We start from the raw sequence: 43,906 nt of genomic DNA on the forward strand, positions 1-43,906 counted from the left end.
CACCCTTCTCAATAAGCTTTTTATGAACAGGCTTTTCGGCCTGTTCCACAAGAAAATTCACTCTTTGTGGAACAGGCATCTTGCCTGTTCTTGAGAAGGGTGCAACCGGTAAATCTGAGATGTTGCACCCTTCTCAATAAGCTTTTTATGAACAGGCTTTTCGGCCTGTTCCACAAGAAAATTCACTCTTTGTGGAACAGGCCGGAAAGCCTGTTCTTGAGAAGGGTGCAAGATGTGAGGTAAATGGGAATTGAACCCAATAAACTTTAATTGCAACTCGTACAAAAACCCGGTTTATTGAAGAAACCGGGTTTTTTAAGACAATTACCTAACTTTTACCATTACCGTTTCCATTGCCACCAGTTGTTAGCAAAACCCGCTTAGCTAACGGTTCCGGCACTTCTTGCAATCGATCGAACTCCCAATTAAAAAATCCGACTCCCATTGTCTGCGATCGCAATTCTACGATCAAATTCTGCATTTCTGCGATCGGCAAATAAGCAGAAACTGCATCCCATCCCTTCCAGTCTTTTTTACCTTCGTAGCCGAGAATTTGGCCGCGGTGTCCGCTGACCAACTGCAACACCTTTGATGTACACTCGTTCGGAGCGCAAATTTCAACTTTGGCGATCGGCTCCAGCAATGCCGGTTCGCACTTCGCCATTCCCTCCTGCATCGCCAAACGCGCCGCTTGCTTGAAAGCTTGTTCGGAACTGTCAACGGTATGATAGGAACCGTTCGTCAGCGTCACCGCTACGTCTACCACCGGGAAACCCAGCGGGCCGCGATCCAAATACTCGCGCACTCCCACTTCCACGCCGGGAATGTACTGTTTTGGGACGACGCCGCCGACTATTTTGTCGGTAAAGGTGAAACCTTCTCCGCGAGGCTGCGGTGTAATATCCAGGTACACGTCGCCGAATTGTCCGTGCCCGCCGCTTTGGTGTTTGTAGCGCCCGTGGATGGAAGATGCAGGTTTGCGGATGGTTTCTTTGTACGGCACTTGCGGTAAGTGAGTCGCCATCGGCAAATTATACTTGCGGCGCAACCTGTCTAGGGCTACTTTCAGGTGGATTTCGCCTTGACCCCAAAGTATAATTTCGTGAGTGTCGCCGTGCTGTTCCCAGACTAAAGATGGGTCTTCTTCTAGCAATTTAGCTAAAGCGGAGCTCAGCTTAACTTCATCGTTGCGCTTTTCTGGGACGATCGCCCGTGCGTAGACAGGGGAGATAATTTCTGCTTTTGGCAATAATTCCTCCGAACCCAGCGTATCGCCTGTTTTCACGCCTTCTAGCCTTCCCACAGCCACTATTTCCCCGGCGCTGACAGACTGCAAACTTTGCGTTTGCTGGCCGGTCAAGCGGTACAAACCGTTAACTCGAACGCCGTTCAAAATTGCTCCGTCTGCCAGCGTCCCCCGCCACATTCTCACTAACGATAGTTTGCCTCCCTGGGGCGTGTAATAGGTTTTGAGGATTTGAGCTAGAACTTTGTTTTCACTTTGTATAATGCCACGGCGATCGGCTGTAGTTTCGGGTGTCGGCGCTTCCCTCAGCAAAGCTTCCAGCAGAGGCCGCACGCCGAAATCTTGTTCGGCGATGCCGATGAATACTGGCACAATTAAATCTGCGCCTAATTCCATCTTTAAATCGCGGGTAATTTCTTCGGCGTCGGGATTGATTTCTTCGAGCAATTCTTCGAGTAAATGATCGTCAAAATTCGCCAATTCTTCGAGCATTTGCTGCCGCGCTGCGCTTTCTTGTGCTTTGAGGTGTTCTGGAAGCGGGACGGGATCTGCGGCGGCGCCCGGATGGTAGTGGTAAGCTTGTTCGGTTACTAAGTCGATAAAACCGATGATTTGTTCGTTTTTGCCGATCGGATATTGGTGAGGTACGATCGGTCTACTGGAAACTGATTTGAGCGCGTCAATCACGTCGGTGAAGTTGGTGCCACAAGTAGTTTCGTCTGTGTAAGCTCGATCGATCTTGTTGATGAAAACTAGGTGGGGAATTTCCCAATCGTCGAGGAATTTAAACAGGGGTGCGAGGGTTAAAGTGCGATCGGCAACGGGTTCGCAAACAATTATCGCTGCATCCACACCAATTAGCGCATTGTAAGTTTCTTGGGCAAATTCTACCGAGCCCGGACAGTCGAGAAATGTGAAGCGGACGCCTTGATATTCAGCGGTGGCGGCGTTTACTTCTACGCTCATTTGGCGATCGCGCGCTTCCGGCGAACTATCACCTATTGTGTTGCCATCTTTGACATTTCCTTTGCGGGTAATTGTCCCTGTCACCGATAGCAAACTTTCCAGCAGTGCGGTTTTACCGCTTAAATAAGGGCCAACAATTGCAACGTTCCGCGTGGCCCCAAGGACTTTGTGGTTCATAATAGCCTCCAACAGAAAACTTGTTTTCTATTGCTCTTGGTGCAATCAGTTCTGTACCATTTTCTAGACTTTTTCTAGGTTAATTTTTATTGCAGTTTCGAGCAACTTTAGATTTTGGTATGATTCTATACTTTTGACGGTAGCGTGTTTTGAGTGACAAAACACAGATTGTATTTTTTCTTAATATTTAGAAGTTTTAACCGCAGATGAACGCAGATCGGATTCTCGTTCCCAGGCAAAGCCCATTGGTGACAGCTTAAGACTGAAACTCATAATAAATGTCGCTTGTAGTTGAGTCTCGATCCCCCTAAATCCCCCTTAAGAAGGGGGACTTTGAGAAGAATCTTGTCCCCCCCTTGTTAAGGGGGGTTAGGGGGGATCTAGGCTTCGATACAAACAAGAGAGACGGTTAGTTTAACGTTAAATTGTCACCAATGGGCCAAGCCGGGAAACTAATTTCGCTCTTGCTCTGCGTCGTCGATTTTAGCGGTTTTTCGTGTCTAATTTCTCAGCAGTCTCAAACCGCTTAATGTGACTATTACTGTAGAGCCTTCGTGACCGATGACGCCCAAAGGCATGGTGATATTTCCTAAAAAATTGGCAGCCAGTAACAGTATAATGCAACTGAGTGCAAAAACAATGTTTTGTTTGACGACATTTTGAGCGCGGCGGCCTAAACTAATGGCTTTAGCTAGTTGCTCTAATTTATCTGCCATTAATACGATATCAGCAGTTTCTAAAGCAACGTCGCTGCCGGAAATCCCCATCGCAATGCCCACGGAAGCTTGAGCGAGGGCGGGGGCGTCGTTGATGCCGTCTCCTACCATTGCTACAGTTTGATACTTGGTTTGCAGTTGTTTAATTGCCTGCACTTTGTCTTCTGGCAAAAGTTCGGCGTACACTTCTTTGATGCCTAATTGGCGGGCGATGTGTTGAGCTGTTTTCTCGTTGTCGCCGCTTAGCATAATTATATGTTCTACGCCTAATTTTTGCAAGTGTTTTACCGTTGCTGCTGCTTCGGGACGGATGGTATCTGCTACTGCAATGATTCCCAAAAGCTCATCGCCTTTGGCTACCCAAACAACTGTTTTACCTTCTGCTTGCAACTGCTGGCTGATTTGAGTTAATTCGGAGGTTGCTTCGACAAATTCGGCTTTACCAATGGCTATGATTTGATTGTTGACTTTGCCGATAATTCCTTGACCGATTTTTGCTTGTACGTCGGTAGCGGTTGACAATTGTAACTGTTGCTGCTGGGCGGCGCTGACAATTGCGTGGGCGATCGCGTGTTCGGAATGAGCTTCTAGGGCTGCAGCTAATTGCAGAACTTCTGTTTCAGTATATCCGGCTGCTGGTACAATTTGGATAACTTCGGGTTTTCCCGTGGTGAGAGTTCCGGTTTTGTCAAAGGCGATCGCCCTGACTTTACCAATCATCTCTAATTGCGCGCCACTTTTAAACAAAATCCCCTGTCTCGCCCCATTAGCAATTCCCGAAAGCAGCGCTGGCATAATCGAAGCCATCAGCGCGCAGGGGGATGCGACTACTAGGAAAATCAGCGCCCGATAGATTGTCTGTTCCCAATTCCAGCCCAAAACAAAGGGCGGCAAAGTTGCCAGCAGCAAGCCTAAACCGACAATTAATTTGGCATAACCGCGCTCGAATTTTTCCACAAACATTTGAGAAGGCGGCGCTGCTGTTTGCGCTTCTTGAACTAGCCGAATCACTCGCTGAATCAAGCTGCTTTCTGGAGTTTTATGCACTTCGAGTTTCAGCGCGCCGACACCGTTGATTGTACCTGCATAGACTTCATCGCCGCTGGTTTTTTCCACGGGCATCGATTCGCCGGTAATCGAGGCTTGATCGATCGCGCTGTAGCCTTCAATAATTATGGCATCTGTGGGGATGATTTCTCCGGGCTTGACTAAAATGTAATCGCCAATTTCCAATTTGTCGATCGCAACTTCCCGTTCCCCGCCGTACATTACCACCCTAGCAGTATCCGCAGTCAAACTCATCAAACTGCGGATGCTGCGTTCAGTCCGCTGCATAGCATAACCTTCAAGGGCGCCGCTAATTGCAAAGATTAAAATCAACACCGCACCGTCAACAATTAAATGATATTCTTGCCGCCACAGCCCCAAACCGGCCGCGCCCAAAGCAGCGACAATCATTAACAAATCTACATCTAATTCGTGTTCTTGAAAAAGCGTAGTTAAGCCTTCGCGGGTACTGGAATAGCCGCCGATAACATAAGCCGCGGGTAAGATTAACAGGGCTACACCCAGCCAGCCGAATTGCAGGGCTAGCGAACCCAAGATTACTAGAATTCCGCACAGGGCGGCAGTCACAGCATCTGGATGTTCTTGGGCGAGGCGCCAGAGGCGAGAAATGGGGAGGGAATTGGGAGTCATTGGGGAAATTGATGGGGTAGATGACTCCTTTACCCTAAACCTTGACATTAGTGTCAATGTCAAGCTTTTGGCCCGGACTTTTTTCGGGTAGGAAAACGGCAGTGCCGTTTCCTGTATTTCCTAGAATTGAAAACCCCTATTAACTGTCGGTAAAGTCGATCGCACTCAAAACAAGCTCTACCCTGGTATCTGTCCCAATCGAGCCCTCAATTCATCAGCCGATAACTGAGGCAATTGTTCTAACAACAATGTCAATTCTTCGACAGGTAAAGCCAGTAAATTAGTAACGAGTGCAGGCAAACTCTCGCCCGATTCATTTAACCGCACTGCCAAGACATTTTCGGCTAATAATCTCACCGCTTCTTGCCTTCCTGCTGCATCCACTGTGAGCATAGATATTCCCAGTAAAATCACCGTAAACTCCGCAGCAGGTATCGTCGAGACTGGAGAGAGAAACGCTATCATCAGCGAGTCTAATTCTCCAAATCTCACTCGCAGAAAATTCTCTAAGATTAAGCGCTGTTGTTCTTCTTTACCTTGTTGCTGTGCCGCTTGTAACTGTTCTTGAAAAAGAGGTGCGATAGTCATAATTAACTCCCGGTCTTCTGTTTCTATTTCCTGTTCTAAATCTGCTACTAAGTTTGATTGCAGTCTGTACAGCAATTCTAACGCATTAATTCGCAGGGGATTATCTGTACTCAAAGCGCTCAACTGGGTAACTGCTCTTTGCTGCACTTTTCCTTTACCCAAAATCCTTAGCCACAAGGTTTCGGGAATTTCTGGCAACTGATGGATGACCACAATTGCCGATCGCAAATATTCCCCCAAAAAATAGATTCCCGGCATCCAATTGGGTTCGTCTGGTTGTGCGCGAAACCCGTTCACCAGCGATTCTGAGGCTGTCGGAGTCAATCGATTTTAGATTTTAGATTTTAGATTTTAGATTGAAGCATTGACCCCACGGATAAATTCGGGGGGCAAGTTTCTCGGATACAGGTTTTTTATTTCTGGACGGATGAATCCGGGGGCTTGTATCCTGGATGCTTTCGGTCAGAATCCACAATTTAGGCAATTCACTTTCGTTAAATGCAGTATTTTCTCTTCGGGATTGTCGCTCTAGTTTACCGTGAACGTCCCACAATTTGCTGAGGCAACTGATAACTTCGCTGACACTTACCGGGTTGCGGAACGCTTCAAAGATTGCCGCCGAATTTGCCAGTCTTCCCAACAATCCCAAGCTTTCGATGTATTCTGGGACTGAGGCGTTCGGAGTAAAGTAAACATCGATTTCGCGCACTTCGGAAGTGACATCGCGACCGATATCAACTATCCCTGCTGGAGAGAGCAGTTCTTCTAGGTATTCTTTGGCAAAGCGATCGTGAATGAATCGCGTCATTCGATTTTAAAGGGTAGATTTTAGAGGGATTTCCTCAAATAAATATTATCACACGTTAAAGATTTATGGCTGTTTTCAATTATATGAAATACCGTAGGGACACGGCATTGCCGTGTCCGGGCGGCAATAGGTCAAATAAAAACCGTTAGCTTGAAAATTTAGGCAAATTAAAAAAATGCTACCATCATAAGTATTTTAATAATTATTAAAAATCGCCGATTCCCGCGCGGGACAGGACAAGGTCGTTTCCCTACATATCGCGTACAATCTATATTTATCTCTACTGTTTATAATTGGTATTATGCAACAAGAATACCTGACAATCAAACAACTTACAGAAGCGGTAAAAGGCACAATTACCCCTCGGATGGTGCGACATTATCACGCTTTGGGGCTGCTATCTCCGGCGGTACGATCGACTTCTAACTACAGATTGTATACCCGCAGCGATGTGCAAAGACTGCAAAGAATAGTGGCACTCAAGCAGCAAGGCTTTCAACTGTCTCACATCCGCAAACTTTTAGAAACTGACGCGGATGCTTCTCCTGACGCGCTGATGGCGACTCTGCAACGGCAATATCTGTCGGTAATTCAGCAAATTGTTCGCCTCAGAGAAACGGCTTCGGCGCTGGAAGGATTGCTGGGACGGGATATTTCCTGTAAAGCGGTGCAAGCGGACGCATTGGCGCAATTAAGGCTGTTGCAGGCGGAAACTGAGGGGGGGTTGGATGAGTTGGAACAACTTTGGGAGGGTTGGGATGCGGGGGCGCACACTCACCCGGAGGTTTTTGGGGAGTCGTTGCAGCTTTTGTTGCCGGATTTGCCCGATCGCTCGGAAATTGAGGTAGACTTGCTTTCTAAACTGGTGTTAGCCTGCGGAGATTGTTCGCTGCTGCCGTTTGTGAAGTTGAGCGAAACGGCGATTCAATCGGCGCGGGAAGCTTTGAAAAATCAGTGTCAAATTGTGGCTGATGTGCCGCCTGTTTTTGCTGCTTTGGATCGGACAAGATTGGCGCATTTGGGAACAAGTATTGCAACTTTAATTGATGATCCGCACATCAATGCTGCGGCGGAAGCGGAACAGGAATTCTGGCAGCAGCGTGAGTGGTTTGATAAGTTGTTGAAACTGGAAAAAGGATGTATATTGGTGATAGGATATGCGCCGTCTGTGCTGATGGCGGTTTGCGAGGCGATCGAGAGTGGGCAATTGCAACCGGCTTTGGTAATTGGAATGCCGATCGGTTTTAGTCATTCTCCGGTGGCGAAACGGCGGTTAGTGCGATCGGGCGTTGCTTATATTACGACTGTGGGAACTTTTGGCGGCGGATTGTTGGCGGCGGTTGCTTTGAATGCTTTGGTTGAGTCTTTGATTGAAAAGCCGAATTGTCACTGTCATTTGAAGTAAAGATGGGATTTAGGTTGGTTGTGACTTAATTTGTATTTTGCTCTTTCAGAGGTTTCAATCCCTGATAGGGAGTTTGGTTAATTGCGGCTTATGGGTGCTGATGGGACACTATTTTTAGTCAGTGGCGACGTTTCAATCCCTGATAGGGAGTTTGGTTAATTGCGGCTTTAACTAGCTTGCTATTGTTGGGGCTTAAAATGTTTCAATCCCTGATAGGGAGTTTGGTTAATTGCGGCCATCCCCGCGCTCTTCCATCACCCGCAGTGCCTCAACCCGCCCGTTCCCTGCGTTTCAATCCCTGATAGGGAGTTTGGTTAATTGCGGCCCGGCATAATCAATAAGCTTGCCGTACCTGAGTTTTTGTAGTTTCAATCCCTGATAGGGAGTTTGGTTAATTGCGGCGCTCACTAACAATCCACGGCTCAGACGGTAGCCTGTTTCAATCCCTGATAGGGAGTTTGGTTAATTGCGGCCTTTAACAGATGTTACTCTAGCGTCTGTTGTTAAGTTTCAATCCCTGATAGGGAGTTTGGTTAATTGCGGCCTAAGCCTACGATCGCCATTTGTGATTGAATAAGCCGTTTCAATCCCTGATAGGGAGTTTGGTTAATTGCGGCCTGACGGACGCTGGTGGGCTTGGTTAGACAGTGGTATTACTGGTTTCAATCCCTGATAGGGAGTTTGGTTAATTGCGGCCCGGTGCGTTCATGTATAAACACCAAGTATCAGTTTCAATCCCTGATAGGGAGTTTGGTTAATTGCGGCTGGTTTTGACCTATCGGCGCAAGGCACAGAAGATATGTTTCAATCCCTGATAGGGAGTTTGGTTAATTGCGGCATATGTTGTTTGTCGCATCTTTTATTTTAAAAAAAGTTTCAATCCCTGATAGGGAGTTTGGTTAATTGCGGCTACCTAGGCAGTGAGTTAGTGGCAGTGCTGGAAGCCGAAAAGTTTCAATCCCTGATAGGGAGTTTGGTTAATTGCGGCGTGTAGAGCCAGTTGGCCTTTTTACTGCTCGAAGTTTCAATCCCTGATAGGGAGTTTGGTTAATTGCGGCTAAAAGCAAGTATTTTGTCCCATTCTGCGACCGTGTTTCAATCCCTGATAGGGAGTTTGGTTAATTGCGGCTGCTGACAGCTTCGACAACAATTAGTTCTGCTATCGTTTCAATCCCTGATAGGGAGTTTGGTTAATTGCGGCCGGCTTGAGCGAGTCGATCGCGAGGAAGTTGAGATTGGTTTCAATCCCTGATAGGGAGTTTGGTTAATTGCGGCAGATTGAGGCTCAAAGTTTGCAGCGTGCATCATTTGTTTCAATCCCTGATAGGGAGTTTGGTTAATTGCGGCTAGAGTCAGTCGCTAACCCTGCCCCTGAATTTGGTTTCAATCCCTGATAGGGAGTTTGGTTAATTGCGGCGTAAATTCTCTCAACTTACTCCCACAGGTAAAAATGTTTCAATCCCTGATAGGGAGTTTGGTTAATTGCGGCTAGAAGCTTTCAGGAAAGCGCTGTCGGCTGCTACGGATTTTAAGTTTCAATCCCTGATAGGGAGTTTGGTTAATTGCGGCAGTCCTGCCATGTTTTATGGACTTGGCGCTAAGCGTTTCAATCCCTGATAGGGAGTTTGGTTAATTGCGGCAAATTCAAGGTCAGTTAGTCGATCTGATGACGATGTTTCAATCCCTGATAGGGAGTTTGGTTAATTGCGGCTCGGCAAAAAACCCTAGAGTTAGATCCGACAAAGGTTTCAATCCCTGATAGGGAGTTTGGTTAATTGCGGCGGAGTCGATCGACAAGTAGCTTATTTCCTGCGTGTTTCAATCCCTGATAGGGAGTTTGGTTAATTGCGGCTGAAGTTAGGTTGCAGCAACTGCTGGAACTTGCTACTAGTTTCAATCCCTGATAGGGAGTTTGGTTAATTGCGGCCTGCTTTTAAAGCTTCCTTCTGTGCCAGAGAGTTTAGGTTTCAATCCCTGATAGGGAGTTTGGTTAATTGCGGCACGATCGCCTTTCGAGGTCGATCGCAACTCTTAAGTTTCAATCCCTGATAGGGAGTTTGGTTAATTGCGGCTGAAGTAGACAGACGATACGAATTAGACAGGTGCCGAGTTTCAATCCCTGATAGGGAGTTTGGTTAATTGCGGCAATATTGAGAGAATTACAGGTCCCACAAGCGGTCGGTTTCAATCCCTGATAGGGAGTTTGGTTAATTGCGGCTATCGATCTAGCTTCGGGAAAAATCACTATCGCCGGTTTCAATCCCTGATAGGGAGTTTGGTTAATTGCGGCTTTAATAATATTTTCTAATATTTTTTAATACCCAGTTTCAATCCCTGATAGGGAGTTTGGTTAATTGCGGCAGATTTTTTCCGTACCATTACCGGAGAGCTTCCGTTTCAATCCCTGATAGGGAGTTTGGTTAATTGCGGCAATGATAATTCTTTCAGGATGACGGACGCGACGCGTTTCAATCCCTGATAGGGAGTTTGGTTAATTGCGGCACAAGAGATACATCGGTAAAATCTTGGAAATAGTTTCAATCCCTGATAGGGAGTTTGGTTAATTGCGGCTCATCCAGCTAAGAGCAGTTCGGGCAGCCCAGGGAGCCAGTTTCAATCCCTGATAGGGAGTTTGGTTAATTGCGGCCAGCAGTAGAAGCTACACCCAAACCAAAGAAGTTTCAATCCCTGATAGGGAGTTTGGTTAATTGCGGCGGGGGCGATCGAAAAAAGCTTGCCCGAATGGATCGCGGGTTTCAATCCCTGATAGGGAGTTTGGTTAATTGCGGCCGTGTTTTTCAGTCACCAACACCAACCAAGGAAGTTTCAATCCCTGATAGGGAGTTTGGTTAATTGCGGCACGATTTGGAAATTGTGCAGCGCGGCTTAGCCGGTTTCAATCCCTGATAGGGAGTTTGGTTAATTGCGGCGTGCTATCGCGGTACTGAAGCGCGTGGGAGTAACTGGTGAGTTTCAATCCCTGATAGGGAGTTTGGTTAATTGCGGCCTGTTTGCGATCGAAAAACTAGAGCGCACCATTGGTTTCAATCCCTGATAGGGAGTTTGGTTAATTGCGGCTTCAGAGGATTGTTCGAGCTTCACAATATCAATGTCTGTTTCAATCCCTGATAGGGAGTTTGGTTAATTGCGGCGTTAGAGTCAATTGTTATATATAAATTTCTTATAGGATGTTTCAATCCCTGATAGGGAGTTTGGTTAATTGCGGCTCAATCATTGCCTTGTCTCCTTTTGTTGTGTAAATGTTTCAATCCCTGATAGGGAGTTTGGTTAATTGCGGCTGAAGTAGTGCAGCCTTAGTTACCACCAAATCATGTTTCAATCCCTGATAGGGAGTTTGGTTAATTGCGGCTTTGTCCAGTGGTTTGTCCAGCGGGTTGTACAGGTTTCAATCCCTGATAGGGAGTTTGGTTAATTGCGGCAAGCTGCCAACAACAGGAAAGCTCTAAAAGCGATGTTTCAATCCCTGATAGGGAGTTTGGTTAATTGCGGCCCAGATTGCGATCGGGTCGAATTCAAGGAAGCCCATACGTTTCAATCCCTGATAGGGAGTTTGGTTAATTGCGGCCCAACAAAAAAAGTTTCGATCAAGTGCGATCAAGTTTCAATCCCTGATAGGGAGTTTGGTTAATTGCGGCAGGATGAAATCAGCACCAGCGTCTATGTTGCCCGTTTCAATCCCTGATAGGGAGTTTGGTTAATTGCGGCTCGATGGTTTTGACGAGAAGTACAAAGAGCTAGTTTCAATCCCTGATAGGGAGTTTGGTTAATTGCGGCCTATGTTATCTTGGTATTGTACTTAATCAGGCAAGTGTTTCAATCCCTGATAGGGAGTTTGGTTAATTGCGGCTCGAGGTCGTCGTACTCTGGATCGGGTTCAAAAAGCCGGTTTCAATCCCTGATAGGGAGTTTGGTTAATTGCGGCTCGATCGGCTGTTCTCATATTATATGCCTACCCATTGTTTCAATCCCTGATAGGGAGTTTGGTTAATTGCGGCAATCGGCTGTATATGGCATTATTATTAGGCTCCAGTTTCAATCCCTGATAGGGAGTTTGGTTAATTGCGGCTTTAGAGGATTGTCGCATGACCGGTGATCGGCCAGAAGTTTCAATCCCTGATAGGGAGTTTGGTTAATTGCGGCGCAAGATTGAAAGCGCCGATGCCACAGTTCATAAGGAAGTTTCAATCCCTGATAGGGAGTTTGGTTAATTGCGGCTAGACTGACTCCAGCGCCGAAACCTGCTGAGCGGGTTTCAATCCCTGATAGGGAGTTTGGTTAATTGCGGCCTGATATCTATTTCCTTGGGCTGTTTTTTATCAAGTTTCAATCCCTGATAGGGAGTTTGGTTAATTGCGGCTCAACTGCGCCTTAAATTCATCTCCAACGATGTCGTTGTTTCAATCCCTGATAGGGAGTTTGGTTAATTGCGGCCCAACAACGCAATCACTACATCAAGCGATTCTCGTTTCAATCCCTGATAGGGAGTTTGGTTAATTGCGGCGCTTGAAGTATAATAGATGTAAAAATATTGTTATATGCGTTTCAATCCCTGATAGGGAGTTTGGTTAATTGCGGCTTCCCGACTGGCCCCATATTTAGCGTCATGGGATAGTTTCAATCCCTGATAGGGAGTTTGGTTAATTGCGGCTTTAAGCTGGGATACAGCCAAGCAAACTTATTACGTTTCAATCCCTGATAGGGAGTTTGGTTAATTGCGGCGCAAAAGTATTGAAACCGATTCCGTCTCCGCCGTCAATAAGTTTCAATCCCTGATAGGGAGTTTGGTTAATTGCGGCGCAGGCGATCGGCACAATTAAATCGCTGCGGGCGGGTTTCAATCCCTGATAGGGAGTTTGGTTAATTGCGGCAGTTCCTTTTACCCAAAAAATCCAAAATGCAAGTTTCAATCCCTGATAGGGAGTTTGGTTAATTGCGGCTTGGGAATTGTGGGGTAGTACATTTAATCCTCTAGTTTCAATCCCTGATAGGGAGTTTGGTTAATTGCGGCTGAGTGGAAGTCAGGGAGTCCGGCCCCCTGGCAAGTTTCAATCCCTGATAGGGAGTTTGGTTAATTGCGGCAGATTTCGACTACTTGTGTGGCTGGCACTCGCAGTTTCAATCCCTGATAGGGAGTTTGGTTAATTGCGGCCGACCGTACTTTAGCAGTACCTTCAGAGGCTAAACTGGTTTCAATCCCTGATAGGGAGTTTGGTTAATTGCGGCGTTTGCAGGCTGACGTTCGACACTATCAACAACAATATCAAGTTTCAATCCCTGATAGGGAGTTTGGTTAATTGCGGCAATTAAAGGAGTTCATCAAGAAAAAAACTTTGAGTTTCAATCCCTGATAGGGAGTTTGGTTAATTGCGGCTCGGCGGCTACAGCCCCAACAGCCTCCCCAACTTCGATGTTTCAATCCCTGATAGGGAGTTTGGTTAATTGCGGCTTGTTGAACTGCGGAAAACCTAGCTCCCACATGGCAATGTTTCAATCCCTGATAGGGAGTTTGGTTAATTGCGGCCATTCACAGAACTCTCCCCCAATTATAGACCAGGTTTCAATCCCTGATAGGGAGTTTGGTTAATTGCGGCGGCATTGTTGGTGATGGTTTGTGGGCTAGGACTACAAGTTTCAATCCCTGATAGGGAGTTTGGTTAATTGCGGCTTGACTCTCCTTTGATTGAGTTAGTAGCTGCACCCGTCTGAATTAGTTTCAATCCCTGATAGGGAGTTTGGTTAATTGCGGCAAAAGCCGCCGTCAGCGATAATCGTAATTGTGTAGTTTCAATCCCTGATAGGGAGTTTGGTTAATTGCGGCAGATATGCTGTGCTTGCCCCTAGCGCGGTTGTGACGGTTTCAATCCCTGATAGGGAGTTTGGTTAATTGCGGCTTTCGGCGTGTACGTGAATTAACTCCAATAGATGTTTCAATCCCTGATAGGGAGTTTGGTTAATTGCGGCTTGGTCTTCTCGAACTATTTCCCCTGGGCTTTTACTAAGTTTCAATCCCTGATAGGGAGTTTGGTTAATTGCGGCAATTTCAGGGCGAGAAAAAGAATTAATTACAATTCGTTTGTTTCAATCCCTGATAGGGAGTTTGGTTAATTGCGGCTTTCAGGGCGAGAAAAAGAATTAATTACAATTCGTTTGTTTCAATCCCTGATAGGGAGTTTGGTTAATTGCGGCCTGTAAAGGGTTAGTTGATTCACTAGGTTTTTGTTTCAATCCCTGATAGGGAGTTTGGTTAATTGCGGCCTTGTAATGATGTTAGAGCCGTCTGGTATACTGGGAAGTTTCAATCCCTGATAGGGAGTTTGGTTAATTGCGGCTGGTTTTGTCTCCCGGCCGTCGTTCCATCTGCCTAGTGTTTCAATCCCTGATAGGGAGTTTGGTTAATTGCGGCTTTTCGGCTGATGGCCAGGCGGATAGTCGATAAATAGAGCCATCTGTTTCAATCCCTGATAGGGAGTTTGGTTAATTGCGGCTAGAGGAACTAACTACCCCATAATCCGAAGAAGGGTTTCAATCCCTGATAGGGAGTTTGGTTAATTGCGGCAGAAAAAGGCTTCGAGAAGATTCATTTTAATTTGTTTCAATCCCTGATAGGGAGTTTGGTTAATTGCGGCTCATGAATCACTCCATTGCGGATTAATACAGATTTTATATCACGGTTTCAATCCCTGATAGGGAGTTTGGTTAATTGCGGCTGCTTATTCGGTGTGTTTTCCATCGCTATTTCACCTTAGTTTCAATCCCTGATAGGGAGTTTGGTTAATTGCGGCAAGTATTAGGGGTAATAAATACCCCTAATAAGTGTTTCAATCCCTGATAGGGAGTTTGGTTAATTGCGGCTTTCAGAAAAAACTCGCAATTTCAAATCACAAGGTTTCAATCCCTGATAGGGAGTTTGGTTAATTGCGGCACGGCGATGCCTCTTTTTCTACATTGATTAAATCTAGGTTTCAATCCCTGATAGGGAGTTTGGTTAATTGCGGCTGCATAAAAGGTATATCGGAAAGATTCTAGAAGTAGTTTCAATCCCTGATAGGGAGTTTGGTTAATTGCGGCTTCTAATTTCAATCTCAGAATTGTCAGTCATGTTTCAATCCCTGATAGGGAGTTTGGTTAATTGCGGCTTGGATGATAGGCAACAAAACTGTAGACACCTGTAGTTTCAATCCCTGATAGGGAGTTTGGTTAATTGCGGCCGCCCGTTCCAGAAGCCTTGCTGTATTTGGTTTTCAACGTTCATTTGCGTCTGCATAAAACAAAAGTACCATTTCAGCCTTCGACTTGTCAATACCCAACTTTTCAGACAGCCCTCAAACCCTTGTCCCGCATAGATTTCAGCGATTGCGTCTACCATTTTATTGCTTGAAGGGCCTCTAAACCTTACAGCATCTACATTATAGCCCCCCAATTTAACACCTCGATTTTTACACCTAGGCATAGACGCATTTTCCACCCAAAAACAGACACCAACCGATCACCACTTGCCCAAAGCCCCCCAAACAGTACCCGAAACCACCCCCCAAATCGCCCCCAAACCAGCCCCCACGATCGCCCCCGCCACAGGCCCCAACTCCACCGGCACCCCAGCACTAACAGCCGGAAACATCGCAGACACCCCCGCACCCAACACAGCACCCGCAAAAGTCCCCAAAAAACTGCCCCAAATCGCCCCCAAACTCCCACCACTTACACCCGAAGGCTGAAACGAAATCGGCAACTTCGGCGCAAACCCGCAAAAACCCAACAAACCCCCAGAAACCACACCTCCAACAGAACCGACACCAGCCGCCACGATCGCCACACCCAGCAACAAACCCGCAAACTCATTCACCGGCCGCATCTGGACACCGTACTGCTGCCAAACCACCAGCCCAGCCCCCAAAAAAACACCAGCCAGAGTCCCCACAAACGAGCCCCAGACGGCCCCCAAATACCCTCCCCGTCGGCCCCACACCCTCCCCATCGGCAGCGCCAGAGGAGGTCGAAAAGTTGCCCAAACACAGCCCCAGACAGCACCAACCCCCGCCCCAGCCAAAATCCTCTCCCCGATTCCCGGAGTGCTATTAATCGCGCCAAACACCGCACCCCCGATCGCCGCCAACAAAAAAGCCCCCCAAGACGCCCCCACCAAAACACCGCCCCACTTCCGCCAAATCTGATTCGGCGGCAAAGTAAAAACGCCCCACATCACCCCAAAAAAACAGCCCCAAATCGAACCAACAAAAATCGCCCCCAAAATAGCACTGCCCCCCTCAGCGATTGCCGAATAAATCCCCCCGATCGCCGCCAAACACAAACTACCCCAAACACCTCCCCAAGCAGCATCCTGAAAAATGCGCTCAAACTTGCCCACGGGAAGCTGAGGCGCAGGAGTCCGACTCCGAGAAGACATCGGCATCGGTAGCAACGGCACTGCGTACTGGCCCATGGGGCGTGGCAGCCCCGTGGAAGGCTGTTGCCTGCGAACTGCTGGCTGGGGTACGACAGGCGGGGGTTGGGGCTTTTTACGCTTGATTTTCGCGGGCTGCAAGTGCAATCCGTGGCTGACTGCTTGGCGCGAAGGAAACGGATCGCGCCCTTTGAGGAGTTTTGCCCGATCGCACCAAGGGCACCGACTGAGATGATTTCCGTATTTATGCTGACTGTTTTTGCTGCAAGTTACCAAAGCATCTTCCGCTTCCCGAATTGCATTCACCCAAGTTTTCGCATCCGGGCGCGCCGCCGGATTGCCGTGCCCTTCCTCAAAACAGCGGATAAACAGTTGCCGCAGCCGGGGATGCAGCATCTCAAAAGGAGGCGCAGCGGGCATCGGGCGGTAGGGAATCCGCTTCGTACCTGTGGGGAAATGGCCCGATCGAATTCTCGCTTCCAAAGGCGGCGGTTCGTCGCTACCGAGATAAACTCCCGAAAACGGATGCGTACCTTCCATCAGCAATTGAAAAATTAATACCGCTAAACCGAACAAATCGTGCTCTGGAGATCGATCGATATCGCGGAAAGTCTGCCCCTGCAACTCCGGCGGCGTAAACTCTGGTTTCCCCACGGGACACCGATAAACGTAACCTGTATAAGGATCGCGGACTTGAAACGAATCCGTGTCCACCAGCGTTACCAACGCCGTATCCGTCACGAGAATGTTCGACTCGTTTACGTCGCCGATGACGTAACCCCTGACGTGGAGGGCGTTTACAGCCGAGGCGAGATTTCTGGCGGTACGGTGGAGGTAAAGATAGCTAAATAGCGGTTTTTGTTCGCGCCTGGTTTTGGGAGTGTAGAAAGTGTGTACCGGCATCACTTTGTTGACGCGCGGCATCACAAAACCGACGATTTTTTCTCGCCCGCCCACAGTATGCAGCAAATCGATCGGCCAAGCAATAGAAGCGTGCCCGGGTTCCGCGATCGGCGCATCCGGCGGCATACTGAACATGACTGTGAGTTTGTCGCCGTCTTCGTCTGTCGGTTTGTGGTAGATTTTTGCTACAAGGGACGAGTCTTGGGCGATCGGGTAGATGCGACCTTCACCCCCACTGGCGATCGCGTTTTTGGTGTCGATCGCAATCAGTTGTCCGCTAAATTGGCGCTGCAACTGCATAGAATTCGCTTAGGGTATGGGGGCATCAATCGATTTTAGATTTGAGATTTTGGATTTTAGATTAAAGAAAGCTACCCCACTGATAAATCCGTAATTCTATTTTATTGTGGGGAGTAGGGGTTGGGCAGGAGAGCCCGCCCTGGAAAATTCAGCAACAGGCTACGAGGGACTGTTCCACGATAATTCTATTTTATTGTGGGTTGGGCAGGAGAGCCCGCCCTGGAAAATTCAGCAACAGGCTAGGAGGGCCTGTTCCACAATAGTTCAATTTTATTGTGGGGAGTAGGGATTGGGCAGGAGAGCCCGCCCTGGAAAATTCAGCAACAGGCTAGGAGGGCCTGTTCCACAATAGTTCAATTTTGCAGTTGTGCTTACAATTGATTGGGATCGATGCCCATTTCTCGGAGTCTTGCTTCCAAAGCTTGCGATCGCGATCGTTCTTGTTCCAGCAGCATTTCTGCCTGTTCGGCCCGCGCCTCGGCTTGCTGGATCTGTCGATCGAGTTCCACAAAACTCCTAAACGGTTCTCCAGAGGGCCCGAACATTTCGAGTCCTGTTTCTGATAATTGAAACCGCACTCCCAGTCTCGGACTTACCCAACCATCAATTTGTTCGATCGGTTCTAATTTTCCCTCAGCCCGCAACCATCCTATCAGTTCCAATTTTTCTGGATCGTACAAATAGTATTCTTCCACACCATAGCGTTCGTAAAATTGAAATTTTTGCATCATCGGAGTCAGACGATTTCCCCGCGACCAAATTTCAAATGCGACTTGTGGCGCAATATCATTTTCATACCACTGTTGATAGGAACCTCGATATCCTTTGGGGATGCCAAAAACTGCCATTACATCTGGTGCTTGAGACAGTTTGTTATTGCCTTCTACCGGATACCAAAGCAAGTCACCTGCTACAAAAACATTTGGATCATCGGCAAACAGCAATTCTAAGTTTTCTTTAATCCAAACAATTAATCGAAACTGATCCGTATTGTTTGACATCGGTTCGCCGTTATCGTCGGGGTAGATGATATTTGATTTTTCGGGAGATTGCAGTTGTGTAACCATTGCTGTTTCCCCAATTTTTTTGACAAGTTGATTTTATTTTAGTCGATCGCCTGTTTCCTCTTCCAGTTCGTCAACTGCGGTTTGGATAAAGTTATCCACCAACCAGTCGCGGGTACGCGAGAAATTGCTTCTCAACTCCAGGTACTGACTGCCTAGTTTTGCCTTAAAGTCTTTGGGGAAAATCTCTTTAGCCACTAACATATTTTTCCAGCGAGTTAGCTGGCTGGCGTTGCGTTCGGGAAAGCGGTTGTACAAATAGTCGATCGCGATCGCATCTAGAATATCCGCCCCCAGGATTTCCCGGCGTTTCACCTCGTTTTCGGGCCCTATTTGTCGCCGCCCAGTCAGATGCCCATGCTGGCAAACATTTGGTTCAATCAAGTGCTGAATCAGCCAGTTTTCTGCACGAAAAAAATCGCGATCGAATTCTAAGTAAATCGCGCCAAACAAAGCTTCACAAGTCTCAGAAAAAACTCTATTGCGATCGCTTTCTTCTGTTTCTCTCCCATTCCATACGCGCCAACTGAGTTCGTTGAATTTCAGATTTTGTGCAAAATCCGCAAGTTTTTTGGGTTCTGCTAAACGAGCTTTTAAGGTTGAGATAGCATCGGGATCTAGTTCTGGATATTCGCGGTAGAGGTAATCGGTAACAATAGCACCGAAAATCGCTCCCCCTAGGAGTGACAGGCGTTGGTACTTAACCTCTTGCCAAGCGGGAGACTCCTCCGGGCGATCGGAGTAATAGCTGGTAGAGGAACGGCAATTTAAGGCAATTTCCAGCAGTTTTGTCTGCTGAAAGCTGGAAAGGTCGATCGCTGCTTTGACTGCTTCAATATCTACCTTTTTATTTTTTATTAGCTCTAATTCTTCTTCACATTTTCCCCACTTTTCCAACCAATCACCGCCCGCGTCTTCCACATACAAATCCACAAAATCTACCCCGTAATTCATCCATTCATCCTGCATTTTTCTGGCTGCTTCCAGTTCTTCCCAGACTTTTTGCAAGTTATTTTCAACGGTATGTGTACCTTGTACTGTCATAGTATTTGATTTTGATGTAATTAGATTTTATTTCCAACAATTTCACCGCAATTAAATCAAATCTCAATTCAATTTAGGCAGACTTGCTAGTTATTTCACCCGATTGATTGCTGCGGTAAATGTTCCCATTGCTTAGCCTTCGTATCAAGCACCTCTTGCCAGTGTCTGGCAAACCCCTCCCGGAGACAGAAAAGGGGAGGAAAAATCTTGCTCTGTTTTCCCTTTTCCAGAATCTGTCTGGGGACTAGGCTGTTGCCCTTCTCGAAAATTGTGCAATATGTGAGTTAGTCAAATTTTTTTTCACAGAGTTTGGAGCAGTCGAACTATTCTCAGCAGCAGATATGCTTGATTTACGGGAACTTGAGGTAACGACCTGCGGGCAAATTATCACTATTATATAATGCTATATTAACTAACTGATTCAGGAAATTTGCATCGTTTTTATCATAACTTAAAAATAATCCTCTGTCAATCCCCCAATCTTGAAGAGTTTGTTGCCAATTATGATATTTTTGTTCAGAGAATTCATCCGAAAGAGTTGTGACTTGAATGCAGAGGGGCTGCTGTTGGCGGCTACTAACGATCGAATCGGTTGCCATAGAAAGATCTGCAACATATCGATACAAAACAGTGCCTTGGCGATCGACTATCCGGGCTGCGATCGCACGAATCACGATATCATCACCCGGATCGAATTGGCCGGCCTTGAGTTTTTGTTTCCAGATGTAAAATTTGCGATCGTTTTCGCTCAGCCATTTAGGAAATAGATAGCTGTACCAATACCTTTCTCCCGGCGTCATTAACTCAAACGCGGCTTGCTGTTCTCTTTCTGAAGGTAGAGATTGAACTGCCAGCCAAACCTGAGAATCTCGGATAAGCTGCAGCAAAAAAGCCATCACAAATTTTTTAGCAGTTAGCGAACCGGGTTTAATATCTTTCACCCAGCGATTGATTTCATCCAATCTTCTCGCCAAACTCGGATCTATTGGATCTGCGGCGCTAATTAGGGAGTTGAGCTTATCCTTAATCTCTTGTGCTTGCAAATGACGACCTACTGTACAAACTAAAGCAGAATTGTTGACACCTCGATTTTATTATAGAACCGCGCCAAATTTTCACCGCTGATTAGACATCTCGCAAAATTTTTGTGGGTAAGTATTCTGCCAGCCCTTAACTTTATTTGAGGAGATGTCTATTGAGTAGCTGCTGCTGATTCCCGCAGGCGCTGGTACAATAAAACCAAATAAACATTCATCAGCAGTCCGGCTATCAATCCGAGTACATTACCCAGAAGCTGAGATCCTAGCAAATTTTCCCATTTTGAACCGATTAATCCTGAAAGCAATACTGCTGGCACAAAAAACACAAACAATATCAGTAAGTTCGATTGAAATACCAACCACCAGAGCCCTTTAGTCAATTTCCAACTGCTCTTCAAACTGTCCTGCACAGAATAGTTATCAATGACAGTAGCATAAGATGAAAATATTAAGCGACATGACACATAAAGCCCAGGATATATTATTATCAGTCTAATTAAGCCTACAAAAGCAAAAAACCGCAGGAACCACATAGTGCCTGCCACACTCAAAATTAGCAGCACCACAGACAGGAAACAAACCACAATGAGTGGTAGCAATCTTCTTTTTGCTTGAGTTAAAGCATCGCTCGCAGTTACTTGATTTCCTGTCAAACTTCGATAAGTGTAGAAAGTCGTAGCTCCCCAAAAAAAAGGAACTGCGACAAACCAGTAGATAATATGCCAATAAATACTTGCTGAATCTAGTTCATGTGTAGTTATATCCAAACTATTCAGCATTGCATATCGGCCAAAAGTATTCACCACGAAATATATCAAATGGGGATAGTTTATCCTCAACAGGGCTGGGTATATAGATCCCACAACAGCAAACGTGTCTCGCAACAAGTTTATGACACTAATTCGTTGAGCAGTCATAATTTTTTATCCGGCTTTTGTAAGTGAATTTGAACAGCTCAGACATTACTCGAAAAACTGGCTAACAATAAAGTTAAGTCATCATCGGTGCGTTCGGAAACGCGGGGCGATCGCAAAAATGATTCTAACTGCTGTTTCGCATCTTCTTCTTCTTTCCACTCGCCCGAAAACCGAAACAAAGGCGCAAAAAACGGCTTGTGCGGCGTGCCTTCTGGGATTTTGAGGGCTAGCATTTGCAAGCCGTCGGAAAACACGGCTAAGTGCTGCAGTTTTTCCCGCAGTACCTGAAATTGCGCTGTTTCAATTGCATTCGGCGAAATCAAAAAGATAGTTTCGTTGATGTATTCGCCGCAGGGGGGTACTGTCAGGGCGATCGCATTTCCTGCACTATCACCTGCTACCGCCGCACCGTCGCCGATTTGAGCAACGGCGATTAATTCCGGCGTAGCAACAACAGCAATTAAAGTGCAGGCTAAATCTCTCGCAGCCACTTCCCGCACTGCCGCTTCTGCTTCCACCTGCGCCCGCGCAACTTGCAGTGATGCTGTCAAGAATACCTGCCATTCATCGTCATTTTGAGGCAGCCTTTCCTGTTGCTGGCAAATCGTTTCGACAACCGCTTCCACAGCAATTTTTGCCCCAACTTCTGCGAGTGCTGCCGAGCCCGCACCATCGGCAACCGCTGCCGCTAAAACACCGTTTGGCAAGAGACGCCAGCAGTGGGCATCTTGACAAGGCTGCGATCGTTTTTCGTGGCTCGTACCTATCACCGATGCCGCTACAACTTGCCAATTAAAGGATGAATTCTGCATTAATAACTCTTTAACTCAAAACTTCGTAAATTCACAACTATGCAAAGTCTGGACGGGTTTATTTATCCCTAATTAGGTAGGGCGATGCACACCACACTTTACTAATTTGGTAGGGCGATGTACACCACACATTACCGCTTGTCACATACTAATGACCAATGACCAATGACCAATGACCAATGACCAATGACCAATGACTAATGACTAATAACTAAACAGTTCCCCATCCGGGTGGGGGCAGTGCTACTTGTTCATCAATTTTTGAGTGAGAAACTCTCTGCATACTAGCCGACAGCCAGATGAACATCTCTCTAAAGTCTAATCCTCTCAATTTTACAGGCGTGCGCTCGACAATTTGCGCGAGACGAGGAATATTAGCACCTTCCACTCCGACTGCAAAAAATGCCACGCGCTTGTTAATTTCTTCCTCTTTAATCCGCTGTGCTGCTATTTCCACAACATCGTCGGATTCACCTTGAGGTTCGCCGTCAGTAATCATAAATACCCACGGGCGGTAGTAGGTAATGCCGTTGTTGCGGTATTCCGATTTGCGGGCCGCAATGGTATCTAATGCTAGCTGAATGCCTGCGCCCATGTGGGTTTGTCCTTGAGCTGTCAGCAGTGGCGTCTCGAACTGGTCGGCGGTAACGAAGTCTTGCACGATTTTGATTTGATTGTCAAATGAAATAATCGCGACTTCGACTCGCTTTTTAGCTAGTTCGTCTTTAATTAGGTCATTCCTAAAAATTTCCAGCCCCTCATTCAAGGCATCTATGGGTGCGCCTTGCATGGAGCCGGAGGTGTCCAGCAGGAGGACGCAGGGACAGCGCGGCTCTGGGTTTTCGGCAAATTCTACGGCTTCGTCTAGTCTCATGGTTCGGGGTTGACCTGGGAGTGGCTCGATTTCTAGGTTTGTTACTTTCTACCCTAGCAACTAGGTGACATATTTAACTCAATCTGCCCGCTGGCGATCGTATTTTACCATTTACCTGAATCGATTTGAGATTTTTAATTGTAGATTTTAGATTTGAGAATTGGATGTCTGCCGTCAAAAAAACAAATTTCTTCCTGCCTGTGGTAATATAGACTAATAGTATTAGTGCAAAATAAAGATAAGTCTTATGATGGCAACAGTCACGCAAAAATTAACCTTTGATCAATTCCTTGTAGAATGTCCAGAAGATGGACTCTATGAACTGGTAAATGGAGAAATTGTAGAGAGGAATGCCACAAGAAATTATGATGATGTTGCTAATTTCATGTTATTTGGTTTCAATGATGAAATCCGGCGACTAAATTTGAATTATGTAGTCAACACTACAGCCGTTATCAGAACTGTAAGTAAAGCCGGCATCGAACAAGGGCGGAGACCGGATGTCAGTGTAATCGATCGCGAGTTGTGGCGATCGAACCGTTCGGCTTATGCTGCATTGCGGGAACCAATTCAATTGGCAGTGGAGGTAACATCAACAAATTGGGAGGACGATTATATAGACAAATTGGACGAATATCGGCGCCTCGGAATTCCTGAGTATTGGATTGTCGATTATTTAGCAATTGGCAGCAGGGAATTTTTGGGAAATCCCAAAGTTCCAACTGTATTTGTTCACCTTTTGGATGCAGATGGCAACTATCAAAGAAGCGCGTTTAAAGGCAGCGAACGAATTGTGTCGCGGACTTTTCCCGAATTAACGCTGACAGCAGAAGAGGTGATGAATGTTTAACTTCTGTTAATCCAGCTAGCCAGACTATTCTCCATAAACAATCACTAAAAATATGAAATCTCTTTCTGATAAAAAACTTTCTAATCAAAAAGCTATTAGTCCTTGGAGTTACAAACCTTGGTGGTGCCAACCTTGGTCGATTCTTTTGACAGGCACGAGTCTGATTTCCGGTAGTTGGTTTTTATTAAAAACTGTTTGGATAACGGTTTTAGTCGCGATTCCTTTATTAGCTTGGATGGGTTTTTTCTTGTTAGTTTGGCCGAGGTTGATGCTGTCTAGCGGAGTTTTGGATTCTGATGCAGATTAGGTTTTGGTGGCGCGCACCTTATGTTGAGCGTAAGGTGCGCGGTCATGGGTGTCAACTTAACGTTAAACCCTCAGTCCGGCAGGGTTTGAAACAATAGCCTCAAAGCGAAAGTCCTCGCTATGAGGACTAATGAGTTCTTCAGTCCTCTTTGAGAGGACTTTCGCTATAAGACAGGGAATTCATTCCCTGGCGGACTGCCGGGTGAGCGAGAGGAATGGCGGACTAAAAGCTTCAGTTGACACTAATAGTGCGCGCTGCACACCCTAAACATAGGGTGTTTCGCCCTCTAGGCTTGCGGGTAATAGTCTTGAATTGCTTTTACTTCCATCGGGTGAGATTTGAGCGATCGAATTCCCGCTGCTGTCGCTTTGGCACCGGCTATTGTGGTAATAATCGGGATTTTGTAAGTCAAAGCTGTGCGGCGGATAAAGATGCCGTCGGCCCGGGATTCTTCGCCGGAAGGTGTGGTGATAATTAGTTGAATTTTCTCATTTTTGATCGAATCCAACAAATTCGGCCGCCCTTCGTGCAGTTTCAATTCCAAATCTACCTCTAAACCTTGCTCTCGCAAAACTTTGCGTGTCCCGTGAGTTGCGACTACTCGGAAACCCAATTCTAAGAATTCCTTGACAACGGGTACAACTGCTAGTTTGTCCCGATCGCGCATCGAAACCAGCACAGTTCCAAACAGCGGCATCATTTGTCCCGCGCCGAGTTGAGCCTTGGCAAAGGCTTTACCAAAATCGGTGTCAATTCCCATGACTTCGCCGGTCGATCGCATTTCTGGCCCTAGCAAAGTATCAGTTCCCGGAAACTTAGCAAAGGGCAATACAGCTTCTTTTACCGAAACATGAGTGGGTATAATCTCTTCAGTAAAACCCAAAGCTTCTAGAGTTTTGCCAGACATGACTCGCGAGGCCATTTTTGCTAAGGGAACTCCGATCGCCTTGGAGACAAAAGGCACTGTTCGAGAAGCGCGCGGGTTAGCTTCCAAAATGAAAACTTCTTCCCCTTGAACGGCAAATTGAATATTCATCAACCCGATGACTTTCAGGGATTTTGCTAATTCTACAGTCCAGCGGCGGATTGTTACCAAAGCTGCATCAGGAAGCGTTTGGTAAGGGATAGAACAAGCAGAGTCGCCGGAGTGGATTCCCGCTTCCTCGATGTGTTCCATAATACCGCCGATCGTCACATTGCCAGTAACATCGGCGATCGCATCGACATCAACCTCGATCGCATTCTCCAAAAACTTATCAATTAAAATCGGATGATCTGGTTCTACTAGCACGGCATAGGTCATGTAACGTTCCAATTCCGTATCGGAATAAACAATTTCCATTGCTCGGCCGCCTAATACATAACTCGGTCGCACCACTACCGGATAACCTATGCGTTGAGCTACTATTAAAGCATCCTCAAAACTACGGGCCAAACCGTTAGCAGCTTGCTGAATATCCAACTCGCGCAGAATCTTTTCAAATCGCTCCCTGTCTTCAGCAGTATCAATGGAATCCGGCGAAGTTCCCCAGATTTTTGTTTGTACATCGGGGTGATTTTCCAGAGCTTTTTGTAAAGGAAGCGCTAATTTCAGTGGGGTTTGTCCGCCAAACTGAATAATTATTCCTTCGGGATTTTCGGCTTCGATGATGTTGAGAACATCTTCTTTTGTTAGCGGTTCAAAATACAGGCGATCGCTCGTATCATAATCCGTCGAAACCGTTTCCGGGTTCGAGTTGACCATAATTGTCTCAAAGCCATCTTCTCCTAGGGAATAGGAAGCGTGACAACAGCAGTAATCAAACTCAATTCCCTGTCCGATCCGGTTGGGCCCGCCACCTAAAATCATCACTTTTCGCTTGGTAGAAGGCAAAACTTCCGACTCCGGCGCGAGACTGTGGCCCACAGGCGAAACTTTCTTTTCTTCATCGCCCAATTCCCAAATAGCCGCACCCGCCTCGTAGGTGGAATAATAATACGGTGTAAACGCTTCAAATTCAGCGGCACAGGTATCGACTGTTTTGTAAATCGGAATTACGCCTAACTGTTTGCGGTAAGCGCGGACTTGATCTTCCGATGTTTTGGTGGCGTAAGCAATTTGGCGATCGCTAAAACCCAACTGCTTTACTTCAAACATTGTCTCTTTTGTCAACTGTTCCAACCGCGTTCGTTTCAAGAACTTCTCAGCTTCCAGCAATTCCTGCATTTTATCCAAAAACCAAGGATCAATTCCTGTGAACTCGAAGATATCTTCCACCGACATTCCCATCATCATCGCGTGGCGAACTGTAAAAATGCGATCGGGATTTGGCGTCCGCAATCCGGCGCGAATTTGTTCCAAACTCGGCAACTTTTCCGGTTTGTCGCAGCCGAAACCTGCGCGGCCTGTTTCCAATCCCCGCAGGGCTTTTTGGAAGGATTCGTTGAAGCTGCGCCCGATCGCCATTACCTCTCCAACTGACTTCATTTGCGTTGTCAGAGTCGGTTCGGAACCAGGGAACTTTTCAAAGGCAAATCGGGGAATCTTCGTCACCACGTAGTCAATTGTCGGCTCAAAAGACGCCGGAGTTTTCTTGGTAATATCGTTGGAAATTTCGTCTAGGCTGTAACCTACCGCTAATTTTGCCGCCATTTTGGCAATAGGGAAACCAGTTGCTTTCGAGGCCAAGGCGGAGGAACGGGAAACCCTAGGGTTCATTTCAATAACGATGAAATCTCCGTTGACTGGATTGACGGCAAATTGAATGTTGGAACCGCCGGTTTCAACTCCGATTTCGCGAATAATTTTCACCGAAGCATCTCGCAGGCGCTGATATTCTTTGTCTGTGAGAGTTTGCGCCGGGGCGACGGTGATCGAATCGCCGGTGTGGACGCCCATCGGGTCGAGATTCTCGATCGAACAAATAATCACTACATTATCTGCCAAATCTCGCATTACTTCGAGTTCGTACTCTTTCCAACCAATCAAAGATTGTTCGATTAAAATTTGCGATACTGGACTGGCGTCAATCCCGCCTTGTGCCATTTCTTCAAACTCTTCTTGATTGTAAGAAATGCCACCTCCCGTGCCGCCCATTGTAAAAGCAGGACGAATAATTAAGGGATAACTGCCGATTTGGTGACCAATTGCTTTGGCTTCGTCGAGAGTGTTGGCAATTCCCGAAGGGCAAACGGCGACACCAATTCGCGCCATCGCTTCCTTAAATAATAGCCGATCTTCTGCCATTTCAATTGCTGGCAATTTAGCACCAATCAACTCGACGTTGTATTTTTCTAAAACGCCATTTTTAGCGACGGCAACTGCTAAATTTAGCGCCGTTTGACCGCCCATTGTCGGTAAAATTGCTTGAGGTCTTTCTTTAGCGATGATTTGTTCGAGGATGGCCGGCGTTAGAGGTTCGATGTAAATGCGATCGGCAGTTTCCGGATCGGTCATAATCGTTGCCGGGTTGGAATTCACCAACACTACTTCAAAACCTTCTTCTCGCAAAGCTTTGCAAGCTTGTGTCCCTGAATAGTCAAATTCGCACGCTTGACCGATAACAATTGGGCCGGAACCAATGAGAAGAATCTTTTTTAAGTCTTGACGACGGGGCATAGGTTCGTAATTAGTAATTGGACAAGGTTGAGGATTAATTTGATATTTTGCATCAGTCTTAGAAACAGGCTTTCTAAGCTGTTCCCCCAAAAGCTTACTCAAAAAAGTGCAAGTTTTGTTGTTAATTTGAAATTGTGCACCATTCTCAGCCTTTTGGAAGCAGAACCTAGCAACTCCGGCCCACAGACACCCCCAGCTAACCAGAAATATTGATGAGAAAAGGGTGCAGTCGATCGGTAAATCAAGACTATTTTAAGTGTTGCGGTCAAATCGTGTTCTAAAATACACAATCCCTGTATTCCGCCGGATTAATCATTGTAGGGACACTCCAAGAACCCATTGGTGCCAGCCAACTTAACGTCTAACCCAATCACAGACTGTTGTTTGAGTATTAAATCTAGATCCCCCCTAGCCAACCCCTACTCCCCTTAAGAAGGGGGGGACAAGAGTCTTCTCAAAGTCAACCCCTACTCCCCTTCTTAAGGGGGATTTAGGGGGATCTAGACTGGGTTAAAAGCGAGATTTATCAAGGGTTTCAGGCGATTGTTGACACGAAGAAGGGCTCTTAGAGTGTCCCTACCGTATTTCATCCTATTTTTAGGCTTTGCGCGATCGGCGAATGAGTACGCTTATCACTTGTCCGGGCTGTGCGCCTCGCTGCGGCGGGATCCAATCCCCGACGGCGGCAAATCCCAGTCGGTACAAGGTGTGGATGGTTTCTAACACGGCGGCGCGGGAACCGACAACCGTTATCCGCACGACTTCCTGTTCGGATACTGCTGAGTCGTCATTTGGACGCGCGGAAAAGTTATCGTCAGGCACGAATTCCTGTGACATAATATGATCTCCTGGTTTTTGGTTTTCTAGGAAAACCCAAAAACCCAGCCGCCCCGCACGTTAACACAGAGCAGGGCGGCTACAGAGAGTGTTAAAATTCTCCATTAGCCTCCAGACTGGTTAGCTCAGTTTGGCGGTTAGCTGTCCATTGCTGTTGGTAGCAGCTTTGGGCAGTGCAACTAGATTTTTGAGCGACGTGGGCTGCTTCCTCTTTGAGGAAAGCAGCCTTATTTTCACAGCGTAGCCGCAGAGGGGGGCCGCCGTCAATCGATTTTAGATTTTAGATTTTAGATTTTAGATTGGGGTTTTCCTCCTGCAACTCAATCGATTTTAGATTTAAGATTTAAGATTGAGATTTTCCTGCAACAACTCTCCGGTCTCTCCCACCCTCCCCTTCTCCCACTCTCCCCCTCTCCCACTCTCCCCCTCTCCCACTCTCTCCTTCTCCCACTCTCTCCCCGTCCCTCGACCCAGCCTACTAGATGAGGGAATGCACCGAGGAAGATGTAAAATATGGAATCGTTCCAAAAGCTTAAAATCAAAAAACTAAAATACAGATATGCCTAGAACACAAGTGCGAATATTCCTTGCACCTGCTGCTTGATGGCAACCACATCAATTTTAGATTTTAGATTTTACATTGTCCTCCAACAACTCTCTCCATCTCCTATGCCTAGAACACCCAGCGAATATTCCGTGCACCTGCTGCTTGAAGGCGGCCATCGCGAAGAAGTGCGTTTCGCAACGCTGCAAGATTTTCAAAAGTGGTACAGCAGTACGCTGGTGCCGAAACAAGATTCAAGAGAATTTCTTAACGTCCCGATTAAAAATATTCAAGGCGAATACATGGTAGTTCGGCCTACCAGCGTTCTCGCAATTCGCGTAGAACCGATATTTACTTCTAGCGTCGAACGATACGATGAATAAGGAAAATAATCAATTCAGTAGGGAAGATTGGAAATTGAGCAAGATTTTTCGCTATCAGCTATTAGCGATCGCCTGTTGCGTTTTGGCGATCGCTTTTTCGGTGCCCGCCGTTGCAGTTCCATCGCTGCAACCAATGAGTGTAAATCAATTACAAGCGAGTGAGTTGGAGTCGATCGCCTTTGACGCTCAAATCTGGGGCGAAAATGGCAAACCGGGCGATAAAGAATTGCTGTTAAGGTCGATCGACCACAGCCTCCGCTATCTCAATACATCAGCCGCCGCCAGCGCTTACAGCCGCTATCCAGTCGCAGGAGTTACGCGCGATCGAGTTCGGCGTTCCCTCGATCGATTCCGCCAATTAGTTGTCAGTTCCACAACCCCAGCACAACTTCAGGAATCTGTCAAGCGCGAATTTGTATTTTACAAATCTACGGGCAAAGACGGCAAAGGAACAGTCGCATTTACAGGTTATTTCGAGCCGACTTACGCAGCATCTCGGACGCCGAATTCCGAATACCGTTATCCCCTGTACCGGATGCCGCCAAACATGGCATCTTGGCCGAAACCTCACCCGACAAGATTGCAATTAGAAGGCGCAGATGCTTTGCAGGCAAGTAAAGGATTGCTGCGAGGATTAGAATTAGTTTGGTTGCGCGATCGATTCCAAGCATTTCTCGTGCACGTCCAAGGTTCTGCGAGATTGCAACTAACAGATGGTAGCGAGATGACCGTCGGTTTTGCAGGCAAAACCAGTCACAGTTATACAGGAGTTGGACGAGAATTAGTTAAAGACGGAAAGTTTACTTTAGAAGAGTTAACTTTGCCGAAACTAAGGGAATATTTTACCAACTTTCCCGCAGATATGAACAAATATTTGCCGAAAAATGAAAGCTTTGTATTCTTCCGGGATAGTAATGGATCTCCAGCCACAGGAAGCATTGGAGTGCCAGTAACTGCCGAAAGGTCGATCGCCACGGACAAAGCCTTAATGCCACCAGGTGCGCTAGCATTAATTAGTACAAAACTCCCTTATCCGAATGCGGCAGGACAACTCGAACAAAATGCCGTGAATCGGTACGTTTTGGATCAAGATACTGGCGGCGCAATCAAAGGCGCGGGGAGAGTTGATGTATTTATGGGAACGGGGGATTTAGCGGGCGATAGGGCCGGTTATATCAACTCAACAGGAGAACTGTATTATCCGCTTTTAAAGTAGATTAATCTGAGATCTTGCACCATTGTCAATTACTTGTTTAGGAACAGGCAAGATGCCTGTTCCACAAGAAAACTCACTCTTTGTGGAACAGGCATCTTGCCTGTTCTTGAGAATGGTGCAAGATGTGAGTTAATTCTACTTCATCAGGACTTACGCACAGCCTCAATATATAGTGTTTTGTAGGGGCAAACCCCCCGTGGTTGCCCCCATACCTGGGATGATTGCGTAAGTCCTATTCATGTGATTGTTTGCTGTGCGTCGCAATCCCAGACACAACAGTGCCGTCTTCCTACAGATATCGCGGACAATCTATATGTAATCCTACTTTTGATAATTGCTATAAAATAGAAAATACCCCACCCTCCCAACCTCACAAATGCTCAACAAAATTATGCAATTCTTCAAACGACTAATTCAGCGACTGTTCGGAACCCCAACCAAACCCACCCCGCCTTCGGAAAATACCGCCATCCGCCCAACATTAACTGACGCGGAATACGAGTCGAAATTCATGGAAATTCTCGAAGGGGTGAATGCCGGTTGGAGTCGAGGAGATGTAGCGGGATTCTTAATCGCAAAACGCCTTAAAGATGGTGAATTGGCTGCTTGGCTGCGACGGTTTGGGACTCGATTGTTAGAGGGCGAAAACCTGCAGGGCGGGCACGGGGGCACCGCCCCTACGGATGCGGTGGCATCGCTTCAGGAATTGGCGCAGCGGCTGGTTTTGTTAGGTAGAATTGGCAGCGGGGAATTGTCAGAGGTTGCGAGGAGAATTGGGCGGGAGATATTGACACGGTTTCCGCTGCCGGAGGTTGAGGAGGAGGAGACAAAGGGGATGGTAATTGAGGCGGTGTTTGTTGGGGATGGTTTGGGTTTTTCTGGGGAAGGGAACCGCAGAGGCGCTGAGGCTGCGGAGGCAGAATCGGAAGTTAATGTAGAGGCGAAAGCGTGGTGCGATCGAGGGAATGAGCAGTATAATTTAGGAAGATTTGAAGATGCGATCGCATCTTATACCCAGGCAATTACTCTCCAACCAGACTATCGCGATGCTTTGCACAACCGAGAGGTAGCGCAACGTAAGTTAGGCGAAATTCAATAGGCGAACTCGCTGGTCTCCATAATTTTTGCTAGGTAGTGCGATCGGTATGATACTATTAAGAATTAAACGCAGTTTCCCTCGCTAATTATTATACACTAAAATAGGAGTTGGAGGATTTAAATCCTCACTACAAAGTTAATTGGTAAGGTGCACAATCTGCACCCTAAAATATGTTTATCCTATGAGGATTAATCCCAAATCCTTGCATCCCAAACCCAAATCGAATGATACAAGTAATCGGCATTGACTTAGGCGGAAGCGCCATTAAACTCGGCAGATTTAGCGAAAATGGTCTTTGTCACCAATCCTTAACTGTTCCAACCCCTCAACCCGCAACGCCAGAAGCAGTTTTAGCCGCGATGACGGATGCTATTTTACAACTGAATCCGGTGGAAAATGCTGTAAGTGCGATCGGCATCGGCACTCCAGGCCCCGCAGACGCCGCCGGCCGCATAGCCAGAGTTGCAATTAACCTCAAAAACTGGCATAACGTCCCCCTCGCTGACTGGGTAGAAGCTAAAACCGGACTGCCAACCATGTTAGCAAATGATGCCAACTGTGCCGGATTGGGAGAAGCTTGGTTGGGCGCAGGAAGGCACTTTAAAGACCTAATTTTAATAACTTTAGGTACAGGAGTCGGCGGTGCAGTTATCCTAGACGGCAAACTATTTGTAGGTCATCAAGGCGCGGCCGGAGAACTCGGATTAATTACTATAAATCCCGATGGCCCGGAGTGCAACAGTGGCAATCGCGGTTCTTTAGAACAGTACGTTTCGGTGCAAGCAATTCGCCGAGAAACGGGTTTGGAACCGCTAGAATTAGCAAATTTAGCTAAGTCTGGAGATGCCAAAGCTTTAGAATTTTGGCAAAATTACGGGCGCTATCTGGGTATCGGTTTGGCAAGTCTCATTTATATTTTGACGCCGGAAGCTATTATTATCGGCGGTGGAATTAGTGCAGGTGCAGAATTTTTCTTGCCGAAGGTTCGAGAAGAACTTGAGCAACGTGTACTGCCGAGTTCTCGCGAGGATTTACAGTTATTGGTGGCTGAATTGGGCAATCAAGCAGGCATGGTAGGGGCGGCAAAATTAGCTTGGCAGCTTGTTAAATAGTTAAAATTTAAAAAAGCAGCGCAGTTTATTGCGCTTTTTTCATATCTAAACTTAGGTTGCAACCTAAGCACCTTACCCCAAAAAAAATTAAAATGAATGTTAGGATTTACTAAAAATAGTCTTCCTTCCTCCTTCATTGTTCATGCTTCTAACTAATGACTAATGACTCATGACTAACAACTAACGACTAATGACTAATGACTAACAACTAACGACTAATGACTAATGACTAACAACTAACGACTAATGACTAATGACTAACAACTAACAACTGCTTCATGGCAGAGATTGTCCAGTCGTATTTTTAATGTATTCCTGAATTTCTTGATAAGTTTCCGGGTTGTTTTGGCGCAGGATAATAATATTAGTTGCGCTGTCCGGCAGGCAAAAGCTTAGCCGACCGTTCTGTTCGCAAGCAAAAGAGCTAATTCGACTCATATCGATCGCAAATTCTTTGCGGTCATAATGAATTTTAATCCACGAACCTCTCGAATTGCGATCGATGGTTTTTTTGAGGTAATCGAGAACTTGCTTGTAAGCCTCAGAATTGCCTTGGGGATTGAGGATAATCGGCTGACTGCTATTAGGCAGCCAAAAGGTGAGACGCTTGTTATCCAGTTCGCTAGAAAAAGCACTAATAGTGTCAAGGTCAATTATGTATGTACTTTTCTCATAAGTAATTTTGCTCCAATAAGCCACAAAGCCTCCTCAAACCTGTGTTTCCTGGTATTTTAGGATAGTTTGACAACTCATACCATTTTAGATTTTAGATTGTAGATTTTAGATTGGGCATGACTGATGACTATCGGGGTTGGGAAGTTGCCTAAAGTTACATTTTTTTTTACTGGTATCACCATTGAAATCCAAGCTAAAAAGTTAAGTAAAAATATCAGCATTTTTACCCAATACGCTTGGGTTAAAACTATTTATTCCGGGCGAGATCCCCCTAAATCCCCCTTCCCAAGGGGGACGCAAGAGTAAGTTCTTGTCCCACCCCCTACTCCCCTTTGTAGGGGCGGTGCCCCTGTGCCCGCCCTAGGCGCCAGGGGATCGAGCTTAACTGAACCGTATTGCATTTTTACCTTCTGCCTTCTCCCTTGTGGTACTAGCCCCCCAGCCCTAGCATAGGGGTTGGGGGGGAAGGTTTTTCACTCGTTGAGAATGCTGCCCGATATCTAGTCCGATAAGTGCAACCCCTATCAAATCCTATTGGTCTGTTGGGCGGGTTTTGTAATGTCGATTGTCGGGGCGATTTGAATATTGTGTACTCTGAACCGCCCCTACAGACATCTAATATATCAGAACTAATCGATCGCACATGATATCAGATCAGTTTGCGACAACTTTCCCAGCCACCAAGTCGCGACCCTCATCTTCTAAAACCTCCTGCTTTCCCTGGATGCTAGCGGCCTGGATAAACCCTTGAAACAAGGGGTGGGGGGCGCTAGGTCTAGATTGGAATTCGGGGTGAAATTGGCAGGCTATGAAAAAGGGATGGTTGGGAAATTCGATCATTTCTACCAATCGGCCGTCTGGAGATGTACCGGAGACTGCATAACCTGATTCTAAGAAAAGATTGCGGTAGGCGTTGTTAAATTCGTACCGATGGCGGTGCCGCTCGTAAATCACTTCTTTCTGATAAAGTTTGAAAGCTAGCGTGTCTGGGTTGACACGGCACGGATACAAACCCAGTCGCATTGTACCGCCCAAATCGACTACATCTTGCTGTTCTGGCAATAAATTAATTACCGGATTCGCTGTATCTGGGTTAAATTCAGCGCTGTTGGCATCCTCTAGTTGAGCGATGTTGCGCGCCCATTCAATCACAGCACACTGCATCCCCAAACACAATCCCAAAAATGGAATTTTGTGGTGTTTAGCATATTCGATCGCCGCTATTTTGCCGTCAACTCCCCGAACCCCAAAACCTCCCGGTACAACAATGCCGTTGATACCTTTGAGATAATTATCGAGGTTTCCCGATTCTAAATCTTCTGAGTTAATCCAGTGTAAATTCAGGTCGCAGCCGATCGCAATTGCCGCGTGCCGCAAAGCTTCGACCACCGAAAGATAAGCATCGTTCAACCGCACGTATTTGCCAACTAAAGCAATATCAATTTTGTGATTGGGACTGTAAAGCCTGTTGACTAAAGTTTGCCACTGATGCAAATCTGGCTGGCGATGTTCGAGTTGCAACAAATTGATCGTTTGTTCCGCTAAACCCTCCTGTTCCATCATCAGCGGCACTTCGTAGATACTTTTAGCATCTTGAGCGGTGATGACACATTCTTCGGGGACGTTGCAGAATTCCGACAATTTCTGTTTCATGCCCAAAGACAGCGGGCGATCGCACCGACAGACTAAAATATCTGGTTGAATGCCGATCGACCGCAATTCCTTCACCGAATGCTGAGTCGGTTTAGTTTTCATCTCTCCAGCCGAAGGAATCCAAGGTATCAGCGTCACGTGCATATACACAACATTTTGCCGCCCCACATCCTTGCGAAACTGGCGAATTGCCTCCAAAAACGGCAAAGATTCAATATCTCCCACCGTTCCGCCGATTTCCGTAATCACCACATCGGGATTGGTATTTTTTGCTACCCGGTGAATTCGATCTTTAATCTCGTTAGTGATGTGCGGAATCACCTGCACCGTGCTCCCCTGATACTCACCGCGGCGTTCTTTGTTAATCACCGCTTGATAAATGGAACCCGTGGTGACGCTATTGAGGCGAGACATGGAAGTGTCGGTAAAACGCTCGTAGTGCCCCAAATCCAAGTCAGTTTCCGCACCATCTTGCGTGACAAAGACTTCTCCGTGCTGAAACGGGCTCAGAGTGCCGGGGTCAACGTTAATATAGGGGTCTAGCTTCAAAATCGAGACAGAATAGTCCCGCGACTTCAATAGGCGGCCCAAGGAAGCACCGACAATTCCCTTGCCGATACTGGAAACCACGCCGCCGGTCACAAACACAAATTTGCTCATAGGATTTTCGACTTTAGATGTTTCAATGTCAGGTCAGACTCAAATGTGACATAGGTAATCCATAAGGGCAACCACGGGGGATTGCCCCTACACTCATTTGACCAAATTATTGACGATTGTTATGTGCTTGCAACCAAGTTGTCAAATCTGACACACTGGCAAAGTCTAATAGCGCCTCTCCTAAACTCTGTAATTGCTCAGCGGATAACTGAGCGATGCGAGTTTGAATCTCCGGCGACAACTGGCCGACACTGTGCTCCAACTGACGAACAATTAATGTCACATTTCCTTGTTTGATGCCTTGTTCGATGCCTTGTTCAATGCCTTGTCTGATTCCTTGTTCTATCCCGATTCTGGTAGCTTTGCTAATTGCACCGCGCTGGTCTTGAATAAAAATTTCTCGCCTTTCTAAATCCTCCAATTCATCAGGATCTAGATTTGCTTCATTGGCAATTGTAAAAGCTTTGCGGAGTTCCGGTACATTTCCCAACTCTTCCGGCACAGACCTTAACGTGCGAGCGGTTTTCATGAAATATATCCACTTGTCAGTCAGAGTCTCTAATTCTGCTAAAGTCTTGTCAAATTTTGGCAACTCAACAAAGACAAATTCTAATTCATCCGCCAAATACTCGACTAAGTTGTTTTTTTCTTTGATACAAAACCGCGAAATTACTGTTTCCAGATGCTCAAACATTTGGAAATCTGTAATCGTCAAGGCAATCACGGGATTTAACAGGTTGTAGTTTTCTCCGCTTTTTAATTGCACTGAGTAAGCTTTGGTAGCATTGTATAAAATCCGTTTCTCAAAGGATTCTACATTCAATACCTGCATTTCAATGATCACAGTTTTGCTACCACCAATTTTTGCTTTAACATCCAAGTAAGTATCTTTGACTCCTTTGATTTTGGGAGCTAAATAAGGGTCAAGAATTTCTAAATCTTCGATAACTGGCTGCGCTTCGTAGAGGATGGCATTTAAGAAGCTAATCAAAATGTCTTTGCTGTCAGCCGAGCCGAAGATTTTTTTAAATGCAAAGTCGGTTTTGGGGTTAATAAAATTCATGGCTTTTTCAATTTATTAGAGATTGAGAGGTTGAGGTTAGAGTTATTTAATTATTTAACTATCATACAATCTTCTAGGTTGGGTTCGCGGACGATCGCCCCAACCGACCTCACCCAAATACAGATGCAAGCCCACAGCAATCTAGACAAAAGTTCCACTCCCCCATGAGCGCCTGTAGAGTTAATCTAAAATCTAAAATCTAAAATCAGCCCTACGCGCTCAGTCATTTTTCCCAAAAAGCTAACTCAGGAACGTTTCGGCAATCGTAAAGTCATGGTAAACAAAGCACCTCAAGTCTGCTAAAAAACAACAGCTATGAAGTTTGTCTGCGTTCTCTCCCCTCAACGGTTGCTTTGTACTGGTATGGCATTGCTCGCTGCGCTCCTCTTCGAGGGCTTCGCTAACGAGTGTGGCGCGTGGGGCGCTCCCAATGCAGCGCGGGCAAAAGAGCCTGGGGAAAATTATTCGTCTGTGTCGCCGAAAATCATCGCTAGTAACGATGTTAATTGCAATGGCGGACGATCGCCCGAAACTCCCTGTCCAGTCGGCGGTTTGTTCGTCAAAACTCCCAACACGACGCCAGAACAAGTCTTTCCTCTGAAACAGACTGAAGTTAAAGCCAAAATAGCTGGCAATATCTCCCGCGTCGAAGTTGTTCAGAAGTTTGAAAATCCTTTTCCCGAATCTATAGAAGCTGTTTATGTATTTCCTTTGCCCGACGAAGCGGCGGTAGATGATATGGAAATTAAAATAGGCTCACGAACTATTAAAGCGGATATCAAACGCCGCGAGGAAGCTTTGGAAATGTACGAACAAGCCAGAAAGCAAGGCCGGAGTGCAGGTTTGTTGGAACAAGAACGATCCAATATTTTTACTCAGTCTCTGGCTAATATCAAACCGGGAGAAAAAATTGAAGTTACGATTCGCTACACCGAAAGTCTCAAATTTGTCGGCGGCGATTACGAATTTGTGTTTCCAATGGTGGTAGGGCCTCGCTATATTTCGGGAAATACGACCCCCCCCAACCCCCCCTTAGTAAGGGGGGGCGATCGCATTAACCCGCCTGTTTTGCCTCCGGGAACGCGATCGGGTCACAATATTGCTGTTTCGGTAGAAATAGATGCCGGAGTTGCGATCGGCGATGTCCGCTCTACTTCCCATCAAATTACAACTGACCGCAGGGGAAATATTGTGCAAGTCCAATTAGCCAATTCTGACACAATTCCCAATAAAGATTTAATTTTGCGCTATCGAGTGGCGGGCGAAAATACGCGCGCAACTGTCTTGACTCAATCCGACCAGCGGGGCGGTCATTTTGCTACTTATTTAATTCCGGCATTAAATTACAAAACTAATGAAATTGTACCTAAAGATGTCGTGTTTCTGATGGATACTTCCGGTTCTCAAAAGGGCGAACCGCTGGCAAAATCTAAGGAGTTGATGCGCCGCTTTATTCAAGGATTGAATTCCAACGATACTTTTACTATTATTGATTTTGCCAATACTACGCAAGCGCTTTCAACTACTCCTTTAGCGAATACGGCAGAAAATCGACAAAGCGCAATTAATTATATCGAAAAGTTGCAGGCTAACGGAGGCAGTGAACTGCTTAACGGCCTTCAAGCAGTGATGAATTTTCCGGCGGCGGCTACGGGAAGGCTGCGGAGTATTGTATTAATTACGGATGGTTACATTGGTAATGAAAATGAAGTGCTGGCTCTGGTTCAGCAGAGTCTGAAACCAGGAAATCGACTTTATAGTTTTGGTGTTGGCGGTTCGGTGAATCGGTTTTTGCTCAACCGTTTGGCGGAAGTGGGAAGAGGCACTTCTCAAGTAATTCGTCAAGATGAACCGTCGGCAGAAGCGACAGAAAAGTTTTTTCGTGAAATTAATCGTCCGGTATTGACTAATATTCAAATTAGTTGGGAAGGAGTGGGGGAAAAACCGGAGATTTATCCGATCGCGCCCCCAGACTTGTTTGCGAGTGGGCCGCTGGTTTTGTTTGGCAAAAAGAGCGATCGAGCCCCCGGCCAACTTCGCATCCGCGGCACTCTGGCGGGCGGCAAAGCTTACGAGCAAGTTTTACCGGTTAATTTTGCTCAATCCGGCGGGCGGCAGCGAGAGTCTACTTCCGTCGCAGCAACCGCTACGGATTTTGGCAATCCGGCGGTAGCTCAACTTTGGGGGCGATCGCGCATTAAAGATTTAATGAATCAAATGTTTGGTGGCGAGACTAAATCTCTAGTGGAAGCTGTGACTAATACTGCTCTGACTTATCGCTTGCTGTCGGAATACACGGCTTTTGTGGCTGTGAGCGAAGAAGTGCGAGTGGAACCAGATGGATCTCGTCGCCGCGTGCAAGTGCCTGTGGAATTGCCGCAGGGTGTCAGCTATGAGGGTATTTTCGAGTCGGGAGCGGCAGAGCCAACTAGAGGCGGCACTCGCAGCGTTACCTCGACTCGCAACTCGGCACCGGTGAGTCCAGCTCCTGCTATGGCGCCGCAGCAAGGTTACGGTGAGTTGCAACGCCCGAAGCCTTTGGCTTCTCGCCTCCAAGTAGTTAGCGTCGAAGGGTTGGATGCCGAGGCGATCGCGGCTTTGAGTCAATACCTGCAATCTGTTAATCTCCCGGCGGGGGTTAGCGGTGAAACGGTGTGGAAGTTATTGGTACAAGACGGCCGCGTTGCCCGATTGGCGCTCGACACTAAAACCTCGACGCTGCAAGCAACAGACGCCGTAGAGGCTCTCAAGAGGGCCTTGAGTTCCTGGCAACCTCCTGCAGGATTCAAGGGCACGCTGCGTCTGAAGTTGCGAATAACGGTCGATCGTTAAGGAATGACTATCTATGTCAAGAAACATTAATTTTTAATTCAAAAATACCGAAACTGGGATCGCTACCGCGAGGAAGATATAAAATCTTTATTAAGAGATTGCCTTTAAACAGAAAGTGATGTTAATGAAATTTATACCGTTTGAGGCAAACGCTAAAACAGTTTCCTTTCTGAAACAGTTTCCTTTCTGAAACAACCTTAACAGTAAAGATTTCTGGATCGAAACCCCCCAATCATAGAAGGTATGATGCCCTATGGAAGTTAGCGAACTGCTCAATAATTACGAAAAAGGAGAAAGAGACTTTACTGGAGCCGACCTCAGCGGGAAAGACCTCAGCGGAGCAATCTTAATCGGAGTCAACCTTTCGCGAGCTAATCTTTCCGGAGCGAACCTCAGTAGGGCGTTTCTCACCAAAGCAACACTCAAAGATGCACAGATGCACAGAACAAATCTGAGTTTTGCCAAAATGGGTGAAACCCAACTCTCTGGTGCAGATTTGACAAAAGCTAATTTGAGTGGAGCTTTTTTGGTAAAAGCAAAAATGCCCAAGGTAAAGTTAAGCGGCGCAACTTTAACTGGCGCAAACCTGCGGGGTGCTGTGTTGTGGAATGCCAATTTGTGCAGCGCCGACTTGCAATTAGTTAACTTGCTGGGCGCGAATCTGACGGGAGCTAATTTTAAGTGGGCCAACCTTTACGGTGCAAGGCTCAATAGTGCAAAACTTTTTGGAGCTCAATTAACCGGAGTCAGTCTGCGACGAGCGCAGTTGACAGGGGTGAATCTTTGCGGTGTAGATTTGAGCGGCGTCAACGTGAGCGAAGCTAAACTCATGGGAGCTAATTTGGAAGGCTCGAATTTGGCGGGGGCGAATTTCAGCGCGGCTCAGTTGCGTGGGGTGAAGTTGGCGGGTGCAAACTTAACCGGGGCTAAGTTGAGGGGAAGTTGTTTGAGAGGGGCAAATCTGAATTGGGCAAAGTTGTGTCAAGCAGATTTGATGGCGGCAGATTTGAGCGAGGCGACGTTAATAGGAACTAATTTAGATAATGCTTTGTTGACGGGAGCTATTTTGCCGGAATCTACTAGGCGCTATTTTTCCTTAGCTGGGGCTGGCAGAGTCAATTCTTGGGAAGTTAATGAGATTAACGGTTGATTGTTGACTGTTGACTGTTGACTGTTGACAATCAAGCATCCAGGATACCCGCCACGTGATTCATCTGTCCAGAAATAAAAAACCTGTATCCGATAAAGGATCCCCCGAATTTATCTCGCGCAAGTCAATGCTAAAATCTAAAATCTAAAATCTAAAATCTAAAATCGATTGACTGTTCACTGATTACTATGACAATTAATTTTGGGGTGGTGCTGGTAACTGCGGCATCGGAGGCGGAAGCGGAGAATCTCGCGAAATCTCTAGTTGAAAACAAGCTGGCTGCTTGTGTGAGTTTGTCACCAATTCGCTCGATTTATAGTTGGCAAGGCGAGATTCATTCCGAGTCAGAGTGGCAGTTGCTGATTAAAACTGATTTGGCTAAATTTGATGCTTTAAAAACAAAAGTTCAGGAACTCCATTCCTATGAAGTTCCCGAAATTATTGCTATTCCTATTATTGCTGGCAGCGATGCTTATCTCAATTGGCTGGGACAATCTTTAAGTTTGTAGTCAAGACTTTAGTGCTAAAGTGTCAAATCAAGAGGGACTGAAGTCCCTACTACAAACGGTCACAAACCTAAGAATTATGACTTGTAGGGCCAATGACGCCGATTTTATGGCGAAAACTTAGTTCGCCGCCAAACCAGCCTGTAACGCCCAGCAAGGTCGCAACGACGATCGATATTGCTAAACCTGTGTATACGATCGGCTCAGCCGGATTTCCTTGTCGCAACAGCAAGTTAATCAGGGAAAGTACCAAAGCCGCCACATTGCCGCCCATGTGCAACCAACCGGCACTGCGATCGCGCACTCTTTTTATTTTGAAAAAATCTAAAAAGCCCGTGATTCCCGCCAAAATCCCCGCAGCAAAACCAGCACCAATCAGCCAAACCGAAGCTCTCGCCCAAAACGGATCGCTTGTCAGCCAATAACCGATATCCGTGCCGGCGGCTCCTACTAAAAAGGCTACCGGAAACACGATCAGCACTGGGTGGAGGGGATGACCTGCAACTGAAACTGTACTTGTAATGCCAGCATCGCGGTACTCTGTGTCGTCACTTTCTAGAATCGGCGGAAGATTGGGATAGGGCGTACTATTTCTGGGATTTGTTTCCATGATTTCTACGATAACTTTTGTACAAAAAACCCGTTTTTATTGGATTGAACTTAATCCCAAACCCGTTCGCCATTTTCGTCAACGCGGGCCTGCCGAATTACGTCAGAAATTTCGTCGGCGTCTTTGACGTGGTGCAAAGCTTTCTTTTCCCCATCGGGTTCTTCGACGATTACATAAGTTGGAACTGTAACAACATCTCCCACGATGTCGGGTACGTGGTCTACCGCCAGTTGCTGCGCTTTTTCTTCAATGGTTTGCGGTTTGTCGGAAATACGATCGCCCGGATTGACCGTGCGCTCCATATCTTTGCCTGGTTTGTCGATACTCATAAAAACCTCTCTGGTATTTCTAATTTTTTGCTGACTCTAATTCCTACTATTGAACGAAAAATATCTCTACGCAAACATCTCCCGACGGGTGGAAGTTTCAGTTAGGGCGATCGCAGACAGCCTCTTCCTGTAGGTAGAGGTTTTTCGATTTGTTCCGAAAAAACTAAGCTAAAATCTAAGCATGATATTTTCCTTCCCTTTGAGTTGCCCATGAAAAGTTACGATTGGATTGTTGTCGGCGGTGGCATTACGGGTGCGTCACTGAGTTACGAACTGGCAAAAAAAGGTTTTGCTGTGCTGCTTTTGGAACGAGATGCTACCATGCAAAACGCTACTCGTTTTAGTTATGGCGGCTTGGCTTATTGGTCGGGAACGACTGATTTAACTCGGCAATTGTGTCGGGAAGGTATCGAACGCCACCGCCATTTATCGGCCCAATTAGATGCTGATACTGAGTTTCGCGAGTTGGATTTGTTGCTGACAATTGATGCGGGCAATGATGTAGAAAAAGTGGCGGCTAATTACGCGCAATTTGCGATCGTTCCGCAGCTTTTGAGTGTTGCAGAAGCTGGCGAGTTGGAACCTTTGTTGAATAAAAGCGCGATCGCCGGAGCTCTGACTGTGCGTCACGGTCACATTTCGCCGAATGCCACAAATAAAGCTTATTGTCAAGGGTTTCTGCGGTTGGGAGGAACTATAGAATTTGCTGAAGTAATTGGGTTTATAGAAGAGGGAAATCGGATTTCGGGAGTTAAGACGGTACAGGAAAGTTATGCCTGCGAAAATACGGTTATTTGTGCTGGAGGTTGGAGTCGGAGTTTACTGAAAGCCGCTGGTGTTTCTGTGGGAGTTTATTTTACTCGCACGGAGATTTTGGAAACTGCACCTGTGGATTTGAAACTCAGAACTTTGGTGATGCCTGCGGTATTAAAACGTTTTGAATTGGAAGCTGAATCGACTAGAAATGAGGTGGATTTTCTTTGGGATGAACCTGGTAAAGAGTTGCTGTCGCCGATTTTAGATTCGGGTGCCATTCAATTTAATGATGGCAGTTTGCGGATCGGGCAATTGTCGCGCACTTTGAGCGATTTGAATGCTAAAGTCGATCGAGAAACCAGCGAAACGGCAATTCGTGCAGGAATCGGCAAGGTTTTGCCTGATTTGGCAGGTTTACCTGCAACTTGGCACGAGTGTAGTGTGGCATTTAGCGCTGATAATTTGCCTGTAGTGGGGCCGATCGCCGATCGCCCTGGATTGAACGTTTTTTCGGGTCTCAGCAATCCTTTGGCTATTGTACCTGCTTTGGCTGAGCGATTTGCTAATTGGGCGGGGGGAGAAGAAGATAGGGCGATCGAGCTTTTGTCTCCAGATCGATTTGCTTAAAAATGATATCATGTCCGGCCTGATTGAGACTTGTATGAATTTTGTAGATACTGTCTTGAACTGTCAAGGGGTAGCAAGTAAATAATTGGGGTCGAAAGGCTTTTGGGACTTTAAAATAC

The 43,906-nt window shown here is 46.5% G+C and carries 31 protein-coding genes and 1 CRISPR repeat array; of the genes, 11 read left to right on the plus strand and 20 right to left on the minus strand.

The annotated features are described in order from the left end of the window. Positions 1 to 57: 57 nt before the first annotated feature. The 5 genes from QUB20_RS08890 to QUB20_RS08910 all read right to left on the minus strand — a co-directional run bounded on the left by QUB20_RS08890 (position 58) and on the right by QUB20_RS08910 (position 6,199). Entirely contained in the window at positions 58 to 285 is a 228-nt protein-coding gene (locus tag QUB20_RS08890; protein ID WP_333291298.1) for a hypothetical protein, read from the minus strand. A 43-nt stretch (positions 286 to 328) separates the two neighbouring features. Then, positions 329 to 2,389, minus strand: a complete 2,061-nt coding sequence (locus QUB20_RS08895; RefSeq protein ID WP_333244373.1) for an elongation factor G — start codon at positions 2,387 to 2,389, stop codon at positions 329 to 331. Positions 2,390 to 2,889: 500 nt separating this feature from the next. Next, positions 2,890 to 4,803 (minus strand): heavy metal translocating P-type ATPase, encoded by a 1,914-nt coding sequence (locus tag QUB20_RS08900; RefSeq protein ID WP_333244370.1) that lies wholly within the window; start codon positions 4,801 to 4,803, stop codon positions 2,890 to 2,892. A gap of 177 nt (positions 4,804 to 4,980) precedes the next feature. Then, positions 4,981 to 5,715 (minus strand): hypothetical protein, encoded by a 735-nt coding sequence (locus QUB20_RS08905; protein ID WP_333291300.1) that lies wholly within the window; start codon positions 5,713 to 5,715, stop codon positions 4,981 to 4,983. A gap of 13 nt (positions 5,716 to 5,728) precedes the next feature. Beyond that, positions 5,729 to 6,199: a hypothetical protein gene (locus QUB20_RS08910; RefSeq protein ID WP_333244365.1), complete on the minus strand. Its 471-nt coding sequence runs from the start codon at positions 6,197 to 6,199 to the stop codon at positions 5,729 to 5,731. 301 nt (positions 6,200 to 6,500) lie between these two features. Between QUB20_RS08910 and QUB20_RS08915 the strand changes: the two genes are divergently transcribed. Beyond that, on the plus strand, positions 6,501 to 7,604 hold the full coding sequence (locus tag QUB20_RS08915) for a precorrin-8X methylmutase (RefSeq protein ID WP_333244362.1): 1,104 nt from the start codon (positions 6,501 to 6,503) through the stop codon (positions 7,602 to 7,604). Positions 7,605 to 7,655: 51 nt separating this feature from the next. Next, positions 7,656 to 14,833: a CRISPR direct-repeat array (repeat unit 37 nt; unit sequence GTTTCAATCCCTGATAGGGAGTTTGGTTAATTGCGGC). Between the two features lie 278 nt (positions 14,834 to 15,111). On the opposite strand, the gene QUB20_RS08920 is transcribed toward QUB20_RS08915, so the two are convergent. The 7 genes from QUB20_RS08920 to QUB20_RS08950 all read right to left on the minus strand — a co-directional run bounded on the left by QUB20_RS08920 (position 15,112) and on the right by QUB20_RS08950 (position 22,980). Beyond that, a complete protein-coding gene (locus tag QUB20_RS08920) occupies positions 15,112 to 17,229 on the minus strand; it encodes a DNA-binding protein (RefSeq protein WP_333244359.1) in 2,118 nt (705 codons plus the stop codon). Between the two features lie 371 nt (positions 17,230 to 17,600). After that, on the minus strand, positions 17,601 to 18,296 hold the full coding sequence (locus tag QUB20_RS08925; protein WP_333054285.1) for a Uma2 family endonuclease: 696 nt from the start codon (positions 18,294 to 18,296) through the stop codon (positions 17,601 to 17,603). Positions 18,297 to 18,329: 33 nt separating this feature from the next. After that, positions 18,330 to 19,337, minus strand: a complete 1,008-nt coding sequence (locus QUB20_RS08930) for a ribonuclease III domain-containing protein (RefSeq protein ID WP_333244356.1) — start codon at positions 19,335 to 19,337, stop codon at positions 18,330 to 18,332. Between the two features lie 350 nt (positions 19,338 to 19,687). Further along, complete coding sequence (locus tag QUB20_RS08935; RefSeq protein ID WP_333239538.1) at positions 19,688 to 20,380, minus strand: hypothetical protein; 693 nt, start codon at positions 20,378 to 20,380, stop codon at positions 19,688 to 19,690. Between the two features lie 149 nt (positions 20,381 to 20,529). Beyond that, complete coding sequence (locus QUB20_RS08940) at positions 20,530 to 21,294, minus strand: hypothetical protein (RefSeq protein WP_333244353.1); 765 nt, start codon at positions 21,292 to 21,294, stop codon at positions 20,530 to 20,532. Positions 21,295 to 21,332: 38 nt separating this feature from the next. Further along, positions 21,333 to 22,106, minus strand: coding sequence for a PP2C family serine/threonine-protein phosphatase (locus tag QUB20_RS08945; protein WP_333244350.1), 774 nt, complete (start codon positions 22,104 to 22,106; stop codon positions 21,333 to 21,335). 211 nt (positions 22,107 to 22,317) lie between these two features. Then, positions 22,318 to 22,980 carry a VWA domain-containing protein gene (locus QUB20_RS08950; RefSeq protein ID WP_333054290.1) on the minus strand — a complete coding sequence of 221 codons (663 nt, stop codon included), beginning with the start codon at positions 22,978 to 22,980 and terminating at the stop codon, positions 22,318 to 22,320. 247 nt (positions 22,981 to 23,227) lie between these two features. Between QUB20_RS08950 and QUB20_RS08955 the strand changes: the two genes are divergently transcribed. Next, positions 23,228 to 23,830: a Uma2 family endonuclease gene (locus QUB20_RS08955; RefSeq protein ID WP_333244347.1), complete on the plus strand. Its 603-nt coding sequence runs from the start codon at positions 23,228 to 23,230 to the stop codon at positions 23,828 to 23,830. Between the two features lie 52 nt (positions 23,831 to 23,882). Next, the gene (locus QUB20_RS08960) at positions 23,883 to 24,137 is read left to right on the plus strand and encodes a DUF6737 family protein (RefSeq protein WP_333244344.1); all 255 of its coding nucleotides are present in this window, start codon (positions 23,883 to 23,885) and stop codon (positions 24,135 to 24,137) included. 286 nt (positions 24,138 to 24,423) lie between these two features. Here the strand turns inward: QUB20_RS08960 and carB are convergent, their stop codons facing one another. The 3 genes from carB to QUB20_RS08975 all read right to left on the minus strand — a co-directional run bounded on the left by carB (position 24,424) and on the right by QUB20_RS08975 (position 28,839). Continuing rightward, positions 24,424 to 27,735, minus strand: coding sequence for a carbamoyl-phosphate synthase large subunit (carB, locus tag QUB20_RS08965; protein WP_333244451.1), 3,312 nt, complete (start codon positions 27,733 to 27,735; stop codon positions 24,424 to 24,426). 597 nt (positions 27,736 to 28,332) lie between these two features. Next, positions 28,333 to 28,572: a hypothetical protein gene (locus tag QUB20_RS08970; protein ID WP_333244341.1), complete on the minus strand. Its 240-nt coding sequence runs from the start codon at positions 28,570 to 28,572 to the stop codon at positions 28,333 to 28,335. A gap of 120 nt (positions 28,573 to 28,692) precedes the next feature. Beyond that, a complete protein-coding gene (locus tag QUB20_RS08975; RefSeq protein ID WP_333201683.1) occupies positions 28,693 to 28,839 on the minus strand; it encodes a hypothetical protein in 147 nt (48 codons plus the stop codon). A 402-nt stretch (positions 28,840 to 29,241) separates the two neighbouring features. On the opposite strand from QUB20_RS08975, the gene QUB20_RS08980 reads away from it, so the two are divergent. The 4 genes from QUB20_RS08980 to QUB20_RS08995 all read left to right on the plus strand — a co-directional run bounded on the left by QUB20_RS08980 (position 29,242) and on the right by QUB20_RS08995 (position 32,926). Next, positions 29,242 to 29,499 carry a hypothetical protein gene (locus QUB20_RS08980; protein ID WP_172192361.1) on the plus strand — a complete coding sequence of 86 codons (258 nt, stop codon included), beginning with the start codon at positions 29,242 to 29,244 and terminating at the stop codon, positions 29,497 to 29,499. Then, a complete protein-coding gene (locus QUB20_RS08985) occupies positions 29,492 to 30,715 on the plus strand; it encodes a murein transglycosylase A (protein WP_333244339.1) in 1,224 nt (407 codons plus the stop codon). Before QUB20_RS08980 ends, QUB20_RS08985 begins: the two co-directional genes overlap by 8 nt. Positions 30,716 to 31,091: 376 nt before the next feature. Next, positions 31,092 to 31,814: a tetratricopeptide repeat protein gene (locus tag QUB20_RS08990; RefSeq protein ID WP_333291302.1), complete on the plus strand. Its 723-nt coding sequence runs from the start codon at positions 31,092 to 31,094 to the stop codon at positions 31,812 to 31,814. 224 nt (positions 31,815 to 32,038) lie between these two features. After that, positions 32,039 to 32,926: an ROK family protein gene (locus tag QUB20_RS08995; RefSeq protein ID WP_333244333.1), complete on the plus strand. Its 888-nt coding sequence runs from the start codon at positions 32,039 to 32,041 to the stop codon at positions 32,924 to 32,926. A gap of 276 nt (positions 32,927 to 33,202) precedes the next feature. Here QUB20_RS08995 and QUB20_RS09000 read toward each other — a convergent pair whose 3' ends face one another. The 3 genes from QUB20_RS09000 to QUB20_RS09010 all read right to left on the minus strand — a co-directional run bounded on the left by QUB20_RS09000 (position 33,203) and on the right by QUB20_RS09010 (position 36,977). After that, entirely contained in the window at positions 33,203 to 33,625 is a 423-nt protein-coding gene (locus QUB20_RS09000; RefSeq protein WP_333149438.1) for a hypothetical protein, read from the minus strand. Positions 33,626 to 34,255: 630 nt separating this feature from the next. Further along, positions 34,256 to 35,914 carry a CTP synthase gene (locus tag QUB20_RS09005; RefSeq protein WP_333244330.1) on the minus strand — a complete coding sequence of 553 codons (1,659 nt, stop codon included), beginning with the start codon at positions 35,912 to 35,914 and terminating at the stop codon, positions 34,256 to 34,258. Positions 35,915 to 36,020: 106 nt separating this feature from the next. Next, positions 36,021 to 36,977: an Rpn family recombination-promoting nuclease/putative transposase gene (locus QUB20_RS09010; RefSeq protein WP_333244327.1), complete on the minus strand. Its 957-nt coding sequence runs from the start codon at positions 36,975 to 36,977 to the stop codon at positions 36,021 to 36,023. A 315-nt stretch (positions 36,978 to 37,292) separates the two neighbouring features. Here QUB20_RS09010 and QUB20_RS09015 point away from each other — a divergent pair, with 315 nt between their 5' ends. From QUB20_RS09015 to cutA, 3 genes are all read left to right on the plus strand, one after another. After that, a complete protein-coding gene (locus tag QUB20_RS09015) occupies positions 37,293 to 39,809 on the plus strand; it encodes a VIT domain-containing protein (RefSeq protein ID WP_333244324.1) in 2,517 nt (838 codons plus the stop codon). A 253-nt stretch (positions 39,810 to 40,062) separates the two neighbouring features. After that, on the plus strand, positions 40,063 to 40,959 hold the full coding sequence (locus tag QUB20_RS09020; RefSeq protein WP_333244321.1) for a pentapeptide repeat-containing protein: 897 nt from the start codon (positions 40,063 to 40,065) through the stop codon (positions 40,957 to 40,959). Positions 40,960 to 41,147: 188 nt separating this feature from the next. Then, positions 41,148 to 41,468, plus strand: a complete 321-nt coding sequence (cutA, locus tag QUB20_RS09025) for a divalent-cation tolerance protein CutA (protein WP_333244316.1) — start codon at positions 41,148 to 41,150, stop codon at positions 41,466 to 41,468. Positions 41,469 to 41,535: 67 nt separating this feature from the next. On the opposite strand, the gene QUB20_RS09030 is transcribed toward cutA, so the two are convergent. Together QUB20_RS09030 and QUB20_RS09035 are read right to left on the minus strand one after the other, a co-directional pair. Beyond that, a complete protein-coding gene (locus QUB20_RS09030; RefSeq protein ID WP_333244313.1) occupies positions 41,536 to 42,075 on the minus strand; it encodes a DUF2231 domain-containing protein in 540 nt (179 codons plus the stop codon). A gap of 50 nt (positions 42,076 to 42,125) precedes the next feature. Then, on the minus strand, positions 42,126 to 42,404 hold the full coding sequence (locus QUB20_RS09035) for a hypothetical protein (RefSeq protein WP_333225179.1): 279 nt from the start codon (positions 42,402 to 42,404) through the stop codon (positions 42,126 to 42,128). A 210-nt stretch (positions 42,405 to 42,614) separates the two neighbouring features. Here QUB20_RS09035 and QUB20_RS09040 point away from each other — a divergent pair, with 210 nt between their 5' ends. Continuing rightward, a complete protein-coding gene (locus QUB20_RS09040) occupies positions 42,615 to 43,787 on the plus strand; it encodes an FAD-binding oxidoreductase (protein ID WP_333244310.1) in 1,173 nt (390 codons plus the stop codon). The last annotated feature ends 119 nt before the right edge of the window (positions 43,788 to 43,906 follow it).

The sequence above is a fragment of the Microcoleus sp. B4-C2 genome, from assembly GCF_036705265.1.
Taxonomy (GTDB): domain Bacteria; phylum Cyanobacteriota; class Cyanobacteriia; order Cyanobacteriales; family Microcoleaceae; genus Microcoleus.

Coding starts and splice junctions, on each gene's coding strand:
- QUB20_RS08895 (WP_333244373.1), bottom strand. CDS start 2,389: ATGAACCACAAAGTCCTTGGGGCCACGCGGAACGTTGCAATTGTTGGC.
- QUB20_RS08900 (WP_333244370.1), bottom strand. CDS start 4,803: ATGACTCCCAATTCCCTCCCCATTTCTCGCCTCTGGCGCCTCGCCCAA.
- QUB20_RS08910 (WP_333244365.1), bottom strand. CDS start 6,199: ATGACGCGATTCATTCACGATCGCTTTGCCAAAGAATACCTAGAAGAA.
- QUB20_RS08915 (WP_333244362.1), top strand. CDS start 6,501: ATGCAACAAGAATACCTGACAATCAAACAACTTACAGAAGCGGTAAAA.
- QUB20_RS08920 (WP_333244359.1), bottom strand. CDS start 17,229: ATGCAGTTGCAGCGCCAATTTAGCGGACAACTGATTGCGATCGACACC.
- QUB20_RS08925 (WP_333054285.1), bottom strand. CDS start 18,296: ATGGTTACACAACTGCAATCTCCCGAAAAATCAAATATCATCTACCCC.
- QUB20_RS08930 (WP_333244356.1), bottom strand. CDS start 19,337: ATGACAGTACAAGGTACACATACCGTTGAAAATAACTTGCAAAAAGTC.
- QUB20_RS08940 (WP_333244353.1), bottom strand. CDS start 21,294: ATGACTGCTCAACGAATTAGTGTCATAAACTTGTTGCGAGACACGTTT.
- QUB20_RS08945 (WP_333244350.1), bottom strand. CDS start 22,106: ATGCAGAATTCATCCTTTAATTGGCAAGTTGTAGCGGCATCGGTGATA.
- QUB20_RS08950 (WP_333054290.1), bottom strand. CDS start 22,980: ATGAGACTAGACGAAGCCGTAGAATTTGCCGAAAACCCAGAGCCGCGC.
- QUB20_RS08955 (WP_333244347.1), top strand. CDS start 23,228: ATGATGGCAACAGTCACGCAAAAATTAACCTTTGATCAATTCCTTGTA.
- QUB20_RS08960 (WP_333244344.1), top strand. CDS start 23,883: ATGAAATCTCTTTCTGATAAAAAACTTTCTAATCAAAAAGCTATTAGT.
- carB (WP_333244451.1), bottom strand. CDS start 27,735: ATGCCCCGTCGTCAAGACTTAAAAAAGATTCTTCTCATTGGTTCCGGC.
- QUB20_RS08970 (WP_333244341.1), bottom strand. CDS start 28,572: ATGTCACAGGAATTCGTGCCTGACGATAACTTTTCCGCGCGTCCAAAT.
- QUB20_RS08980 (WP_172192361.1), top strand. CDS start 29,242: ATGCCTAGAACACCCAGCGAATATTCCGTGCACCTGCTGCTTGAAGGC.
- QUB20_RS08985 (WP_333244339.1), top strand. CDS start 29,492: ATGAATAAGGAAAATAATCAATTCAGTAGGGAAGATTGGAAATTGAGC.
- QUB20_RS08990 (WP_333291302.1), top strand. CDS start 31,092: ATGCTCAACAAAATTATGCAATTCTTCAAACGACTAATTCAGCGACTG.
- QUB20_RS08995 (WP_333244333.1), top strand. CDS start 32,039: ATGATACAAGTAATCGGCATTGACTTAGGCGGAAGCGCCATTAAACTC.
- QUB20_RS09005 (WP_333244330.1), bottom strand. CDS start 35,914: ATGAGCAAATTTGTGTTTGTGACCGGCGGCGTGGTTTCCAGTATCGGC.
- QUB20_RS09010 (WP_333244327.1), bottom strand. CDS start 36,977: ATGAATTTTATTAACCCCAAAACCGACTTTGCATTTAAAAAAATCTTC.
- QUB20_RS09015 (WP_333244324.1), top strand. CDS start 37,293: ATGAAGTTTGTCTGCGTTCTCTCCCCTCAACGGTTGCTTTGTACTGGT.
- QUB20_RS09020 (WP_333244321.1), top strand. CDS start 40,063: ATGGAAGTTAGCGAACTGCTCAATAATTACGAAAAAGGAGAAAGAGAC.
- cutA (WP_333244316.1), top strand. CDS start 41,148: ATGACAATTAATTTTGGGGTGGTGCTGGTAACTGCGGCATCGGAGGCG.
- QUB20_RS09030 (WP_333244313.1), bottom strand. CDS start 42,075: ATGGAAACAAATCCCAGAAATAGTACGCCCTATCCCAATCTTCCGCCG.
- QUB20_RS09035 (WP_333225179.1), bottom strand. CDS start 42,404: ATGAGTATCGACAAACCAGGCAAAGATATGGAGCGCACGGTCAATCCG.
- QUB20_RS09040 (WP_333244310.1), top strand. CDS start 42,615: ATGAAAAGTTACGATTGGATTGTTGTCGGCGGTGGCATTACGGGTGCG.